The organism is Leptospira yanagawae serovar Saopaulo str. Sao Paulo = ATCC 700523 (genome assembly GCF_000332475.2).
In the GTDB taxonomy this organism is placed as follows: Bacteria; Spirochaetota; Leptospiria; order Leptospirales; family Leptospiraceae; genus Leptospira_A; species Leptospira_A yanagawae.
The window spans coordinates 57,672-115,342 of sequence record NZ_AOGX02000047.1 but is presented as its reverse complement, the minus strand read 5'-3'; the positions used below and the strand labels follow the sequence as shown (position 1 = coordinate 115,342).

General features: G+C 38.3%; 52 protein-coding genes (2 of these 52 cut by a window edge). 31 read left to right on the top strand and 21 right to left on the bottom strand.

Annotated elements, in window-relative coordinates; translation table 11 throughout:
* The 4 genes in view from batB to LEP1GSC202_RS18580 are tightly spaced (at most 57 nt apart) and all read left to right on the top strand, a layout consistent with a single transcriptional unit that may run on beyond the window.
* Positions 1 to 723: the 3' end of a VWA domain-containing protein BatB gene (gene batB / locus LEP1GSC202_RS18595; protein WP_015679399.1), read on the top strand. Its footprint begins 921 nt before the window's first position; 723 of the gene's 1,644 nt are visible here — the last part of the coding sequence; its start codon lies beyond the left edge, outside the window; it ends in the stop codon at positions 721 to 723.
* Positions 707 to 2,272: a BatD family protein gene (locus LEP1GSC202_RS18590; protein ID WP_015679218.1), complete on the top strand. Its 1,566-nt coding sequence runs from the start codon at positions 707 to 709 to the stop codon at positions 2,270 to 2,272. The genes batB and LEP1GSC202_RS18590 overlap by 17 nt, the downstream gene beginning before the upstream one ends.
* Positions 2,273 to 2,275: 3 nt before the next feature.
* The gene (gene htpG, locus LEP1GSC202_RS18585; protein WP_015679248.1) at positions 2,276 to 4,108 is read left to right on the top strand and encodes a molecular chaperone HtpG; all 1,833 of its coding nucleotides are present in this window, start codon (positions 2,276 to 2,278) and stop codon (positions 4,106 to 4,108) included.
* A gap of 57 nt (positions 4,109 to 4,165) precedes the next feature.
* A complete protein-coding gene (locus LEP1GSC202_RS18580) occupies positions 4,166 to 6,490 on the top strand; it encodes a sensor histidine kinase (RefSeq protein ID WP_015679391.1) in 2,325 nt (774 codons plus the stop codon).
* Here LEP1GSC202_RS18580 and LEP1GSC202_RS18575 read toward each other — a convergent pair.
* Entirely contained in the window at positions 6,474 to 7,283 is an 810-nt protein-coding gene (locus tag LEP1GSC202_RS18575) for a hypothetical protein (RefSeq protein WP_208597426.1), read from the bottom strand. The genes LEP1GSC202_RS18580 and LEP1GSC202_RS18575 overlap by 17 nt on opposite strands.
* 91 nt (positions 7,284 to 7,374) lie before the next feature.
* Here LEP1GSC202_RS18575 and LEP1GSC202_RS18570 point away from each other — a divergent pair, with 91 nt between their 5' ends.
* Together LEP1GSC202_RS18570 and LEP1GSC202_RS18565 are read left to right on the top strand one after the other, a co-directional pair.
* Positions 7,375 to 8,538 carry an AZOBR_p60025 family cell surface glycopolymer formation protein gene (locus LEP1GSC202_RS18570; protein ID WP_083930055.1) on the top strand — a complete coding sequence of 388 codons (1,164 nt, stop codon included), beginning with the start codon at positions 7,375 to 7,377 and terminating at the stop codon, positions 8,536 to 8,538.
* Positions 8,535 to 9,362 (top strand): 1,4-dihydroxy-6-naphtoate synthase, encoded by an 828-nt coding sequence (locus tag LEP1GSC202_RS18565; RefSeq protein WP_015679217.1) that lies wholly within the window; start codon positions 8,535 to 8,537, stop codon positions 9,360 to 9,362. Before LEP1GSC202_RS18570 ends, LEP1GSC202_RS18565 begins: the two co-directional genes overlap by 4 nt.
* On the opposite strand, the gene LEP1GSC202_RS18560 is transcribed toward LEP1GSC202_RS18565, so the two are convergent.
* From LEP1GSC202_RS18560 to LEP1GSC202_RS18545, 4 genes are all read right to left on the bottom strand, one after another.
* A complete protein-coding gene (locus LEP1GSC202_RS18560; protein ID WP_015679373.1) occupies positions 9,348 to 11,858 on the bottom strand; it encodes a discoidin domain-containing protein in 2,511 nt (836 codons plus the stop codon). The genes LEP1GSC202_RS18565 and LEP1GSC202_RS18560 overlap by 15 nt on opposite strands.
* A 52-nt stretch (positions 11,859 to 11,910) precedes the next feature.
* Positions 11,911 to 12,801, bottom strand: coding sequence for a helix-turn-helix domain-containing protein (locus LEP1GSC202_RS18555; protein WP_039929565.1), 891 nt, complete (start codon positions 12,799 to 12,801; stop codon positions 11,911 to 11,913).
* 372 nt (positions 12,802 to 13,173) lie between these two features.
* A complete protein-coding gene (locus LEP1GSC202_RS18550; RefSeq protein ID WP_015679364.1) occupies positions 13,174 to 13,995 on the bottom strand; it encodes a ParB/RepB/Spo0J family partition protein in 822 nt (273 codons plus the stop codon).
* On the bottom strand, positions 13,979 to 14,731 hold the full coding sequence (locus LEP1GSC202_RS18545; RefSeq protein WP_015679390.1) for a ParA family protein: 753 nt from the start codon (positions 14,729 to 14,731) through the stop codon (positions 13,979 to 13,981). Before LEP1GSC202_RS18545 ends, LEP1GSC202_RS18550 begins: the two co-directional genes overlap by 17 nt.
* 230 nt (positions 14,732 to 14,961) lie before the next feature.
* Here LEP1GSC202_RS18545 and LEP1GSC202_RS18540 point away from each other — a divergent pair, with 230 nt between their 5' ends.
* The 10 genes from LEP1GSC202_RS18540 to omp85 all read left to right on the top strand — a co-directional run bounded on the left by LEP1GSC202_RS18540 (position 14,962) and on the right by omp85 (position 28,403).
* Positions 14,962 to 16,281, top strand: coding sequence for a helix-turn-helix domain-containing protein (locus tag LEP1GSC202_RS18540; protein ID WP_039929562.1), 1,320 nt, complete (start codon positions 14,962 to 14,964; stop codon positions 16,279 to 16,281).
* Positions 16,282 to 16,283: 2 nt separating this feature from the next.
* Entirely contained in the window at positions 16,284 to 17,282 is a 999-nt protein-coding gene (locus tag LEP1GSC202_RS18535; protein ID WP_015679263.1) for a hypothetical protein, read from the top strand.
* 529 nt (positions 17,283 to 17,811) lie between these two features.
* Positions 17,812 to 18,243, top strand: a complete 432-nt coding sequence (locus LEP1GSC202_RS18525) for a phosphatidylinositol phospholipase (protein WP_039929609.1) — start codon at positions 17,812 to 17,814, stop codon at positions 18,241 to 18,243.
* A 944-nt stretch (positions 18,244 to 19,187) separates the two neighbouring features.
* The gene (locus LEP1GSC202_RS18510; protein ID WP_039929608.1) at positions 19,188 to 19,403 is read left to right on the top strand and encodes a hypothetical protein; all 216 of its coding nucleotides are present in this window, start codon (positions 19,188 to 19,190) and stop codon (positions 19,401 to 19,403) included.
* Between the two features lie 21 nt (positions 19,404 to 19,424).
* Positions 19,425 to 20,906, top strand: coding sequence for an MBOAT family O-acyltransferase (locus LEP1GSC202_RS18505; RefSeq protein ID WP_015679375.1), 1,482 nt, complete (start codon positions 19,425 to 19,427; stop codon positions 20,904 to 20,906).
* Between the two features lie 8 nt (positions 20,907 to 20,914).
* Complete coding sequence (locus LEP1GSC202_RS18500) at positions 20,915 to 22,435, top strand: hypothetical protein (protein WP_015679408.1); 1,521 nt, start codon at positions 20,915 to 20,917, stop codon at positions 22,433 to 22,435.
* A 36-nt stretch (positions 22,436 to 22,471) separates the two neighbouring features.
* Positions 22,472 to 23,521 (top strand): aspartate-semialdehyde dehydrogenase, encoded by a 1,050-nt coding sequence (gene asd, locus LEP1GSC202_RS18495; RefSeq protein WP_015679209.1) that lies wholly within the window; start codon positions 22,472 to 22,474, stop codon positions 23,519 to 23,521.
* Positions 23,522 to 23,536: 15 nt separating this feature from the next.
* Entirely contained in the window at positions 23,537 to 25,540 is a 2,004-nt protein-coding gene (locus tag LEP1GSC202_RS18490; protein WP_015679221.1) for a hypothetical protein, read from the top strand.
* A gap of 4 nt (positions 25,541 to 25,544) precedes the next feature.
* Positions 25,545 to 26,978, top strand: coding sequence for a pyruvate kinase (gene pyk / locus LEP1GSC202_RS18485; protein ID WP_015679380.1), 1,434 nt, complete (start codon positions 25,545 to 25,547; stop codon positions 26,976 to 26,978).
* A gap of 48 nt (positions 26,979 to 27,026) precedes the next feature.
* Positions 27,027 to 28,403, top strand: a complete 1,377-nt coding sequence (gene omp85, locus LEP1GSC202_RS18480) for an Omp85 family outer membrane protein (RefSeq protein ID WP_015679340.1) — start codon at positions 27,027 to 27,029, stop codon at positions 28,401 to 28,403.
* 7 nt (positions 28,404 to 28,410) lie between these two features.
* Here the strand turns inward: omp85 and LEP1GSC202_RS18475 are convergent, their stop codons facing one another.
* The 4 genes from LEP1GSC202_RS18475 to LEP1GSC202_RS18460 all read right to left on the bottom strand — a co-directional run bounded on the left by LEP1GSC202_RS18475 (position 28,411) and on the right by LEP1GSC202_RS18460 (position 31,787).
* Entirely contained in the window at positions 28,411 to 28,713 is a 303-nt protein-coding gene (locus tag LEP1GSC202_RS18475) for a P-II family nitrogen regulator (protein ID WP_015679400.1), read from the bottom strand.
* A 2-nt stretch (positions 28,714 to 28,715) separates the two neighbouring features.
* Entirely contained in the window at positions 28,716 to 29,693 is a 978-nt protein-coding gene (locus LEP1GSC202_RS18470) for a sodium-dependent bicarbonate transport family permease (protein WP_015679202.1), read from the bottom strand.
* 9 nt (positions 29,694 to 29,702) lie between these two features.
* A complete protein-coding gene (locus LEP1GSC202_RS18465) occupies positions 29,703 to 30,386 on the bottom strand; it encodes a carbonic anhydrase (RefSeq protein ID WP_015679293.1) in 684 nt (227 codons plus the stop codon).
* Between the two features lie 663 nt (positions 30,387 to 31,049).
* On the bottom strand, positions 31,050 to 31,787 hold the full coding sequence (locus LEP1GSC202_RS18460; RefSeq protein ID WP_015679249.1) for a pirin family protein: 738 nt from the start codon (positions 31,785 to 31,787) through the stop codon (positions 31,050 to 31,052).
* Between the two features lie 107 nt (positions 31,788 to 31,894).
* On the opposite strand from LEP1GSC202_RS18460, the gene LEP1GSC202_RS18455 reads away from it, so the two are divergent.
* The 6 genes from LEP1GSC202_RS18455 to LEP1GSC202_RS18430 are packed head-to-tail and all read left to right on the top strand — an operon-like array spanning position 31,895 to position 40,584.
* Positions 31,895 to 33,472: a methyl-accepting chemotaxis protein gene (locus LEP1GSC202_RS18455; protein ID WP_015679325.1), complete on the top strand. Its 1,578-nt coding sequence runs from the start codon at positions 31,895 to 31,897 to the stop codon at positions 33,470 to 33,472.
* 9 nt (positions 33,473 to 33,481) lie between these two features.
* Positions 33,482 to 34,783 carry a caspase family protein gene (locus LEP1GSC202_RS18450; RefSeq protein ID WP_039929546.1) on the top strand — a complete coding sequence of 434 codons (1,302 nt, stop codon included), beginning with the start codon at positions 33,482 to 33,484 and terminating at the stop codon, positions 34,781 to 34,783.
* Complete coding sequence (locus tag LEP1GSC202_RS18445) at positions 34,767 to 36,281, top strand: Kelch repeat-containing protein (protein WP_015679405.1); 1,515 nt, start codon at positions 34,767 to 34,769, stop codon at positions 36,279 to 36,281. The genes LEP1GSC202_RS18450 and LEP1GSC202_RS18445 overlap by 17 nt, the downstream gene beginning before the upstream one ends.
* Positions 36,268 to 38,121: a Kelch repeat-containing protein gene (locus LEP1GSC202_RS18440; RefSeq protein WP_039929541.1), complete on the top strand. Its 1,854-nt coding sequence runs from the start codon at positions 36,268 to 36,270 to the stop codon at positions 38,119 to 38,121. Before LEP1GSC202_RS18445 ends, LEP1GSC202_RS18440 begins: the two co-directional genes overlap by 14 nt.
* On the top strand, positions 38,114 to 39,862 hold the full coding sequence (locus LEP1GSC202_RS18435) for a Kelch repeat-containing protein (RefSeq protein WP_015679357.1): 1,749 nt from the start codon (positions 38,114 to 38,116) through the stop codon (positions 39,860 to 39,862). Before LEP1GSC202_RS18440 ends, LEP1GSC202_RS18435 begins: the two co-directional genes overlap by 8 nt.
* A 2-nt stretch (positions 39,863 to 39,864) precedes the next feature.
* Positions 39,865 to 40,584 carry a hypothetical protein gene (locus LEP1GSC202_RS18430; RefSeq protein ID WP_015679265.1) on the top strand — a complete coding sequence of 240 codons (720 nt, stop codon included), beginning with the start codon at positions 39,865 to 39,867 and terminating at the stop codon, positions 40,582 to 40,584.
* A 10-nt stretch (positions 40,585 to 40,594) separates the two neighbouring features.
* On the opposite strand, the gene LEP1GSC202_RS18425 is transcribed toward LEP1GSC202_RS18430, so the two are convergent.
* The 7 genes from LEP1GSC202_RS18425 to LEP1GSC202_RS18395 are packed head-to-tail and all read right to left on the bottom strand — an operon-like array spanning position 40,595 to position 47,814.
* A complete protein-coding gene (locus LEP1GSC202_RS18425; RefSeq protein WP_015679301.1) occupies positions 40,595 to 40,933 on the bottom strand; it encodes a nucleotide pyrophosphohydrolase in 339 nt (112 codons plus the stop codon).
* Positions 40,920 to 42,065 carry a hypothetical protein gene (locus LEP1GSC202_RS18420; RefSeq protein WP_015679368.1) on the bottom strand — a complete coding sequence of 382 codons (1,146 nt, stop codon included), beginning with the start codon at positions 42,063 to 42,065 and terminating at the stop codon, positions 40,920 to 40,922. The genes LEP1GSC202_RS18425 and LEP1GSC202_RS18420 overlap by 14 nt, the downstream gene beginning before the upstream one ends.
* A 2-nt stretch (positions 42,066 to 42,067) precedes the next feature.
* Positions 42,068 to 43,564, bottom strand: coding sequence for an MBOAT family O-acyltransferase (locus LEP1GSC202_RS18415; RefSeq protein ID WP_015679431.1), 1,497 nt, complete (start codon positions 43,562 to 43,564; stop codon positions 42,068 to 42,070).
* A 10-nt stretch (positions 43,565 to 43,574) separates the two neighbouring features.
* Complete coding sequence (locus LEP1GSC202_RS18410) at positions 43,575 to 44,861, bottom strand: hypothetical protein (protein WP_015679219.1); 1,287 nt, start codon at positions 44,859 to 44,861, stop codon at positions 43,575 to 43,577.
* Between the two features lie 10 nt (positions 44,862 to 44,871).
* The gene (locus LEP1GSC202_RS18405; protein ID WP_015679255.1) at positions 44,872 to 45,459 is read right to left on the bottom strand and encodes an LIMLP_18675 family protein; all 588 of its coding nucleotides are present in this window, start codon (positions 45,457 to 45,459) and stop codon (positions 44,872 to 44,874) included.
* Positions 45,456 to 46,550 carry a glycosyltransferase family 4 protein gene (locus LEP1GSC202_RS18400; protein WP_015679337.1) on the bottom strand — a complete coding sequence of 365 codons (1,095 nt, stop codon included), beginning with the start codon at positions 46,548 to 46,550 and terminating at the stop codon, positions 45,456 to 45,458. Before LEP1GSC202_RS18400 ends, LEP1GSC202_RS18405 begins: the two co-directional genes overlap by 4 nt.
* The gene (locus tag LEP1GSC202_RS18395) at positions 46,528 to 47,814 is read right to left on the bottom strand and encodes a glycosyltransferase family 87 protein (protein ID WP_015679224.1); all 1,287 of its coding nucleotides are present in this window, start codon (positions 47,812 to 47,814) and stop codon (positions 46,528 to 46,530) included. The genes LEP1GSC202_RS18400 and LEP1GSC202_RS18395 overlap by 23 nt, the downstream gene beginning before the upstream one ends.
* A 63-nt stretch (positions 47,815 to 47,877) precedes the next feature.
* Between LEP1GSC202_RS18395 and queA the strand changes: the two genes are divergently transcribed.
* From queA to LEP1GSC202_RS18350, 9 genes are all read left to right on the top strand, one after another.
* On the top strand, positions 47,878 to 48,918 hold the full coding sequence (gene queA, locus LEP1GSC202_RS18390; RefSeq protein ID WP_015679299.1) for a tRNA preQ1(34) S-adenosylmethionine ribosyltransferase-isomerase QueA: 1,041 nt from the start codon (positions 47,878 to 47,880) through the stop codon (positions 48,916 to 48,918).
* A gap of 52 nt (positions 48,919 to 48,970) precedes the next feature.
* Entirely contained in the window at positions 48,971 to 49,246 is a 276-nt protein-coding gene (locus LEP1GSC202_RS20315; protein WP_015679327.1) for a hypothetical protein, read from the top strand.
* 143 nt (positions 49,247 to 49,389) lie between these two features.
* Complete coding sequence (locus tag LEP1GSC202_RS20310; protein WP_244147777.1) at positions 49,390 to 49,992, top strand: hypothetical protein; 603 nt, start codon at positions 49,390 to 49,392, stop codon at positions 49,990 to 49,992.
* Positions 49,952 to 50,479, top strand: a complete 528-nt coding sequence (locus LEP1GSC202_RS18375) for a FlgO family outer membrane protein (RefSeq protein ID WP_039929536.1) — start codon at positions 49,952 to 49,954, stop codon at positions 50,477 to 50,479. The genes LEP1GSC202_RS20310 and LEP1GSC202_RS18375 overlap by 41 nt, the downstream gene beginning before the upstream one ends.
* A 109-nt stretch (positions 50,480 to 50,588) precedes the next feature.
* The gene (locus LEP1GSC202_RS18370; protein WP_015679396.1) at positions 50,589 to 52,844 is read left to right on the top strand and encodes an aconitate hydratase; all 2,256 of its coding nucleotides are present in this window, start codon (positions 50,589 to 50,591) and stop codon (positions 52,842 to 52,844) included.
* Between the two features lie 54 nt (positions 52,845 to 52,898).
* Positions 52,899 to 54,119: a hypothetical protein gene (locus tag LEP1GSC202_RS18365; protein ID WP_015679411.1), complete on the top strand. Its 1,221-nt coding sequence runs from the start codon at positions 52,899 to 52,901 to the stop codon at positions 54,117 to 54,119.
* Positions 54,119 to 54,799: a class I SAM-dependent methyltransferase gene (locus LEP1GSC202_RS18360; RefSeq protein WP_015679329.1), complete on the top strand. Its 681-nt coding sequence runs from the start codon at positions 54,119 to 54,121 to the stop codon at positions 54,797 to 54,799. The genes LEP1GSC202_RS18365 and LEP1GSC202_RS18360 overlap by 1 nt, the downstream gene beginning before the upstream one ends.
* 121 nt (positions 54,800 to 54,920) lie before the next feature.
* Complete coding sequence (pnuC, locus tag LEP1GSC202_RS18355) at positions 54,921 to 55,583, top strand: nicotinamide riboside transporter PnuC (protein ID WP_039929533.1); 663 nt, start codon at positions 54,921 to 54,923, stop codon at positions 55,581 to 55,583.
* 157 nt (positions 55,584 to 55,740) lie between these two features.
* A complete protein-coding gene (locus LEP1GSC202_RS18350) occupies positions 55,741 to 55,965 on the top strand; it encodes a type II toxin-antitoxin system Phd/YefM family antitoxin (RefSeq protein WP_015679232.1) in 225 nt (74 codons plus the stop codon).
* Positions 55,966 to 56,055: 90 nt separating this feature from the next.
* Here the strand turns inward: LEP1GSC202_RS18350 and cutA are convergent, their stop codons facing one another.
* The 5 genes in view from cutA to LEP1GSC202_RS18325 are tightly spaced (at most 50 nt apart) and all read right to left on the bottom strand, a layout consistent with a single transcriptional unit that may run on beyond the window.
* The gene (gene cutA, locus LEP1GSC202_RS18345) at positions 56,056 to 56,385 is read right to left on the bottom strand and encodes a divalent-cation tolerance protein CutA (protein ID WP_015679452.1); all 330 of its coding nucleotides are present in this window, start codon (positions 56,383 to 56,385) and stop codon (positions 56,056 to 56,058) included.
* Between the two features lie 50 nt (positions 56,386 to 56,435).
* The gene (locus tag LEP1GSC202_RS18340; protein ID WP_015679383.1) at positions 56,436 to 56,681 is read right to left on the bottom strand and encodes a hypothetical protein; all 246 of its coding nucleotides are present in this window, start codon (positions 56,679 to 56,681) and stop codon (positions 56,436 to 56,438) included.
* A gap of 7 nt (positions 56,682 to 56,688) precedes the next feature.
* Positions 56,689 to 57,021, bottom strand: a complete 333-nt coding sequence (locus tag LEP1GSC202_RS18335; RefSeq protein WP_015679344.1) for an LBF_4227 family protein — start codon at positions 57,019 to 57,021, stop codon at positions 56,689 to 56,691.
* The gene (locus LEP1GSC202_RS18330; RefSeq protein WP_015679463.1) at positions 57,022 to 57,306 is read right to left on the bottom strand and encodes a DUF883 family protein; all 285 of its coding nucleotides are present in this window, start codon (positions 57,304 to 57,306) and stop codon (positions 57,022 to 57,024) included.
* Between the two features lie 8 nt (positions 57,307 to 57,314).
* Positions 57,315 to 57,671, bottom strand: partial view of a response regulator transcription factor gene (locus LEP1GSC202_RS18325; RefSeq protein ID WP_012476707.1) — the final stretch only. 369 nt of this gene lie beyond the right edge of the window; 357 of the gene's 726 nt are visible here — the last part of the coding sequence; its start codon lies off the right edge, out of view; the stop codon is at positions 57,315 to 57,317.

The following is a 57,671-nucleotide window of genomic DNA, read 5'->3' as shown; positions in this document are numbered from 1 at the left end:
AATGAAGATGGGGCTCATCCTTTTATATTGATTTCATTTTTTTTACTTCTTTTAGAGCGAATCTTATCCGTTCAGATGCAAAAAAATCCATTTTTTAAATCTGCCATAATCATTTTTTTGTTTTTTACAACGCAAAACCAAATCCATGCATGGGAATTGGATCCAGGTGGTAATGCGATCGAAAGAGGAAAACAAGCGTATGAAAACCAAAATTACAATGAAAGTGAAAAGGAATTTTCAAAAGCAAAGGAATACATCAAAGATGATCCAAGGTTAATTTATAACGAATCGACATCAGCATACCAATTGGGTAAATTTTCAGAATCAAAAGAACTACTTGAAAAAACAATCAATCATCCAAAAGCGAATTCCGAACTGAAATCCAAAGCTCATTTTGCCTTGGGGAACATTTACTCTAAATTAGGCCAAAAGAAAGAAGCCCTTCGATCTTATTTAGATAGTTTAAAAGTAAATCCAAATAACCAAGCTGCAAAAAAAAATATCGAACACTTAACTCAAAAACAAAATTCTAAACAAAACAATCACCAAGGACAAGGACAACCCCAAAACCCTAACCCTTCACAAAAACCAAAGGAAAACCAAAAAAAGGAAAATGAGACCCAAAACCCTTCAGACGTAGACCGAATCATGGAACCTTTTTCTAATGATTCGATTCTAAAAAATAAACGGGGAGGGTCATTCGATAATGAAAAATTTTGGTAAAAATCTAACCCTAATCTTGGTTTTCATTACATTTCCCTTTTTCCAATTATTGCCTAATGAAGTAGAATTTTATTTTCACCCAGACGAATTTTCGTTAGGTGAATATGCAAAACTAGAAATCAAAGCCTTTGGAGACAAACCGTTCCGTGTATTACAAACAAATCTTAAACAAAACGGAGTTCGAGTGCGATATGTAGGAAGTGGCACTGAAACTCAAATCATCAATTTAAAAGTAACAAAATCACAGATCATCAACTATTATGTTGATACAGAAACGGAAGGACGTTTCCAACTTCCTGAAATTTCTGTTGAATATGACCAAAAAAAATACATATCTCCCCCCATAAAATTTAAAGTAAGCAAAAAAACAAAACACAATCCTAATGGTTTTTTGAATCCATTCCCTTTTGAATTCGATGATAATGATTCAAATGAAATACCAGAAGTGTCATTCCATACGAATAAATCTGTGTTTTATAAAGGAGAACCAATCGTTGGATATTTTGTATTGTACTACTCACATTATAGGCAACCATTCTTAGAAAGGGATCCTAACCATTCAATTTCCTTTCCTTTTTTCCTTTCAGAAACACTGAGACAAGTTTCCGTTCAAATTGAACCAGAAGTCATGAGAAACAATATCCCCAAAAAGACAATGGTCTTTGCTAAAGAAATTTATGGGTTAACTGCTTTAAAATCGGGAACTTTTACACTCGGAAAAACAAAATTCATCACAGGTGATAGCCTTCGATTCAATTCTATCCAAGAAACAATTGAAACAAATCCTTCGAAAGTATTGGTCCTTGATTTACCAAACAAATCCCCAAAAGAATTCACAGGTGCCATCGGAAACTTTAAAATCAAATTTCTTTCAACACCTAAGCAAGTATATGAAGGGGAAACTGCTTACTTCGAAGTAAACATAGAAGGGGAGGGTGGATTTGAAGGAATCAAACCCATGAATTTTACTAATACAAAAATTAAATGTATATCCCAAACAAAGTCCAAATCGTTCCAACAATTGGAATCTGGCGAATACGGATTTTACTCTAGGGTAAAATTTTTATATAGTTACCAAGTGCTTAGCCAAAAAAAAGAATTCATAGAACCATATAGATTCAGTTTCTTTTCCCTTTCAGAAAAAAAATACACCACTCAAGAATTACCATTCCCTGAGTTTCAAATTTTACCAAAACGGAATTTGAATTTAGAGAAAATTCCCCAAGGCCCAAAAGTAAATTTAGAATGGCCATTTTTTACTTTAGTTTTACTTGCGATTTTTGGGATTTTTTCCTATATGGGATTTAAGAAGTATTCATTTCATTTGGAGATCCAAACCTTTGTTACGGTCGTGGAAAGTTTTGGGAAAAAACGGGGATTCTTTTTAACGGAATATCTAACGAAACAAGGAATACCTAGTTCTGATTCCGAGTGGTTCACCCAAGTATTGGAATCAAATCCAAATCTCCAGGCTTTGTACAAGAGTTTATCTACCAAAGACCGTTTCAAAGTTTTAACCATTGCTAAAAAAATTCAACCCAAGGAGTAAACTATGTCAAAAGAAGAAACAGGCAAAATCAGTGTCGAAACAGAAAACATATTCCCGATCATTAAAAAATGGCTCTATTCAGAAAAAGATATTTTCTTAAGAGAGCTTGTTTCCAATGCAAGTGATGCCATAACCAAACTAAAAAAAATTTCTCTCAGTGAGGAATTTGATGGTGGGACCGACTATAAAATTAATTTGGACTTCGATGTAGACAAACGAATTCTCACCATTGAAGACAATGGGATCGGAATGACAGGGGAGGAAGTTAAAAAATACATCAATCAAATTGCTTTTTCTGGTGCAACAGACTTCGCCAAACAATACCAAAACTCTGAAAACAAAGCAGAAATCATTGGCCACTTTGGTCTTGGCTTTTATTCCTCGTTTATGGTTTCAAAAAAAGTAACCATTGAAACAAAATCCTACAAAAAAGGGGAAACTGCCGTTATGTGGTCAAGTGAATCAGGCACTGATTTCACAATCACCACCATTGAAAAAGAAAATCGTGGTACAAAAATTTCACTTTACCTTGATAATGAATCTGGTGAATACCTCGACAAATGGAAACTAAAGGAACTGATAAAAAAATACTGTGATTTCCTACCAGTTGCTATCTTTGTTCAAGGAGAAAAAGCCAACCGAGAGAAACCACTTTGGTCCGATGAACCATCTAAAATAACGGCTGATGATTACAAAGATTTTTACTCTTACCTATTCCCATTCTCAGGTGAGTCACTCTTTCATATCCATTTAAACGTAGATTATCCTTTTCGATTACAAGGGATCTTGTATTTCCCGAAACTCACTCATGAATTAGAAGCGTCCAAAAATGGAATCAAATTATTTTGTAACCATGTCTTTGTGAGTGATAATGCGAGCGAATTGATTCCTCAATTTTTAACCATACTCAAAGGTACGATTGACATACCAGATTTACCTTTAAACGTTTCGCGGTCTTACCTTCAAAATGATCCTTTGGTTAAAAAAATCTCAAACCATATCATCAAAAAAGTAGCAGACCGTTTGATTGATGATTTTAAGAAGAATAGAACTAAATATGAAGAGAATTGGAATGATATATCCATCTTCGTGAAATATGGAGTTCTAACAGATGAAAAATTTTATGATGCAATGAAAGATCATATCATTTTCAAAAATTCAGAAAATAGTCATTCAACCGTTGCTGAATATTGGGATAAAAACAAAGAAAAAAACCAAAACAAAATTTTTTATGCAAATGAAACCGAAATGGGTTCAGTTTACATGGAATTATTGAAATCACAAGGATTGGAAGCCTTACTAGTTGATTCAAAAATTGATTCTCACCTCATCCAACATCTGGAAACCAAAAATCCTGACTGGAAATTCCAAAGAGTTGATTCCGAACTTGCAGATCAAGTGTTGGATAAAGACTCCAAGTCTGAACTTGTAAACGAAGCTAACGAAACAGAATCAAGCCGTATTATGAAAATGTTCCAATCAGCACTTCCAACAGAAGGCGTTCAGGTAAAAGTGGAATCGCTAAAATCAGTAGAAGTCCCAGGAGTGATTTTATTGCCAGAATTTATGAGAAGAATGACAGAAATGAACTCTATGTTCAATAGAGAAGATACAAAGTCTTTACTCAAATCTCATACTTTGATGGTAAATTCAAAATCACCGCTTGTTAAATCCGCCTTACAGGCGTTTGAGGGAGTTAACCCAGAGAAAGGGAAAAAACTTGCAAGAGTTATTTATGACCTATCTCTACTTTCCGCCAAAGTAATGGACGAAAAAGAAGTCTCAGAATATACAAAAAGAACTACAGAATTTTTGCAGGAGATTTTTTCGTCTTAAGACAATTTCCAATTAGAAAGATTTGGCAACGATTCCCGTAAATGGAATTGTTGCCATGTGATCCAGATTTGTATAACAAGTCGCCTTAGCTCCCTCCCCATTGTTGTAGCCTACAAAAAAGGATATTTTGAAGAGTTTGGTGTAAAGGTTAGCCTTCATTTAAACACTCACCATAAAGCCATTTTACCCTTACTAGATGCTGGGCGGGTGGAAGCAGGAGAAATTCCAACCATTGCCTATCTTCAAGAAAGTTTTTTAAAAAAATCCAAACTCAAACGGATCTATAAAGGGATTTATCTTTACCATTCACCTTTAAGTTTTTATTCAAGGTTTCAGTTTAAACCAGAAGATCTCACAAGAAACAAAGCTTATATTCTACCAGTACCACATATCAATTCTGTCGAAAGGTTATTTGCTGAAAAGTTTTTAGAAGAATATGCTCCTAAAAACCCTGTAAAAGTCCGGTACATTGACACACCCGGATTTTTAGAAGAAAAAGAATTTTTAAAACCGAATTGTTTAGGACTTGTTTCTGATTCTTTTTCGAGTCCCTTTCTAAAAAACTTTCAAGATTTTGGGAACTCATTAGACCTCCCAATTCTAAAACCAAACACATTATACCCATCCACCTTACTAGCGTTTAGCGGCGATGCTATACTAAAAACAGGAAGAGAAGTTTCGGGAGTTTTACTTGCTGTCAAAAAAGCAATTGATTTCCTGCAAAACGCAACAAACCAACCAACTGGAAATTTATGGGATGATTTACAACTTACGCATTTTTATCCCCATTTGAGAGTAGGGGAGACAAAAAATCTTCTTACGGCGCACCCTCTGATCCAAAAAGGAATTTTTTCTTATCATGGAGACGAATCCTCACTTTTCCCTCTCTTAAAGGATGTTTACTTCAGATTGATAAGACGTGTGATCCAACCAGAATCTGTGTTAACTGCCCTTAACTTTGAAGAAATTCTTTCCGCTCTGGAACCCAAAAAAGTTTTTGATGTAAGGAAGTTATCCAGTTTCCAAGAACCAAACAATTTAAAACTCCACGCCCCATCCCAGATCAATTACCGAAAACTCAATGCGGTAAGGCATCTCATAGTTGATGTCAATTCACTTGTTTTGGATATGTTACAAGGAAATTATGGATCCAGACTCAACACAGACGAAACATTACAACTAGATAACCGAGTCAAAGTTCTCGTAAACTCCATGTTAGACTCGTTTAATGCAAAAATTGAATTACAAAGAGAAGAAATTACAGAACTTGAAAATCTTATTTCAATTTTAGAAATCAAACTGGATCGATCAGCGGTAGATTTACAATATTCTGAAGAAAAATATCGTTACTTATTTGAATTCTCAAGAGAAGCCATTGCATTAGTGGATGCAGATACAGGCAGCATTTTAGAAGCAAATAATCAATTTCGAATACTAACTGGTTATACTCGTGGTGATATAACAAAACTGACAATTGAAGACATCATTTTAGGCAAACAAGTTTCTAGCCAATTGCGTTTTGGATCAGATTTATCTTCAGATACAATGTTATCTTTGCCTGATGTAGAAATATTAGCGAAAGATGGTACGAAAGTAGAAGTTGATATAAGCTTTACATCCATTCTACTCTCTCCAAAAAAACGATACCAAGTACAATTCCGACCAAATTCTGAACGAAAAGAACAAGAACGATTACAACATGAATTTATTTCAAATGTGAGCCATGAGTTAAGAAGTCCAATGACCAATATCCGTGGGTATTTGGAATTTTTTAAATCTGACTCTTCGTTGCCATTTAATGCAGAGCATATCAATATGTTGGAAGTAATTGATAAGAATGCCAAACGACTCAGCTTTTTAATCGAAAACCTACTTAAGTTAACGACATCTCGAGAGAAAGACAAAGAAGTGGAAGTAGTCGAAATTTTTGATCCCGTTCCAGTGATAGAGGATGTGATCCATATGAATTCTCATTTAGCAAAAGGAAAATCCATTGAATGGGATCTTTCTTTAAAGAAAGGCCTCTTTGTCCGAGGAATCAAATTTGAATTCTCACAAATCATTACTAACCTTTATGTAAACGCTTTAAAGTATACTTTCAAAGGGAAAATCGGAATCTCTCTCAAAGAATCCAACGGGAAAGTAGAAATCATCGTGGAAGACACTGGAATTGGAATTGATCCCAATTACAAAAATCAGATTTTTGATCGATTTTTTAGAATCCCTTCATCGGATAACAGAAAGATAGGTGGAACTGGCCTTGGCTTATCCATTGTAAAGTCTTTAGTTGAAAAAATGTCTGGAGAAATATTTGTAGAAAGCGCCATGGGTGAAGGAAGTAAATTCACCCTCTTGTTTCCAAAGATCAATGCGACCTCTTAGTTTGTTTTTTCTTTTTTGGTGATGGCTTTTTTTTGGCAGGGACTTTTGTTTTTTGAGAACCTGGTTCCACCTTTGTTTTTAATGTTAGGTGGGATGGAATATCCGTTTCGGCTAATTGCATTTTAGACAAAATCACAGACAATTCCATCATTTCCCTAGTTCCAAGTAAATGCATCATGGCAAGAGCTTGGTTAATGCCCAACTTCTTAAAAATTTCCAAAACATTGGTTACACCAAAAAACTTCAGTAAAATTGGTAATTCTTCCAATCCTCTTTGTTTGATCCACTTTTTACAATCTGCCACTGACAATTCATTCACGAGCCGAAGGATTGGTTCGACTTGGACTTGATCCACTAACCATAAAAAATCCCTCATAGGAATTTCCTTAAGTAAGGCAATGGATTTCTGTATTCCAAGGGATTTTAGGATCTCAACACTGACTTCCCGTCCCAAAGTTTTAGCAAGTAGACCAACATCTTTTGGAGGGATACTTTTTGAAACCGTTGCTAAATCTGCGATAGATAATGAATGAATGAAATACACCAAATCGTCATCATCATTTTCACTGATCATCTCCACTAATATTTTCTCAGGGATTTGATTCACGAGTTCCACAACGGTTTCTTCACTTAATTTTTGTGTGAGAACAATGAGCCTTTCTTTCGGAACTTTCCCGGTTAGAGAAAGAAGTTTTTCATAACCTAAATTTTTCAATATTTGAAAGGATTTTTTGGGTCCCAGTTTTTCTAAATATTGATACACGGTTTGAATCGTAACGAGAACTTCTTTCATTTGCCCCAACTTTGGATACAAACTGTCAGAATCTTCTTAAAATTCCAGAGAAATTCCTTTCAAAATCCATTAAATTTTGCAAAATGGAAGAGTGAAACCTAGAGATCTTTGGATTGTTTTGTGTTTGTTCATTTTAGGTGTAGTTGGGCTCATTTATGTAAAAACAGAACCCTATGGAAACTCACTTTCAGCCCTCATTGGCATTTGGGAAGGCTTCTATGAAATCAATCCTAACCTAGTTGATTCCCAGTTTGTCATCTATCCATCTGGTGGATACGATGGGCAATTTTTTTATCTACTCGCAAAAGACCTGTTTGTTGATGAAAAATGGGATTTAATTGTAGATAGCTTTTACTTTCGATACCATCGTATCGGACTTTCCTTTGCATCAGGAATTTTATCCGTCCTTTTTGGATCTGAATATTATCCTATCCTCACATTGATTTTACTATTTTCGGTTTTTTTGGTTTCTGTTTATTGTTTGTACGACCTTTTGCCAAAAAAATCAAAATGGTTTGTTTTGTTTTATATTTTTTCTCCTTACTCACTAAACGCCAATCTTTTGTTAGTTGCCGATTCTTTCTTTGTGAGTCTTGCTTTAATTGCTTACTATTTTTATGTGAAAGAAAAACACTTTTTGTCTTTTCTTTTTTTCCTTTTCACAGTTTTCACAAGGGAACTTGGCATTTTATTTTTAGCACCAATTGGCTTAAAATATTTATTAGGGAAAAATTGGAAACTCCTACTATTATATTCTATCCCAGGAATTCTATTCATTGGGTTTATCATCTACGGATGGATCGCAATACCCAATCATCTAGGAACAAACCCTCTTGGTTTTCGTGATATGACAGATTACCCTTTATTTGGATTTGCCAAAAGTTTTATCGAAAATGGAACATTCCATTTCAAAATCAAAGAATTTCCAAAACTTTTGTTTCTATTATCATTTTTTTCAGTCAGTTACTTATGCCTAATCTCACTCCGCCAATCATTTCTGCACAAGATGGAGATCCTTTTGCCAATCCTTGGAAGTTTATTCGTGATCGCCATTGCGGAAGAGGGGTATTGGCGTTCGTTTGATAATCTCAGCAGAATGTTTACCTTAATATTACCATTCTCAATCTTATTCATTGATGAGATAAAAAACATTGGCCTCAAACTATTTTTATCCTCTTCTGCACTTTTATTTTTCTTTTTACTCATTCGTATTTTATTCATCACACCAAAGAAGGAATATTTTTTAGCAATATGATTTCACTTGCCTATTCACCTTGTCCGAACGATACATTTTTGTTTTATCACTTAATTCGAAACCCCGATTATCCAGTGAAAGAAGAACTGTATGATGTAGAAAATCTAAACGAGTTTGCGAAGGAAAGCAAATTTCCTGTAACAAAACTATCGTTTGCAGCTTACTTCCAAATCATGGATCGATACATTTTGTTGGAAACAGGTTCTGCATTAGGAAGGGGCTGTGGTCCCATTCTTGTCCGAAAAAAAAACACCAACACAAGTTTGACAAATTATAAAAGGCTTTATATCCCTGGGCTAATGACTACGGCAAACTTACTTTTGTCTTTGTATACTAATGGAACCCACAAACCAACTGCCCTTAGATATGACCAAATCATCCCAACTCTTTTATTAGAAGACGATAGTTTGGGAGTCATCATTCACGAAGAAAGGTTTACTTATGAAGAAAGAGGTCTTGAGAAAGTGGTAGATCTTGGAGAATGGTGGGAATCTTCCACAAGTTACCCAATCCCACTTGGTGCCATTGCCATAAGACGTGATATCCCAAAAGAAGAAGCGTTAATATTCCAGAAAGAATTGCAACGGAGTTTAGAAGCAGCTTACCTTGAACCCAAAGAGATGATGGACTACATACGAATGAATTCACAAAACAAGGATGACGAGGTGATCCGATCTCATATCAATTTATATGTAAATGAATTCACAAAACGTTTAGGAGAAGAAGGACACAACGCAATCACTTATTTACTAAAAAGGGCAATTGATGCAGGTTTCGCTCCAAAACCCACAACAATCCCTCCCTTATTTTTAGGAGAAAGTTAACATACAAAGGATATGACCTTTGTCTTTTTTGCAAGCTTCCATGGCTTTTGCGACAAGCATTCCTGGTTTTAATTTGGAAGGATCAGCTTTGATCGCATGTCCAGAAGAAAGACCTGAAACCAAAAGGTCTCCAGGATAAATGGGAACTTGTGTTGCATCAACATGGATTTTGGTGATTCCTAACATGGCAACAAGGACATATTCTACACCTTTCTCTTGTTTCCCAAACACTAGATTTGCATTGGATACAGCAACACCAATCACATTGGTAGAGTAGGGGTGTTTGGATCTACCAAGCACACCTGTTTCTTCTGTAGCAACCAGTAAATCCCCAGATGTGATTACATCTTTTCCATCCAATCGAAAATACCTGGCAATGCATTCCTCACCACCATCTTTTGTGATGCGAAGGTTTCCCTCAAATACAGACTCTCCGTTTGCATATATCGCTTTTCCAGACCCTGTTAATTCATAACCAGGTATCCCTTTCCCATCCGCAATGATGGCAAACTCTGACTGAGAAACAAAACGACCACCAGGTGCCGAAGTGCCGGCACCCAAGATACCTGCAGAACGAATATTGTCTTTCCCTTTGGAAATTCCATATAAACCAATGGAATCCCCAAATCCAACAACGCCAATCCCAGAGGATACACCAAGTAGACCCGATCCATTTTTCGTATTTTTTCCGTAAATGATGGCATCACTAGGTTGGGGAGGTACATATCCTTTTGAAGCAGATTCTGCTTCGCCAGTAATCTTTAATAATCCAGTGTGGGAATTGAAATCATGTTCTTTTTCGGCGTAGGGGTGGGTATGAGGTTTTGGATCTCTTTTGTCAGATAACCTAGGATCGTCTGATAAAACTACCTTACCAGGAACAGCTTCTCCGTGATTTGCAAGAATGACGATCCCTGCTTCGTCAAACGCAGCTTTGGCGAGACGTTTATCATTCCCTTGCACAACCACACCTGCCTTTGTTTCGCCAGAGTGTGCAAGTTGTACGATCCCATGTGACTCAGTACTCGCTAATTTGAGACGTTTGTCATTGCCTTGGACAACTGTATTTGCCTCCTCACCACCATTAGCTGCCAATTGCACAATACCCTTTGCCGTGGTGGTCGCATCCTTTAGTCTTGGGTCATCACCAGTGACTACCTTATCGATAGCAGTTTCACCAGCTTCTGCCAATTGAACAAGTCCAACTGATTTTTTCGTCGCTACCCGTAATCTTGAGTCATTCCCTTGCACCGCGACACCAGGCCTTGTCTCTCCATCTAACGCAAGCTCTACGATTCCGGGATGGTCGGTAGAGGCATTTCGCAAACGTTCATCATCCGATTGTACAACAAGCCCAGGCCTTGCTTCTCCACTCCTTGCGAGTCTCACAAGTCCATGAGTGAGTTCAGTGGCGATTTTTAGGCGTTTATCATTACCTTGTACGGCAACTCCAGGTTTTTCTTCCCCATCGGAGGCTAGTTCAACAATCCCACGGTATTCCGTTGTGGCATCTCGAAGGCGCCTATCGTTTGACTGTACAACAACTCCTTCTTTCACTTCGCCATCAACAGCAAGCCGAATGATCCCTGATCTTAAGACAGAAGCATAGGGGAGGGGTTCTCTTGTTGGCCCACCGGACTCTTTTTTATCGGCACTGGAATACAGTTCGATTTCGATGACTTCAGTGATGTATTCTTTTTTGTTCGATTGTTTTTCATCGATGAAAACGATTTTCAAAAATCGTAAATTGACAGGAGGGAAACGCCACTTGTACCAAGTACCTGGCTCAGATAAAAAATAGTTCTCTTCATGCAACTGGTGCCATGTCAGATCGTCTTCACTGTAATAAACAATGAAACGCTCTGGAAAATTGGTAATCGGATCATTTTTCGTCAACATTCGAAATTCTTCAATTCTGTTGACGGACCCCATATCTAAAATGACATACTCATCTGCAGGTTCTTCCTTTTTTTTAGAAGACCAACCATAGTCAGTTCTAGTATCAAATAAGTTTTCTTTTACATACAACCTGTCTAATTCTGAACTGACTTGGATGGACTGCACACCACTCACAAGGATCCGAAGCGGACCAAAACTAATCCTATTTTTTCCGTTACTTGCTTTTCTCGAAATTTTAGATATAAACTTCACATAACGAGCGCTAGTTAACGAAAACAGCCATTTGGCAGAAGTTTTGAATGATTTCCTAAAGGAAGATTCTTGTAAGATTGGTTCCCAATACTTTCCATCATGGGACAATTCAAATCGAAAGGAATCAGGAAAAAAATCCAATCCATCTTTACCAGGTAATAACTCGATTCCATTAAAAAAAACAACATCATCAAACTGAAAGATGATCGAGGAAAGGGAGGATTGCTCCTTTTCTTCCATAAAGGATAAAAATTCGTTATTTTTGATTTCATAAGTTCCCGTAGTTGATACGGATTGAATGGGGAGAGAGTAGGGGTGACTTGTGCGGATTAAATGATCTTTCATGCGCTTTTTACTGTTATGATTCCTTCCAAAAAATACCGTTTTTCTAATCAGTCTATCGAATTTCGCTCACACGTGAGCCTTCTTCTACTTCTGTAAACACAACTAGGACCATTGGTTTGACACGTTCCGTAAAATACATTTGGATGATTTGCCTCAAATGTCCGAAAACAGAAGAAGTGACTACGATGACATTTCCATCTGTCTCCACTTTTACCCTTTCCAATTGGCGGTAAGAGGATTCCGTTAATTCTTTGGAGGCCCAAGCCAAAAATCCAGACCATGAGGCTGGGTGCGGGGTAGTGGCGGAAGGGGATTGATTCTGCTCAAGATTAAGCACTTCCTTCCTCTGCAAACTGACGAGTTCACGACAAAGTGTTTTCACATAAGAAGCATTTGATTCCATGTGTAGGCTCACTGCTTTGCGATAGGCTTCCAAGGCGATCTCTGGCCCAAACAAATCCACGAGCGATTCAAAATCTTTTTTCTCTTCCTTTGTTTGCCCCAAACTTTCCCCCATTTCTTTCGGGGTTTGCGGATTGTTCGTATTGGATATAGTTATATTAATATGGTTAGGGGTCCCAACAGAACCCCCCTTTGCATCCAATTTCGATCCCCCAGAGGGATCTTTTTCTGGCTCCCTGGGGTGTATCTGGGTATCTCCCAGAGGGGTAATTTTGGAACCCTCATAATGGAAGGAAAAGTGGTACCGGGTAGAGGTGCGACCGCTGCCTGGTACTTGGTATAAGAGTCCCGCACTCGTTAATTCTTTTTTGGCAGAAACAATTGATTTTTTTGTTTTGAATCCCGTGAGCCTCATCAGTGTTTCTGTGTTGGGCCAAACTGGTTTGAAATTGTAATCACTGAACTTGAGTAAGACCGGGTAGAGGGTCTTTGCAGCATGGGATAACTCTGCCCAGACACCTGAATCTATGATGTCGGTCATCAGACGGATATAAGGGTGACGCAAGTCGCTCACAGGACTCCTCCATTTTTCTGCAAAAATGAAACTAATTTTAAGCAATTAAAATGAAGGAGTTGACATTATCTGACATAATGTTAATTATGTCTCATCCAACAACATTCCTTCGGGAAACCCCGACCCCCTGGTGTACCAGGGGAATTTTTTTCTTTTCGGGTTGGGACAATACTTGCCCCTCACCTTTTCTCGCAAGAAAAGGTTTCTGCTTAAACTCAAATAGTTTTATTATGTCACATTATTGTCGGATTCTGGTAGATGTCAAGTTCGTACAGTATTTTCCCAGCCAGTACTTAAAATTTTTTTCCTAAGTACTTGACTGCTAAGTACATGTTTGGGTTATGCCGAATCGCCATATTTTTTGGACAATTCCTTTCGTATAAATTTATAGATATCGCCCAAGAGGATTTCATCGTCTGACTGGATTTGAATCCCGCTTACTGTCCTTCTGATTTTGTATCCCGAAAGGGTAGTGGGATTTGATTTTGTAGGTTCTCCCGACTTTACTTGTTTGTTGAAGTCTTTCGCATCCTTTACGGTTTTTAAAGCACCTTTATGGTAGAGGGTTAAAAACTCATCCAAACTTCCTTTTTTGGCGGCCTGCGCGGCTTGGACAAGGAGGTTCTTGTTATAGATCTCGTTTTTTTTACATTTGTCTAAGTCGGCCTTTGACATAGATGTGATGGATAAAACCTCAGTCATGTAACTGCGGCTTTTTCCAAACATATCTCCTAATTCTTGGTCCGTATAATGATGTGTTTGTTTCAAAAAAACGAGGGCATCGACTTCTTCATAAGGGGAGAGGTTTTCCCTTTGTAAGTTTTCGATCACCGCAAGTTTGTAAATTTCTTTGTCTGGTCGGTTTAGGATTTTGCATTCAATCTCGGACCATCCAAGGGATTTGGCGGCATGGTATCTCCTTTCGCCAGCAATGATTTTATAACTTCCTTCCCTTTCACTTTTCGAAACAATGATGGGTTGGAGGAGGCCATCTGCCTTTAAGGTTTGCGCTAACTCTTCGATCCCTTTTTTCCTCTCTTGGCGAGGTTGGTGTTCGGAGGGTTGGATTTTGTCCATCCGAATCGTACGAATGGTGCCATCTAAGTTTTCAGCTTGGTAGATGTCAGCGAGAGATCCTAGTCGTTTACTTTTTAAGCTCATTCAAAACCTCCTCGATGAAACCTTCATACTCTTGAGATTGCCTGGAAGATCGGTTGTAGTCATACACCGATTTTTTTGCCAAATGACTTTCTCCAATTGCCACTCCATCCGAAATTGTATGTTCAAAAATTCGGAAGTATTTTGTGAGAACTGGTAAGATGGTTTTGGTCAAAAGGGTTTGGGGTTTCAGTTGGGTGATGAGAGCACCTAAAATTTCTAGGTCAGGGTTAATTCTTTTTTTGATAGAGGAAATGGTTTGTTGTAATCCCATAATTCCGTCCATTGAAAACTTTTCTGCTTGTAGGGGGATGAGCACGTAGTTTGCGGCCACAAGGCTATTCACTGTAAAAATGGATAGGGACGGCGGGCAATCGATGATTACAAACTCGAAATCCTTTAGTCCCGATAACGAGTCTCTCAGGATATAAGGAGCTTCCACTGAGTTTACCGAAACTGTTTCCATTTCCGCCAAACGCATGCTAGATGGTGCAATCCACAAATGCTCGTTATACGCCGGTGCAATGATATCTTTGATATGAGCAGAGTTTTGGAATAAGTGGGCAAGGTCTTTCTCAACGGTTTCGGGGTTCAGAAAAATGCCTGTGGAGTTTGCCTGAGGGTCCATATCGATGAGCAAAGTTTTGAGATTTCGGCGAGCCAATCCCATGGCAAGATTCAAAGAAGTAGTTGTTTTTCCCTCTCCGCCTTTTTGATTCGCAACTGCAATGGTGATCATCTATCTCTTGTTTCCCTTCCCAATTGGTATGCTTTCTTTTTGAAAAATTGGGATCAATTGAATTTTTGGAAATAGCCAAAAAAAGGATTTTTGGACAACTTCTATCCTCATTGTCGGACATCCGACATACCAAAAATTAGCAAAAACTATCTCGTTTCTTTTGGTCGGACGTCCGACATTTAAAACGGTACGTACTTGACAAAGTGATTAAATTTAAACAGTTTCATAGCATGCATTCACACACCCTGTCCTTGTTTGCCTCAGGCAAAACAGGCAAAGATTGGATGGATTCCGTCCTCCCAACTTTGTGGGTTGAGCTATGTACCGAATTCGAATTGCATTGCGGAGTTGTGGTTCTCAAAGCCGAAGGAGAAGATTCTTTTTACGAATCGGCTAGTTTCGGATATGGCGAGGATGGATTTTATTATTCGTTTTTAAACCGGGGTTCGGTTCACTGGGAAACCCTCATGACATCCAAAGAGCCCATTTCTTTCCCGGGTGTTGAATTTCCAGTTTTTGGGAAAAATACAAACGCCATTGGCATTCGGATCCACGCAGGAGAGAGTGTTGGTTTTTTGCTCGTAGAGTTAGAAGGCAAACCAAGTTTTTCCGTGTTAACACTTCTTGTTTTATTTGCAGAAAAAATTGGGAACGAATGGAAGAGGGGGAACCTCATTCTCCCACAAGGGAACCAAGTTCCAGTCTCTGTTGATGGAGCCCATCGCTTCTTTCGAGATGAGATTTCGAATTTGGAATCTGCTGTTATTGATTTCCGAGAGAATCGCATTGTCTCCATTTTTGGAGCAGCTGGGACAGGTAAAAAGACGCTCGCAAAGTGGATCCACCAGACCCAAAGTCCAGAGGCTCCCATCCTTGTTGTGGAGTCGCTCCCTGATCATTTTGGTAAATTTGAAAAGGCCATACATGAATGGGGGAAGGAAGCAAATATAGGGAGTCTCGTTTTTACTGATGTCCAATCCTTCTCTTTGGGACAGCAGCAAATCCTCGTAGACTGGTGGTCAAAATCTGGTTACAAAGGTTCTCTTTTCCTTTTGGGTCCAACGGAATTTGGACAAGAAATCCTGCCTGAATTCAAACAACTCCTGGAGCGAAATTCGATATTTTTGCCCTCTTTGAGTTTACTCCCCAAGGGGAGTTTTGTACGCATCATCCAATCGATTTTCCAAGAACTTTGCCGGACCCAAAATCGGTTGGGGCTGATTTTAAGTCCCCAAGCAGAAAAGGAACTTTCGGCCAGAGTTTACAAAGAAAATTTCGTCGAATTGCGCAACCGGATACTTTCGGGAATACTCACTTGCCGGACCCAAACGGTGGAAGTTTCTGACCTTGAGGTTGGAAAACTCCGTATGGATTTAGAGATTCCAGATGCGGAAGATTTAGACTTGCGGCGAGGGATAGAAGCCTTAGAAAGGCAGAAGATTCTTTTGGCGATGCGGATCTTTTCCGGGAACCAAATCCGAATGGCAAAGGCCTTGGGAATCTCGAGGGGTTCCCTCCAATACAAAATGAAACAACTTGGTTTGATGTAAAGATGGATGATACTGTATATGAAGAGCGGAAAACCCCTGCCGGTTTTCTCGTAAAAGTCCGACTTTCCAAACTGACTTACGTTGTCTTTACCGAAACAGGACCAGAGGTTCCCAAAGGTGCCAAAAACAATTCCATCGTGGTCAATGTACCTCGAGTGGGGTTTTTTGGAGACGATTTTGACGTTTCCCATTTCCACCTGGGAGAACTTTCCTTTGTGAATGTCAAAGCCGGGAAAATGGTCATCCCATACCAACATGGATTTTCCAATGAAATCAAAACAATTTATCTAGGGACGGGAAGCCAAAGTGACGTTCTCCCTGTCGTGATCTACCACTACAAAAACAAAGAAGAATTAATGGCAGCTTGGGAGAAGGGTGAACAAGCACAGTTTTTGGTTGTCGACGAAGAGATCCCTCGTTCCGACATGGTGTCGTTCAAAATCCGGTATCCAAGTATGAATATCCTTGTGATCAAAAAAAGGATCAATACCTCTGCGGAATCCCAGTCCCCTAAAACTGAAGAATCCAAAGACAAGGGTGTTGTGGACTACGACAAAGTTCGTGCCACGGATGTCGCTAAGAACCAGAACTTAAATACCTATAGCGAAAATCCTGTTTTCCTCGCGAGGATCCATTTGCGAGCCATGGAACTTGATAAAGTCAAACAACTCCTCCTCGATTTCCATCTTTCCTCGGACGATGTAATGTTCATTCGCACATTCTTAGATGTGATGATCAAAAATGAATATAAGAAACCGGAGTTAGACTCGGTCAAACCGCAGCTCATCGCCATGAACGAGGCCTTTCGTTTGGCAGTTCTCATTTTAGAATTCCAAGTGGAAGCGTTTGAGAAAGAATTAGATGCGGGATTCTCAAAAGACATCTCACATATGATTTATGCCTTACTCGCCAAGGAACAGGACCTTGCCAAAGACCTAGAACATGAAATTGTCCTATGGGAATGGAAGTTACGAGTGCGAGCCTCCCTCTACAAAAAATAGCCAAAATTCCTAAAAAAAAGCTTTATTTTTCACGGATTTCGGTGAAAACTAAGGATATCTATATGTTTTTCATGGGAAAAATCAAAAATTTGGCACGGAACTTGCTTAAAGTTGCGCCCTTGTTTTGCCTTCTTGGTTTTTTGGTATTCCCACAATCTGGTCTTTTTGCAAACGAGTGGGACAAACCAATTGTCCTTCTGGAAGAGCCACTCCTGCCTGCCATTGAACTTCGCAATGGCGAGATTTCTGAAGTCTTCATTGGATCCGAAACGGAACTTGCCATACAATCTGCAGGAATCGGTGAAGGAGTGGATCCTTCTATTGGATATGAGTCTTCTACTAACAGCAATCCGCTAATTCTAAATACTAGCGCAAACTCTCACGAGCTTTCTTGTCTTGAAAATTCCCAGGAACTTTCGTCTGTTCCCCATCTAAATTGCAACGTTGGACCAGTTCCAACTCCAACCAATCCAGAGCATTTTGGCGTAAAATCGATTGCCAGCCCAGGACTTTTTGGTTTTCTGGGGATATGTCTCAGCCGAAGCGAGTTGCCTTCCAAAAATTTCTCAACGCCATGCGAAAACTTTCCACTGAAGTCAATGACTCAGAAATCTGCAAACGATTGGAAATCCTCATGGCAACGAGTAAGGACGACCTCCCTTTGGCACATGTCAACCAACTCCTCCAGGAGCCTAAAGAATTCGATCCTAAGACCATCCCGGAACCTTACACCCAGTATGTCCGACATTTCATCTATATGGTCAAACGCAACGGGCGGATTCCCAATGACATCCTCTCCTCTGTCGATGAGTCTGGAAGTGAAGCTACAAACACTCGATCCGGTAAAAAATCGAAGCAACAGCAAGTTGCTACCGTTGGGGCCAAACCAAAGAAGGCCAGTGGTAAATCCAACCCTTCTGTAAAAAAAACAAAAACCACCGTAACAAAATCCAAAAAGTAAACCGGGGCAAGTCTTAGGTTTGTATCCTCAGCTTGTTTCTGCCAATCGATCCACACCTAGATCCTTCCCTGTGCACACCACAGGGTGAAATGGCAGAAAAACCCTGTTTTCCCAGTAAACTTGTGTTTCGCCCAAAACTGCCCAAATTTAGTCAAATATGCTCTTAATCACATTGATTCCATGCCAAAGACGGCCTCGATTCCCTTTCCTTCCTTTCGGAAGTCAAATTGCTAAAAAAACTGCCTAAATTTAGGCATTTATAAGACATCCTCCCTTTGAACTAGAAGTGACGAAGTAAGGTCATGGGCCTTTGGTTGGAATCAGGTTCGATGCCGGAAGATAGGCAGTCCCTGCCTTCCCATGGGCATAAAAGTTTCTACTGGCCGGATTGTTGGCGCCATGTTTCCGGCAAATCAAATTGGTTTTGTAAATGCCCAAATGCCGCCAGAAGTCCCTAAGTTGCAAAGAAGAGAAGTGGGAATGGAAACGTATGAAGGCAACCTGCAACAATGCTCTCTTTCTTGCAAATCACTGCCAAGATCACGGCAATTAAACTTTCGATCCAAACTAGCAATCAGATCTAGGATTCCGCTACCAAAAGGTCATTTGAGGGAGTTTGGGGGATTATTCTAGAAGAAGGGCTCTCTTCAAGGGGGGAAAACAATCTGGCTGGCTCCTTAGAGGACAAGCTTGGATCAGGGGGCCTTTTCCATCCCTTTTCGCCGAAAATCCGGCATTTAGAGAGAATTACATCCATTTTTTTGGGGTTTCTCCTGTGAGGGAGACAGGTAAGTTTTGGGCATTTTGGGCCCTCAAAATCCCTAAAATATGATCATAATTCTGCCAAAATGTCATGTGTAGGCGAATTGCATGCACCTGTAAAATTGGCAGAATTTGGAATATTGGTTGCCAGGCGGGTCCCTCTCCTCATCTTTCCCTGGTATATGGCAGAAACGATACGATTGCGGGTGAAGTGCCACGCATGCTCGAATGTGATTGAGGGAACGGCAAAATATGGGTCTGGCCACTTCGTTCCAGAAGGGGTTTTGTTTGAATTTGTAGCTGTTGGGAAGGTCGAAGACTCAAAAGGCCGAAGGGTGAAAGCGGAAGTCACTTGCACTTGCCCGAATTGTGGCGTAAAATGCAAATACAATGTGTAGTGACTAATATTATGCTAAAATATGCTTTTTAATTCTGCAATCTATGGTCTCTTTTTAGTCCTTTCCTTTCTCCTCTTCCATTCCCTTCAAAAATTATTGTTTTGTTTTGGGCAAAATACAGATGATATTCAGTCATCTAAGCGATTGTTTATATGCATATACCTGCTTGTAATTAGTCTATTATTCTACAGTTTCTGGAGTAAATACTACTTAATATTAATCATTTGGATTGCGGCTGTTGACTTTTGGGTGGCGAAATTGATATCCCTTTCCCATTCGAGAAAATTACGATTGGTTCTCCTTGTGGTTTCGCTCGCCAACAGCCTAGGCGTATTGATTTTCTTTAAGTACGGGCATTTTATTGCTGAAAATTGGGCAGTAATTTCGGGAGAACCACTGCCACTTCACAATTCCTTTTGGGACCGATGGCTCCTTCCAGTCGGGATCTCTTTTTACACGTTTCAGTCCATTTCCTACGTTGTGGATGTTTACCGGAAGGAATTGCAACCAGAATCCAAATTTACATCGTACTTACTCTTTCTCAGTTTTTTCCCTCAGCTTGTTGCTGGTCCCATTGTAACGGCGAAGTCCTTTTTGCCTCAAATCCGGCGCCCTTTGGATATTTCACGGATCCCTCTCCTCTTCGGGATGTTTTTAATCCTACTGGGATTGTTCAAAAAAATGGTTTTGGCGGACCATTTGGCTGAGGTTTCCGATTTGGTATTTTTGAGGCCGGCTGAAATGTCGACTCGTTCCTTATGGATTGGAATGTTTTCGTATTCCTTTCAAATCTATTGTGATTTTTCAGGTTACACAGACATTGCCCAAGGCACGGCACTTCTTTTTGGATTTCGGTTGCCCGAAAATTTCAGGATGCCGTACCTCGCGGCAGGATTTTCTGAGTTTTGGACGAGATGGCATATTTCCCTTTCCCAGTGGTTGAAAAAGTACGTGTACATCTCACTCGGAGGGAATCGATTGGGATCCCTTTTCACCTATCGCAATTTAATTCTCGTGATGGCAATTGGTGGACTTTGGCATGGGGCCTCTTGGAATTTTGTGATTTGGGGATTGGGGCATGGTGGGTTTCTCGTTTTGGAAAGATGGATGGGAGGAAAGGATCAGAAGTTTGGTTACTGGAATTGGAAGCCACTCCAAACCCTTTTTACATTTTTCATCGTGACTCTTCTCTGGATTTTCTTTCGCAGTGCCAATTTGCATGATTCTCTGTGTTACCTACAGGGGGTTTTTACGAAAAAAGACGGTTTTTTGTTACCTTACAGCTTAGAAATGAAGTTTGTGTATTGTTTTTCTCTGCTCTTCTTGGGGCATATTTTTGGAGTCAGATATTTTAAAGAAAACAAACAGTTGTTAGGATTGTTTCAAAAAATGCAGAATTCCTTAGGAAAATCGATGGTTTTTGCATTTTTGGCTGCGGTCAGTTTGGTTCTGATCGTTTTGTATTCAGCGGAAAGTAAACCTTTTGTTTACTTTGTCTTTTAGGGATTTTTATGAAAAAACGGATTGGTTTCATTATATGTTTTTTGGTCTTTCTTCTGGGAATCGATTATTTGTTTTTTAGGAAAATCCAATTCCTCTTACCAAACGAATCTCCTTGGAATACCAACCACTTCTTTAATTTTTTATACGAGTATGAAAGGATCCGTTCCCTTCCCAAAACCAAAAAAAGAATCATCATTGTGGGAAGTTCCGTTGCCTATTATTCCATTGATGCAAAGGCTTTGGAAAAGGTTTTATTCGAAAAATATTCTCTGGATGTAGATGTTTTTTATTTAGCCTATGCAGGGAATAGTCCTCTTTACGTTTATCTGTTACTCGGTTGGCTAGAGCCTTTGGCACCTGATTTGGTTGTCTATCCAGTTAATTTTATTGATTATCGCCTCCACCGAACATATGTTTTGTTCCCTGAAGGAAGGAATGATACGGTTGAGGAATCAGTTATGGTGCAAGATGCACTTACGTTCACGGAGGCACCCCAATCCCTCTGGGTTTTCCCTTGGGAAACGATTAGGGAAGTAGGTTCGGCAATGGATATGGAAACGTTTTCGCGATATCTTGTTTCCTCTGCTTTCCACTTTTATCGGTATAAAGATATTTTCGAACAAAACCTCCAAAATTTATTCCAACACCGATTTGGCCGGAATACAAGTTATCATTCCTATATGGGTGTTTCTATCCCTGAAGGTGTGAATGGGCTTGGTTGGACTGGGAAACAGTTTAGTTTTTTCCCAACCAAAAAAATGGAGGAAAAAGGTTTTTGGTTGGAAGTGACAGAGTTTTTACTTTCGGGTTCCACCTGTCAGATTGAGTTTTCGAATGGTGAAACAAAACAAATTGTAGAACTAAACCAACCTCGTTGGACCAAAATCCAATTGGATCCTGCCTTCTTCCGAGCGAAGAAACAAATCACTGCAACACTGGCACGAGTTTGGTATGCCCATGAAGCGAGTGGAGCCTATCTCGATTACCACTGGGATCCAATGGGAGTGCGTTTGGAACAGACGTTTGGATTAGAAAAACCGAAAAACGGTGTCCAATACATTCGCGAACCAAGGACAGAAGACTTTCGGTACTCTGGGATGGATGATGAAACCTACACTCGGTATTTTTACTATCGATTGTTAGAGGGTTTGGAAAAACGACCAGGGATTGGTTATTTAGTCGCATTAAAAAATGCCAAAGAACGGATTCGAAATGAGAAGTTCCGCCCGATTTTCCATTTTGATTACATCCAAAAAATTGCGGATCATTTCCGGAATCGGAATATTTCGTTTTTGCTCATCAACAACCCAGAAAATCCGATCTCACTCCGTTGGTATGAAGGTTCCGACTGGTACAAAGACCACTTACAGTACTTACAATCCTTGGAATCAGGATCAGTTCATTTTTGGGACATCCACAATGCACTTCCCATGCAAGGATTTTCCGATTTCCATCACTTCACATATGTGGGAATGGAGCAAATGAATTCGATTTATGCCGAAAGAATTGGAAATCTCTTTCCGAAATAACATGTTTTTCAATCCTTACATTAGATAAGGAAAATTATGGAAAAAATCAAAGTTGGAGTCCTGGGAGCAACAGGATCCGTAGGTCAAAGATTCATTCAACTTTTGGAGAATCACCCTTATTTTACGGTGACCCATTTAGCAGCTTCTGAAAAAAGTGCAGGCCAAACCTATGGTGAGGTGATGAAGTCACGTTGGAAGATTTCTTCTGACATTCCTTCTTATGCAAAAGACATTATCATTTCATTACCTGATCCAAATGTAACGAAGGGCGTGCAACTTGTGTTTAGCGGACTGGATGCCTCTATCGCAGGGGAAGTAGAAACTGCTTATGCCGAAGCAGGGGTTATGGTTTTATCCAATTCTAAAAATCACAGAATGGATCCAAATGTACCAATCCTTTCTGCGGAAGTGAATGCACACCATTTGGATGTTCTCTCATCACAAACAACAAAAGGAAAGATCATCACAAACTCAAATTGTACGATTATGGGTGTGACCATTTCTTTAAAACCTTTGATGGATGCGTTTGGTTTAAAATCAGTAATGTTATTTTCGATGCAAGCTATCTCTGGTGCAGGTTACCCTGGTGTTCCTACAATGGATATCCTTGGAAACGTTGTCCCTTACATTGGTGGCGAAGAAGACAAAGCAGAAATCGAACCTCAAAAATGTTTGGGGACGGTAGAAGCTGGGATCATCAAATCGGCTGACTTTAAAATTTCCGCTCATTGCAACCGAGTTCCAGTGTTTGATGGGCATACCGTTTGCGTTTCCGTAGCATTTGATAAAAAGCCAAAAAAAGAAGAGATTTTAAAGGTTTGGGCCGATTTTAAAGGGGAACCTCAGAAATTGGGATTGCCGTTTGCACCTAATCCCGCTATCCTTTACCGCGAAGAAAACGATCGCCCCCAACCACGTCTCGATTTGGACACAGGCAAGGGGATGACAACTGTTGTCGGAAGGTTACGAGAGGATTCTATTTTGGACTGGAAATGGGTTGTTTTATCGCATAACACGATTCGAGGTGCCGCAGGTGCTGCGATTTTGAATGCTGAGTTATTGTATAAAAAAGGATATTTTAAGTAAGGACTCACCAGTTACATGTTAGATCCAAATCTCCCAGAATTAAAAGTCATGGACTACACTGCCTGTCTCCAAAAGGTGCAGGCAATGGATTCTCGCGGAGATTTTTCCTATAAAGGGATTTATAAGGTTCTCCTTGTCATTTTTGAATGGACGGATAAGTTCTTACAAAATCGGGTTCTGCCGAATGTGGAACAAATTGAACGTGATAGTTCCATTGATCGGGACCGCACCGAAAACTATGTCATTGATCTGAGTTACAAACAAAACCCTGCCATCATTAAAAAACTAAATGTTTTGGAATTCCACCCAAATGAACCAGGGGATCCTGAAAATCCAAAAACTTATATCAAACACAATACTGTTTTTGCAAGGCCAACTACTTCTGATGGGGGAACTGCCTTTCGTTATGCACTTGGTTTGAATGAACTTTCGACTACCGCCATAAAAGGTTGGTTTAACGAGAAAAGAAAGTATGTTGGGAAAGAAAAAATGCGTAAGGTCATCAAGGCAGCAGTGGATGCCAATCGATTGTTTGATACCTATGCTTCCACAGAAATTGGGAATTTGTTCCAGTGCCCGTATGACAAAACAAAGGTGCAAAAAGATGCAACCATTGTCATCCATCTGAAACCAATCTTAAAACAATTGGTAGATGATAAAATTTTATTTTTCTTTCGGAATGACTCGGCTTCAAGGCCTGCAAATAAAAGTGTATTTTTGTACAATAGGCCATCAGAGATAGCAGATCGATATGAAGCTTATGTGGATTATGCTAAAAATACGATTTACCCTGCTTTAAAAAATTTAGGTGTTATGGGTGAAATCACAGAAGATTCTTGGAATTCACCAAAAAATATTTTAACAGAAATCAAAGGATACATGAATGAATCCTATGGTGACCAAAAAACACTTATGGAAGAGTGTTTGGTTTTAAATGAAATCATAGAAAAAGATAAAGAAAGGGAAGAAAAACAAAAACGCAAACAACACATTGAAGACCTTATGGCCTTTCTTGCAGAAGCTGGTCGCATTGTTGAGGTGAATTTATTGCGAGTGAGTGGTGAACCATTGACAGATGAATTTAGGTCAATGTTGTTATCACAACCAGAAGTTTTGTACACGGAATATGCTGACAAACGTGTATACAATGAATTCATTTTGCACAAATCTTGTATCCCACAAGCAATTGAGTCGGCAAAACGTACGTTCCAAATCAAACATTCGGATTTAGAAATTCGTGTTCTCAACCAAATGAACGTGACTCTCCATTTAAATGATGAGAGTCCAAAACGACTCTTAGAAGAAATTGAAGCACAAAGTTTATTTCAGTTTTTGCCATTTTTTACTCGGTTGTGGCGGATGATCATGGGAAGTATGACGGTACATAAATTTGAAATCCCTCCGATCAAAGCCCGTTTGCAACAGCAACTCACGAGGGATTTGGCGAGCCAAAAAGCAAAGAAAATATCCCAAGAAAAAGAAAAATTGGTGAAAGCAAGGTTAAAAGAAAGAGAAGAAGCGGAAAAAGAAGCGGAACGCAAATCAAAACAAAGCCATTCCCAATCGACTGCTACATCAAATAGTTCTTCTGACGAAGATGAGGACCAAGAGTCTGTCAAACAAGGCAGTCCTGAGGAAGAAAAAAAATGGAAAGAATCCATTGAAACTGTTGTTCGCATTTTAGATGAAGCTTGGGAGTTTGGTGTCTTCCCTGACCGCGAATATGTTTTATCAAAACTCAACGGTAAGTTTACAGAAGAAAATTTGATCTTTTTCCTTAAAAAATTTGGAGGAAAGGAAATCTATAGTTTTCCAATCCGCAACCAAAGAGAGAAGTTCCCTTGGCCCATTCTTGTTTCAACTGGGTATTTGAAACGGCATGGCAAAAAACTTTTAGATAAGGTTTCTGCTGAGAGCGAAAAACAACGAAACGACAAATTCCCTAACCAAGAAAAATTCGACATTGCGGAATCGCAGTTGGATTTTTTAAACCGAATTTTACCCAAATTAAAACCTTAACATTATGCCAGCAATTGAACAATTAAGAGCCAGAAAAACCAAGATCGTTTGCACCATAGGTCCAGCGACAGCATCAAAAGAAATGATCCGAAGTTTAGCTTTGGCGGGGATGAATATCGCAAGGATCAACATGAGTCATGGTGATCACGAGTTCCATAGGAAAATCATTCGCATCATCAAATCATTAAACAAAGACGAATTACATAAACAACCGATCTCCATTTTGTTAGATACACAAGGACCAGAAATTAGAACTGGGGATGTCCAAAATGATTTACATTTAAAAGTGGGTGAGACTTTTACCTTCCACATCATTCCAGGGATGGAAGCAGAAGCACAAAGTGTTTTTGTGAATTACCGTGACATTGTTAAAGATTTAAAAGTTGGTGATAAAGTTACGGTAGACAACGGTCTGATCAACCTTGCAGTGCAAGAGATCCGTGAGAACGAACTTATCTGTACTGTGTTAGATGGTGGGAAATTAGGCTCAAGAAAACACATCAACTTACCAGGGATTCGAGTGAATATCCCTTCGATCACACCAAAAGATTTGAAAGACATTTTGTTTGGATTAGAAGAGGACATTGATTTTGTGGCCTTGTCATTTGTACGATCACAAGAAGATGTGGTACAACTTCGTGGCATCATCGATGAAAAAAAACACCATGCGCAAATCATTGCTAAAATTGAAGACCAAGAGGGCTTAAAAAACTTAGACGAGATCATCAAATCGTCTGATGGTATTATGGTGGCACGTGGCGATTTGGGAGTTGAGATTGAAATCGAAGAACTTCCTATCGTACAGAGACGAATTATCAAACGTTGCCAAGAAGAGGGGAAACGAGTTATTGTTGCCACACATTTACTTGAGTCCATGATCCACAATCCATCTCCAACCAGAGCGGAAGTTACGGATGTGGCCAATGCGGTTTATGAAGAAGCAGATGCGATTATGTTATCTGGTGAAACCGCAATGGGGAAGTATCCGGTGCGATGTGTGGAAATGTTAGATAAAATTGCACGTAGAATGGAAATGTCGATTAATTTGGGTCTTGCGGCACAACGTAAACCGAAAGACCAAAAGGAAGAAATGGCAAGGTCTGCGGCAAATCTTGCAGATTCCATGCAAGCCCATGCCATTATCGCCATCACAAGGCGAGGGATTACTGCAAATAATTTAGCATCGTTTCACCCGAGATACCCCATTGTCCATGCTTTTACAAACATGACATCTGTTAGGCGAAAGCTTTGGTTAACTCGAGGTGTCATTCCCTACCGAGTGGATTTTTCATCCGATCCTGAAAAAACGATCAAACTTGCCATCCAAACGTTAGTGAATAATGGATATTTGCAAATGGGTGAAAAAGTAGTCATTTTATCTGACATCATTGCGGGTGAAGAAAGAGTCGAAACCATTCAAGTCCGCGAAGTCAAATAACGCATGCCATTTAGGGGAACGACGATTTGGTTGGTATTGCTATCAACAATGGTCGTTTTTCCTTTATTTACTGAACAAAGAAAATCAGATGTACCAGAGTGGTTGGGTGAATTCAAAAAACTCGACGAGAAAGAACTGGCCAACAAAAAAGAAGGTTGGTATGCAACAGGGCTGCCACTCTTTGGAAATGATGCAGTCAATGGAGCTGGTCTTGGGATCCTAGCCAATATTTTTTATAACGGAACCAAGTCAGATTCCTCCTTTAAATATACTCCTTATGAACATATGTTTAATGTGGGAGTTTACAGAAGTAATCGTGGAACGCAGATCAATTACCTGGCTTGGGACGCACCATTCTTTTTAGATACGGCCTATCGTTTGCGTGCTTATATTGGGCATGATGAAAGCCTTTATAACCAATACTTTGGAGTGGGGTCAGAAAGTTTACAACCATTGTACTACCGAGATCGTAATGCCGATGGAAGTAGAATCGTAAGGAATGCAACTTTTTCAGATTTTGAAAATGCAAATGCATATGCCAAAAACCAAGGGCCAGGCCGTGAGTTTGTTTCCACACAACGCTATCACGATTACCAATTTGAAACTACTTATGGACAATTTGCTGCCGACAAAACAGTATTTCAAATTTTTCGCGTTTGGGGTGGCGTTGAGTTTTCTAAAAACATTGTTAGGCGCTACGATGGTAGGTCAACGGACGCAAAAGACCCTCTTACCAGCGGCAAAGTCCCAGCCATCGAAGATGTATCTAAAATTACGGAAGATTCAAATTCAGGCAAAATCGTTGGTGTGAATGGTGGTAATCTAAATTACCTAAGGGCAGGGATTGCTTATGATACAAGAGACTACGAACCGGACCCTGATCGGGGATGGCTTATCGAATACAATATCAATAAAGCAGAACGAACCATAGGATCTGATTTTAATTATGTAAGACAGTTTGCTCAAATTAAAAATTTTTACCAACCATTCCCTAAACTTTTTGAAGAGTTTGTGATCGCACAACGTGTGGCACTCACCAAAGTAGAGGGGAATGTACCTTTTTTTGAATACCGATATTTGTTTTCAATTGATGGGCCCTTTGGTGCGTTAGGTGGACAGAATACTCTTCGTGGATACCGTCAGGAACGATTTTTTGGTCCTGTAATTGGTTTTTATAATATTGAATTCCGTTTTCGAGTGGGAAGTTTTTCTTTTTGGGATCAATTTTTTCAAGTCAGCATTGTTCCATTTTACGATGTGGGTCGTGTATGGGACAAATTACGCCAAGTGAATGCTTTGGATTACAAACATTCTCGAGGGTTAGGATTACGACTCGTTTGGGACCAAGCTACCGTAATCCTAATTGATTACGCTTATTCAAAAGAAGACCAATTGTTTTATGTAGACATTGGCCATACATTTTAAAGTTTTGTTAGTTGAATCTTTCCTTTCGGATCACTTCCACATCGTTCATAAAGATAACCATTGGATACTTTTCAAGGTATTTTTCCGAGATGATTTGGAATACCTTCAGGGCTTTCCCTTCCGAAACTAACGATTCCAATCGAATGTTTTTACCTTCCCATGATGTTAGGTGAGAATGATTGATACCTTCCCCTTTTGCTTCGCTTATGGTATAACCTTTCACATTAACTGATTTCAATTCCGATACCAATCGATCTTGTAATGCTTCGTCAGCAATGATGGTGATGAGTTTTGCTTTTTCTAATTTCATGATTAGGCTCCGTAGAGGTATTTTGAGACAGCCAGGTATAAAGGTAACCCAACCGAAAGGTTGAAGGGAAAGGTGATGGCAAGGGAAGCTGTCAGATATATGGCTGGACTTGCCTCAGGGATGGCAATGCGAACAGCAGCAGGGGCAGCAATGTACGAAGCACTGGCACTGAGAGTTCCAAGTACCATGGCGCCACCCATTGATAATCCGATTCCATATCCTAAAAACAATCCAAACATAGCCGTACAGATAGGAAATAGGATTCCGAAACCAATCAAAAATACACCTGCTTTTTTTAGGTCTGCTAACCTTCTTCCTGTAACAATTCCTACTTCCAAAAGGAATAAAATCAACATGCCCCGGAAAGGTGTTTCAAAAAGTGGAGCAAATTGTTCGTGGCCTTTTTTTCCTGAGATCATACCAATCAGTAAGCCACCTAATAGCAGCAAAGTGCCTTTCCCAGTGAAGAGTTCATGTAAAATTTTTCCCCAAGAAGAATCTTCGGATTTGTCTTTTGGGTTCATTTTGATGAGGAGTAAAGCCACAAGAATGGCCGGGACCTCCATAATGGCCAATAAACTTGGCATAAATCCTTCATAACTGATTTGCAATGAATCAAGAAAGGCAAGGGCTTCACTAAATGTCACAGCCGAAACTGATCCGTAATGAGCAGCAAGGGCTGCCGCATTTGCTTTATCATACTTTCCAAACTTCGTCAACAAACCAAATGCGATGAGTGGGATTGTGACACAAAGGGTAAGAGCCGCAAGTGCTGGTTTGTAGAATTCGAGTAATGTGGTGTTACTCAATTTGACACCACCTTTTAATCCAATTGCAAAGAGTAAATAAATGGTGAGCCCTGCATACATTCCATCAGGAAATTTAAGATCACTTTTGATAAGAGTCGCAATGATTCCTAGCAAAAAGGCTAAGAACATTGGTGTCTGTAAGTTGGCAACTAATGCATGTAATATATCCATTTGTATTTCCTATTTAGTAATAGAAGTAATAAATTCTTCTGTCAGAAAATTCACTTTACCAGTTTCCAAATCGTAAACTGCACCAACAATTTGTAATTGGCCTTTGTTATAGTATTTCGAAATGATTGGATCTAGTTTGCGAAGTGATACAACTTGTAATGCTACATTTGTTTTGACTGCATTATCTAAAAAATCACCTTCCAAATGTTTGGCTTTCTCTGCGGCGGGTTTGATGGCATTTGTGAGAGCAATGATGTGTCCCGGAACTTCATCGGCTTTACACGCAGCACCCACAGCGCCACAACTGGAATGTCCAAGTACAACGATCAGATTCACGCCAAGAACAGCGACTGAGAATTCAATAGAACCCCAAGATGCATAGGTGGAAACTTGACCCGCAGTTCGTAAGATAAAAAGGTCTCCAAGGCCTTGGTCGAACACAATTTCATTCGGAACTCTTGAATCAGAACAACCTACGATTGTCGCAAACGGATTTTGTTTTTTGGAAACTTCTTTGATTCGTTCCACTGTTTGGTTTGGGCGAATTGATTTCCCTTGCACAAATCTTAGATTGCCTTCTACCAATCGTTGCAATGCTTCTTTTGCTGGTAGACCTGCGTGATTGCTCTCCGCCATTAGTTGTGTTGTAATGGAGAAGAAAAAGAAACTGATAAAAAACCTAAAACCTTTCATTGGATTCTCCTTGGGAGTCCCAGATTCGATACGGGAGCCCTAAAAATACAAAAAAATAATTCGCGAATAAAAATACACGAAAAAAAATACGTATGATGGGAAAAATGTACCGTCCATTGGAATGAAGTTTTGCCTAGAAACTTTGCATCAGGATCCGAAAATTCAAATGCAATTCATTTTTCTCATTTGTTGGGGTGCATTAACGTGAATTTTGAGACGATTCATTTTTCGTCGCAAGGATTCCAGAAAAGACATTAAAGGAATGGAGGAGTTGGTGGTCTGGTGTTTTCCATTTCGCCATTTCTGATTGGATGCTTTGTTTGGCAGAACCATTTGCCTCTAGTGTAAAATTTCAGACACAGTCAATAGAAGTATAGAGAGAGCCATATAGATAAAGAAATACGATCGATAGCGAATACCACTTGAGGCGAATCTGAAGTAGAGAAAATTTACACTCAATGTAAAAATTGATTATGGCTTGGGTCTCGTGATCGGAAATAAAATTTTACCAAGTGTGTGGAATTAAATTCCATAGATCGATACCATACCAATCTATGGAATTGTTTCTAAGGGGAAGAAGGACCAATTGTTCCAAGTGGTTTGCCACATGCACACATCACTCTTTCCGTTGGTCCTTCATTTGATTGGATCCAGTGGAATCTTTCACTTCATGGGAATTTCTATCACAAGGAATTCTGATTTCACAGAAGCTTCAAAATGATATTCATCAATCCCCCAAAGTCCAACTGCATCCCGGCGTTCTAATGTTGTCCCTTCTGCTGTTAGTTTTCCATGAATGAGGAAGACATAAATCCCTTGGTTCGGCGCATGCACTTTGTATGAAAGAGTATGATTTGGTTCCAACGTTGCCAAAGAAAAGTAGGCGTCTTGGTTGATCCAAACAGCTTCTTCGTCAATGGGTGAAACAACAGTTTGGAACCTGTTCACTCTCCCTGCTTCCTGGAAAGATTTTTGGTCATACCTCGGTTGGATATTCGCCACTTTTGGTAGAATCCAGATCTGCAAGAAATTCACTTTTTTCTCTGAACTATGATTGAATTCCGAATGTTGGATTCCAGATCCTGCAGACATAATCTGCACATCTCCAGTTTTGATGATACCATTCGTACCTGTACTATCTTTATGCGCAAGTTCCCCAAATAAAGGGATGGATACGATCTCCATATTTTGGTGGGGGTGAGTGCCAAATCCCATACTTGGTTCTACAATATCGTCATTCAAAACACGGAGTGCACCAAAATTGGTTTTTTCGGGGTGGTACCAATGGCCAAAACTGAAGGAGTGATGGCTATCCAACCAACCAAAATTGACATGCCCGCGTTCGTTTGATGGGTAGAATTTCTTTTGAACTGTGGTTTTGTTTGGGTTTGTTGCTTCCATATCAAATAGTTTAATATTAAACTAAAATTTGTCAACCAGGATTCTTTTACACTCTGTGAAAAAAGAAAATCACTTTCCAATCACTTTGGTATATAGAGGATCAACCTATGCCGAAACCTTCAGAAGAATTGATCAAAAACAAAAAAAATTGGTTAGAACTTGGGCCTGTGTATGTCAACCGGGTGAGGTTTTTGCTCGCAGGTTTTTATATCATTGCGACTTTGGGATCGTTCAAAACGTCCACGACCCTGCAAACTACGAGTTATCTCGTTGGGATCACTTGTATGTTTTTGTACGGAGGTTTGCAGGCTTACCTATTCAAAAAAGGTCGTCTGAATGTATTTTTTCCCAAACTGTTAATTCTTTTGGATATCACAGTTCTATTCGCCGTAACTGCTTCTGGGTTAATGGGAGGGAGTACTGTTGCTGCAGATTTGATCAAATCACCCACACTTTATGTATTATATTATTTTTATGTAGTGTACTCTGCATTTTTATTTTCGAAACGAACTTTGCTCATGAGCACTTTTTATTCCGCTTTTTGTTTGGTGGTGTTATTGGTGATTGCATATGGCCAAGGTGTGTCCTTTCGAGAAGCGGAAGGTATCCAAAGTGAAAAAGGAACGGTAGGGATTTCAAATGAAGTATTTAAAATATTATTTCTGATTTGTTTTGGTTACCTTACATCGGCAGTTTTGAATTTGCTAAATGAAATTAAAAATGAATCAGAAGAAAAACATAAACAAGCGGAAGAAGAAAGGTCCAACGCTGATAGTCTTAATCGAGATTTAAAACGAATTGGATCGGAACTATTTGTAACTTTAAAAAATATTCGTGAGTTAACAATTGATTTTAATGGACAAATTGAATCCCAAGACAAATCCATTGGTGAGCTAACAGAATTTGTTTCATCATTTTCAGGAAGTATCCAAACTTCTGTGGAAAATATTGGGAAACAACACAATCAAATTACTCATTTAAATCATAAATCAGATTCACTAAAACTCAATATAGTTGAGATAGGAAAAGCAGTAGAAGAGTTAAACTCAAATATGAGTGATTTCCAAGAAAGAAGTACAGTTCTTTCTCAAACGGTAAAAAATTTAGAAGAAAGATTGCGTTCCATCAATCTTTCACAAAAAGAAGTGAGTGAAGTGAATGATATAATGGCAGAGATTGCAGACAGAACAAATTTATTAGCACTGAACGCGTCTATTGAGGCAGCAAGAGCTGGTGAACATGGAAGAGGATTTGCCGTAGTGGCGCAGGAAGTTGCAAAACTTGCAGAAAACTCCAATGAAAATGCTACAAAAATCAAGAAGATTATCAATAATTCAAATCGATTTATACAAGAAGGGACAGAACTTGCTTCGGTTGCCCTGAACCAAACCGATACATTGCAAAATAAATATGCGGTGTTAAGTGATGTGATGGACTCGGCCACAAAGAAAATTAATACACAAAAAGATTTGAATAACGAAGTTTTAGAATCAATCGAAATGATTGATTCCATTTCAAAGGTTCTCGACCAAGAATCAAAAATATTAGACCAAGACAAGGAACAAATGATTTCTGTAGTGAATCAGATGGAAGAAATCAATCGTCACGTTGTATTAAATGCTAGGAAAATTGGAGATAATACTGTAAGTTTGGAAAACCAAGCACAGGAATTAGCGATCAATTAAACCATTTCAATGAAATTTAAAATCCTAATATTCTTTCTTCTAATACAACCACTATTTTTGTTTGCTGAAACAGTAAGTAAACGTTTTGGGTTTGTTGTGGGAGTGAGCGAATACAAAGATTTAAGTTTAGCAAATTTAAAAACAGCAAAAAATGATGCACTAGGAATGACCAAAATTTTGTTTAGTTACGGTTCTTATAATCGTATCCAAACGTTATTACAAGAAGGTTCTACCAAATCTACCCCAACGAAAAACAACATCATCTCACAATTTGAATCATTGTTAGAAGAAACAAAACCGGATGATCTTGTTGTATTTTATTTTTCTGGTCATGGTGTTGTGGACTATAATGATAAGGTATATTTACTTCCAGAAGATGCCAATCCACAAAATCCATTCGAAACTGGAATTGCAGTAGAACAATTGTTAGAAATGACGAGGCGTTTCCAACTGAAACGAGTAGTTTTTTTTATCGATGCTTGTCGTAATCCTGAAGATAGTAAAGGTGATGTAGGACGTAAGTATTTAGAGACTGTGCAATTCAAAGACAGTGAAATCGTATCTGTATTCTATTCAACGAAAGTTGGATATTCAAGTTTTGAAGATCCAAAATCAGGTTATGGAATTTTTACAAAATATTTGATTTATGGATTAGAAGGGCGTGCGGACTCTAATTATAATGGAGAAGTAACATATTCTGAATTATCCAACTATGTAATCCAAGCCATGAAGGAGTGGTCAAAAGAAAATCAAAAGATTCAAAAACCATATACAAAGGAATACGCAGAAAAATCTGAAGATACAATTTTAACTTATGCGGTGAACCCTGACACATCACTGGCAGATGCTCCAATGTTTAATCCATACAACCCGACATATGCTTTCCGTTCGTTTTTGTATCCAGGTTGGGGGCAGTATGCCAGAGGTCAGGAAGAAAAGGGAAAAGTTTATATGTCAATTTTTACTTTGGGTTTATTGTACGCTGGTTACCAGTTCAATCAATATCGTTCTGACAAAGAAGCATATGAATCCGCGATTGGGATTCCTCCTAATGCCCGAGTATCCGAGACAATTGTATTCAATTATCTATTAATAGAACCTTATCGACAACGGATGGAATCGTCTCGTACGAGTTTGTCTCAGGCATTAACGGTTTTGGTATTCCTTTGGTCAGCAAATGTGTTTGATTTTTATTTGTTAGGACCAAATCCTAAGGAAAAAACAGGTGTGTTTTTGGATTTGGACATGGAAAACCAAGGGTATATGGGAATCAATCGAATTGGAAAGGTTGGTTATGCACTTAGGTTTTAAGATCCTTTTACTTTTAGTATTACTACATTGCAGAGTGAATGCTCCAAAAGACAATATTTATGATCCAAAGTCTTTATTGGGTGGTACTGCATCTGTTATATTCGGAATCTTGAATGGTGTCTATGTCAAAATCACTACAAGATATTTAGAAAGTGATTATCCTACCTTTGTTAAAACTGAATATTTGGATTTAAATTTAAGTGAACCAGTTTCCAGCTTTTTTTCAAAGTCAGATTTCCAAATCTCAAATCCGTATCAAAATGATTTAATATTACGTGATGTATACCCACTTTCTGAAAAAAAATTAAGAGTTTTATTTTCAGTATCATCTCGTTCTGAATGGCGTGAACCTGTTACCATAACCATCACTCGTCCCAAAGATTTAAAAGAGTATGAATTTTTAGGCAAACAACTTACATTTCGATTCCCTTATCCTAGATACTTCGGCTCAATTTCGGAAGCAAAAGGTTATATCACTACTGCCAAATTATCGGATGGAAAGATTCTTTTGGTCGGAGGTGTGAATCCAAGTGGTAATACAGTTCCAACAGTAGAGATTTGGAATCCTGAAACAGGATCAACAGAGTTATTGCCACCATTAAATCAAAGTTTAATGGGGTTGTCAGTATGTAGATTCAATAATGGTAAGGTAGTAGTGTCTGGTGGCAAATCAAAAGTTGGAAAACCAACAATAAATTCTGATATATCCGATCGAATTTTTCTTATCGACCCATTGCAGAAAACTGTCGATGAATTGCCGATCGTTATGCAAAAACCTCGTCATGGTCATGTTATGGTATGTTTGAATACTGGCGATTTATTGGTTTCGGGTGGTCAATTCAAAGTTGGAGATGATCCAAGTGCCATTGCAAACGATCATGAATACATTTCATTGAGCCAATTTACATCCACAATCATAGGAGGTTCTTCTGATTTTTCGATAGGGATTCATTTCCATACGGCAGAGTATGATGAAATTAATTCGAGGGTTTTATATTTTGGAGGAAGAGATAGACAAGACCAATACGCATTGTTCTCAAGCAGAGTGTTTAGCATCGACACAAATACTTTCTCAATGCAAATGTTGACGGGTGTTTTCCCAACAGGTAGGGCAAATGTAACATATGTAAAGATGCCCAATTCCGATTACGTACTGTTTGGTGGGACTATCAGAGAAGCCACAGGCACAAAAGCAATTGAATCATGGAATGAGAAAAATGCAACCACAACATCATTGGGTTTTACGAGTCGTTTTAAAAACGGAAGTGGCATTGCTCAATTTTCTAATGAACAAGTGTTTTATACAGGTGGCGTGGATACGTATTACAAATCAGGAATTTTAGAATTGTATGATCATTTTGAACGGAAAAATTTTATCGTTGATACAATGATGTTGCCGAGGTCAGATCATTCTGCAATCCAAACCACTAAGGGAATCGCGATTTTTGGAGATTCTGCGAATCTCGATACAAGGGTAGAGTTGTATGGGAAAGATTAAAGAATTGCTCTTTTTGGTTTTCCTATGCTCTTGTGAGATACCAACTGGATCAAATCATTTTGACCCTAATTCACCTGTGAACTTAGGCCTACTTATGTTAGGCGCCGATCGAGTTGTTCGAATGGAATTTTCTTCCAATAAAGTCCAACCGGGAGGAACTTTATTCATTTCTACAAACCATGATTTCACAACAACGACCAATGGGTTACAACTTCCAATCAAAAATACAAACATCAATCCTATCAAACAAGTCATAGCAAGAAGTAAGTTTTTATATGAAGTGAGAATGAATCCTACAGTTACAAATGGTAAATTCACTTTGAATCTGAAGGATTATTATTTAAATGAATCACTTTTAGTGAATCCTGAAACGTTTGAATTTGAAATAGATGCAAATCCACCTCTTTTGCAATTAAAAACAGGGAATGGAATTGATATTTCAGAATTACAAACAGGATTTTTGGACATTGAGGCCAATGAAGAAATCGTTTGGGAAGGGAATTTATCTCAAATTTCCTTATCTGGGAATGCAAAGAATAGTTTAGTAGTTTCTGATGTGATTGTAACGGATAGGAATATAAGGTTGTTATTTGCTGGAAATCCAAATGCAAATGGCGGTATCCTAACGATTAGTTTAGATGGAGTCAAAGATAAAGCATCAAATACAGAAGGGACAGTAATGGTCCCTGTGCAAGTTTTCGCATTTAAAAGCGGGCCAAATATGAATTTATCCAGAAGGTCCTGTGGGGCCGTAGAATTGGATGATGGTCGTAAAATTGTGTTAGGAGGTAGGGTAAAAAGTGGGGTTCTAGTAAATGGAAATGGGACTTTGAGTAGTATGGAATATTATAATTCTGTTACAAAGGAGTTCACGTTTGGCCCCGACATGGATTATCGAAGGCAAGAGTTTGCAATTGTAAAATTATTGGATGGTCGAGTGCTCGTATCTGGGGGTTTTGGTGCATTGGTTGGACCAGGAACCAATGTTGGCTTAGCATCAATAGAAGTATTCGATCCAAATACAAACACTTGGACAGAAGGTCCCTCTCTCCATTCTCCAAGACAATTCCATAAAATGACAGTCCTTCCTGATGGGAATGTTCTTGTAGTAGGTGGTATCAATCCATTTGGACCTTTTCAAACGGTATCAGAAGTAGAGCTCATCCATGTAACTCCGGATCCGATGGCAATGACTGTAGAAAGCGTAGGCCACCTTTCCGAATCAAGGTCAAAACATGCTCAGGTATTAGCAGCAAATGCGGGTAAGGTGGTGATTTCAGGCGGTGAGAGATCTGATGTAACTGGCGTTGGGGTTAACGATCATTTCATACGCTCAGTAGATTCAATTGAAATTTATGATACCAACACAAAAACGATTACGACTTCCAATGCAAAAATCACACGAAGGTTCAATCACTTCGCACACAATCTTTCAACAGGTGAAGTATTAATTTTAGGTGGAATCAGTTCTAGGTTTAACGATGGGCAACCAATTTTAAGGGCACAAATCTATAATCCGATCTCAGATACAATTCGTGACCATAAAAATTTACTGTTTGGAAGAGAGTGGGGATCTTCTTTTGTTTTCCCTTACGGTAAAGATCAGATTATGATTGCAGGAGGATTGGAATACCGAACCATCAATGGGAATACGTTTGATTCCATTTTGGATACGGAATCTTGGTCAGAATCAAGCCAACGTTTTTATCTAACTGGTAGATCATTGAATGCCCGTTGGGAAGGTTGTGATTTGCCTTTTACTTCCACTGGAGGTGGAATGATTTTGGGTGGGCGAATTGGTGCCATCGTTGCCAATACGGAGGAGTATAGTTTTGAATAAACTGATCCTTCTTTTTTTCTCATCGTTTATTGGATGTATGGTCCAAGCAGAATTTAAAAATGTTTTTGATCCAAAAACGATGACGAGTATACTTTTAAGTTCTTCATTTTCTAATGATAGTTTTTCATGTTCAGAACGCTCTAATACAAAAGCATTTGGAAACATTGATCAAATTTTACTCAAGTGTAATCGGGAACTGGCGAAAGTTGATACAGAATTTTTAACATCAATCAATGAGACAACATTCAATAATATCACATTTACGCAATTGGGGAATGACCAGTTATTAGTCCAATTTGACACTTTATTATCTGATGGTAAGTATGATTTACAATTACAGAGTGTTGTTTCGGGGTTTGGTGAAACGTTAGAAAAAGATACGATCCCAATCATCATAGATACACAATTACCAATTGTCAGTCTTTCCAATTATTTACCAATTACGGATTATACATTTTTTTCAGAGAGGTATTGGGATTTCACAAGTTCAGAACCACTCTCTCAATTTTCTCCTCCGACACTGAGTGGAACATTAGCATCCTATATTGTGATTCGTTCCATCCAACGCATTAACGACTCTAGTTTTCGCGTTTATTTCGAAACCAATTTTATCTCCAATGGACCAGGAACTCTTATCTTTTCATTCCAAGAATCAAAAGATAAAGCCCAGAATTCTGTAACGAATTCTACAACAGTTAGATTGATTGGTTTAGTGAAAGGTCCAGAACTTCATCAGGGTCGGGCTGAATTTGAAGCATTCCAAAATCAAAATGGAGATGTCATCGCAATTTATGGATACAATTCATCTGCTGAAATATTAAGAAAGGGAGCAACAAGTTTTATTTTAACCAATCCGAGTTTGCCTAGCATTGGTAAAGGTGAGAGAGGAGTGATGTTGGATGGGAAAAAACTTCTTATCACAGGAGGATTCCCTCCTTATACCTATTTATCTTTGAGTGATAGTTATATTTTTGATACCGAAACAACTTCATTTTTACCGACAGGAAACATGAATCAAATTCGTGGAGAGCATAATATCGTTAAGTTATCAGATGGTAAGGTATTAGTGCTTGGTGGGATAAGTCAAGTTTTTCCTGGATCACATTTTATCACTCTCAATTCTGCCGAAATATATGATCCAAGTACGGAAACATTTACTGAATTGCCAAATCGAATGCAAAGCCCAAGGTCATTTTTTTGTTCTGTTTTGCTAAACGATGGCCGCGTATTTGTGGTAGGTGGAACCAATGGAATATATGCTCCTATGGATACAACAGAATTTTTTAATCCATCAACGGAAACATTTTCTGTAGGACCTAACTTACCGATTGCGGTGGGAGCTTTAAAATGTTTAAAATTAAGTGACGGAAACGTGTTGATATATGGTGCTCAGTTATCCAACTTAAGTAATGCTACCATGTTATTTGATGTGACTAAAAATCGTATTATAACAATTGCAAATTCAGTTTACCGAAGAGAGTGGAGTATTGCACAGGAATTACCAGATGGTGGGATTCTTTTTTACGGTGGTGCTTACCGATACAATACAAGTGAACCAAGTCGAACTATCGAAAAATTAGATTATGGTAAAAGTAATAGTTTTTATGATATGGGAATGGCTAGAAATAGTATCTCGAAACATAGTGGAGTGAAATTTTCTGATGGAACTTTGTTTTTCCTAGGTGGTGAATTGGGAGGTATGTTCCACCATGGTACTGACTTTTATGGTCTAACAGAATAAACATGCCGCACGATAAGGGTAGAATTTATGGTTCTTTTAAAAAAATTTGTATCCCGGAATCAGAATTACGATCAGAAGCTGAAATTTTAAAAGCAGATTTGCTGAGAATTCAAAGTGGTTATTATGAAAAAACCATTTCTGAATGTGATGTAGCATTTCATATCATTTTGTTATACCTTGAAAGGAGAGTGAAAAAACATCCCTTTTTAAGGATGGGCAAAAAACTTCCAAATCGAGAGTATGTGAATGATTTTTTAGAAGTAGTCCGATTTTACGGAATGCCAGATACCGTGCGTTATGCACTGTGGAAGTGGCATCTAAATGAGTGGGATATCCGACTCATTGATTATAATCCGACATCACTTGAGATGTTGCAAACTCAAAGCCAAGGAATTCGTTTTGCGACAATTTGTTGGGAGGAAGCTATTTCGGGAAAGTTGGTGGAAGGGAAGCGTGATGCATTTGAACATTTGTTACATGATTTGGCGCATGCTTATATGTTTTTTAGGGAAGATTATGACTTTTTAGGCCAAAAGAAGTTTTTTAAATCAATGTTAGTTGATTTTCAACATTACCAAATGTATTTAGAAAACGATCCGATCTTTAAGGAAAAATTCGAATATTGTATTTCGGATATGAACTCACACCCTGCACATTTACAAGCATATTGGAATGCAATTCGTAAGGAAGCAGGTATCCCAATTTTAGAGTTAAACGTTTAAATCAGAAGAATTACAGTTTTGGATTGTTTTTGTGCCGAGTTAGGTCTCGATTTGTATTTTTTTGAATGGTTGCAACGATGGCATCTTCCAGAGAAATTCCCATTTGGTTTGCAAGGCACGTTAATACGAAAAGGATATCTCCTATTTCATTGGGAATATTATCTGCCGTTTCGCCTTTTTTAAAGGACTGATCACCGTACTTCCTCGACATCAGCCTCGAGAGTTCACCAACTTCTTCCATCAGGATCGCTAAATTTGTTAATTCGGAAAAGTAACGGACACCTATTGTTTTGATCCATTGGTCTACCTCTGATTGTAAGTCATTGAGTGTAAGATTATTGTTTCCCAAGTTTTTTCTCCAATTCCTTTGCTAACACATTGGAAAATTGAATCATACCTTTTTCATTTAAATGGATTAAATCAAAACAGTATTCACCATTTTTTTGCCCAAGTGAGTCTTGTAAGTCAATTGCATCTAGTTTTTGGTGAGTATTTAGGGAATTAGTTAATCCATCATACCAAACTTTCATTCGGTTTTCATCATTGGTTTTTCTGATTACATCTGAATAAGGAGCAAATATATTATAAATATGAATTTTTCTTTTGCCAATAAAATCATACATTTTTGTTAGGCGGCGAAAATATCTATTTGTGCTTTCCGTTGAACCAGTATCTTTTGGAACCACCGCAGCTACATTACATGTTTCAAATAACATTCGTCTATGATCTTGGTTTGACCCTTTGGGAATTGTGATCGGTAAGTGTAGTGCCAAACGGTTTAGACAATCATCAATACTCGTAAGATTGTATTCATCTATTGATTCTGGATGATCGTTTTCATAGTCCCAAGGGTTTAAGTTTGGATTTTTATTGTTTCTTGCTATGGATTTAATTCTTTCATTAAAATTGATCACTAGATCAGACATATCTTTTCTGTAGGCAATCGATTTGAATAGAAGGAAAAGATAATTTGAGATATCAAGATCATATTCAAACTCATGTAAAGTTGGGATTGCTTTAAAATTTCCCAATTCGGATAACATGGCAAGTGTTGGTTCTACCGCATTTTTTCTGTCAACCCAAGGCATTCCCGGTTCCATCACATGAAGGATGATTTTAACATCAGGAAATTCATCTAAATATTCTTCTAGAATTCGATGTTGTACGATAAGTTCGGAACCTCTAATTGCAATGGATTGTGTTTTCCAACCGAGCGGTGCTAATTTTTCGTTTAAGATACGAACGCTGATGCCTTCAAATGCAACGGATGTTCCAACAATTAAAATATTGGGATTTAATTCGTTTTTATGACTGGTCACATGTTCCGTGACGCGATTGATATTGGAAGCATATGAATTCTTTTTGAGATAAGACTTGTATGCCCCGAGTTGAAGGATGGTTTCAAATACGAATAAAAAGAAAACCACTGTAATGATTTTTTTGTCTTTAAAGAATAATAAAGTTTCTTTGGCTAAATTCATGGTTAAAATTGAAAGTATAGAAAATTCTGACTTTCTGTGACTCCAAATAAAAGTAATAACAAAATGTTCACAATGACAAAGATGGAATATTTAAGCCAATTGCCTGTGAGTAGAGTAGGGATTTGTCTTTTTGAAAAAATATAACTAGCAGAGAAACAAATCACAAGTAAGATTCCGTACCGGTAATTCGACCATTGGGTTAGGGGAACATTTGCCTCATTGATAAAAACAAGGGCTTTCATCATAGGAATTGCTTTTTCCATGGTTTCCGCACGGAACATGATGAATCCAAATGCCAAACAAAACATCGTAAAGATCCGTGAGAATATATCATATGTTTTACCTCCCTTTGAATTCAGGAATTTCGAAACAGCTGTATCACCATAAAACTTATGGGTGAGTAACATCACTCCTTGCCATACCCCCCAACCAACATAATGATAAGCAGCACCATGCCAGAGACCTGCAAACAACCAAGTGATCATAATATTCCGGATATAAAGTAAAACGCTTACTCTTGATCCACCTAATGGAATATAAATGTAGTCTCGAATCCAGGTCGAAAACGAGATGTGCCATCTCGACCAATGGTCGGCAATGTTTTTGCATGACATAGGGAAATTGAAGTTAGCATTGAATTGGAAACCAAATAATCGAGCTACACCAATCGCAATATCAGTATAACCAGCGAAATCAAAATAAATTTGCCAACCGAATGCCAAAGCACCTGTCCAAATTTCGATAGAGTTTAAATTTTGATAATTAGCAAATGTAAAGTCTACTACCTTGCCAAGGTTATCTGCAAAAACAATTTTTCGAGTAAATCCAATTAAAATCAAAGCGAAGGCAGCTTCAATGTGTTCTTTGTGAACACTCAATCGGTAGTCAAGATCTCGAAAAAATGTTTCTGCTCTTACAATTGGTCCGGCAACCAATTGTGGAAAAAAAGCTACATATAAGGCAAAATCGAGAAATGATTTTCGAGCTTCAATTTTACGATTGTAAACATCGATTGTGTAACTCATTGATTGGAAGGTATAAAAAGAAATTCCAACTGGTAAAATGATGTTTTGTTTTGCAAATTGAAATGAACCAAACAAATGGATATCGTTTATAAGCCCAAGTAAAAAGTCTGTGTACTTAAAGAAACCTAAGGTACCAATGTTCACAACAAGTGATAATACAAGTAACCATCCTCGTAATGAATCACCATCTGCTTTTCTTTCTATGGCACGTGCTGCAAAATAATCTATGAATGTGGAAAAGATCAAAATCAATACATAGGGATTTATTTTGAAATCACAGTACAATCGATCCGTATAAAATTTGAAACCTGAATCAGCCATCTCCGAACAAGAGATTGAAGATGGTTGCCATGCCATGTAAAAATAATAACTCGCTAACAGAAAAAACAAACGTTGCCATCTGTTTTGTAGAACATTGCCAATGATGATGGTGATAAAAAAGAATACTAAAAATTCAAAGGAATTAAATAACATATGGTTTGTCCTATCTGTAAATTGATTCTTCTGCTAATTTCTCAACGGGTCCTTGGATTCCTTCTGTATAACCAAATTTTGGTCCAATAGATCTTGGAAGAGTTGAGAATGTAAAATTGGTAAGAAAATAAAATAAAAACAAAAAGGTATAAGTAGAATGCAAAATTGCATTCGAGAACCGAGGAAGTGATTCCGATCGGAAAGAACTGAGTATATAGGAATTTAATATCCATAACCCGATTGTTGTTCCAACCCAAAATTCAAAAAAATAACCTTCCCACCAGGTATAAAATGCAATAGAAGGCAATAACCAAAATAGTAAAACGAGAATTTCTTGTTTGTATTTAGCCCACATTGTACGGTAATTCAAAAATCCTATAGACAAACTAAAAATCCAGAACAAAAGATTTAAATTATAGGGTAGGTGCTTTGGGTTTTGGAAATCAAAAAGGTTCACCCTAAATTTTGGAATCACATTTTGGAAAACAAGGAAAGCATCACCGATCCCACGATAAAAGTACAATACATAGTTTTTGTCTTCTCCAAGGCTTGTCCCCCATCGATTGATTGCGGCATACAAAAACATCCAAAACGAAAAATGTTTTTCGTCAACAGGACCTAATCCTCTTTTGAGGATCACAAACCCCACAAACAAATAGGAGAAAATTGTCGCAAGTCCTAAACAAGTTAAGTATATGAATATAATTCTCATTTTGATTCCAAAACTTCTGTTTGGTGAAAGCAAAATGGCCATTGGCACCATTCCAAAATGAATTACATTGGATTGGTGAAAATATATGGTGAACAATTGGATGATCCATAAAATGCTTAAGTGTTTTGGTGATAATCCTCTCTTCAAAAAATAAATGGTCAGTAAAAATAAGAGAGCCATTAAACAAGAGTGGATGAGTGGAGTGTCGTTATGAAGGCTATAAAACCAAAAGGCTTGGCTTACTTGGATTACTAATGCAAGGGCAACAGCCAAAACAAAGTCATTATACAATCGGTAGTAGATCCAAATAAATATCCCTAAAAAGAATAATGAAAAACTAAGGATCCGTAATCGGAGAAAAAACATAATGTCTGTTGTCGGATAAATGGATCGAAGCATTTTCCAATACAATAGTCCTGATGATTCAAATCCCAAATGGTGTGGGTTAAAAAATGCAGATTCCACTCGATCCTTTTGGATGTTTAAGGCGTAAACACAGGAATCCCAGTCAAAGGCACGAGAAAGATACCTTAAGTGGAATAGGAATAAACCTAATAGTAGAAGTATAACAAATATTTTCTTCAAAAAAACCTAGTTAACGTTTTAAGATTTGATTTACGATCATTTTGTTTTTTCGAAAGGGGAAGAAAAAAGGAGTACTAAATATAACCTTTTCCTGTTTTTTCCAAATCAGTCGATTCCAACCTAAATAATCGTTCAGTCCACCATGTTCATATGTCAAAACAAGTCCATCCTCATTAAGATTGAATTTACTCAATTCTTTCCCAAGTCCGAAATTTCGAATTTGCCATAGTTCACCTTTTACAAAAACAGTTCGTTTATTCCAATGGTTTAAGAGTTTGCTGATATCAATTAACAAAGATATAGAAATATAAAAGTAAACAAAAACGGAAAGGTAGTGATAGTATCTCACCTCGTCAAGGAAGGGGATCTTTAAAACTTTTGTGATCTCGAGAACCCCTACAAACCAATAAAAAAAATGTCCTAGGTAATGGATGTAAGGAAAGCTAAAATAGAAGAAAGAAAAAGCACCTATCACAAGTAAGATGGATGGTATTGGATTTGAAAAAAGTTCATCGTATAGAGATGTTCCAAAATATGCAGTTTCTCTTTTGGATTTTGATTCTTTCCATTTAGAGATTAGGTTCTTTAAATGTTTCATTGGAAAAGTACTCCTTCAATTTTTTTAGATGTTTCTTCCCAAGTCCATAGTTTTGCTGGAAACTTTGGGTTTCGACTTTTTTGTGGCCCAGACATTTTATGAAATGATTCCGTCCACAGTTCAATGTCTTTTGGTGGTACATATAAATCACATTTGTCTGAAAGAATTTCTTTAAATACAGGAATATCGGATGCTACACAACGTTTTCCTTCTAACATTGCTTCGAGTAATGGTAATCCAAAACCTTCATGCAAAGAAGGGAAAAAAAATACCTTACATGATTGAAACGCCAATGTGAGTGTATTTTCGTTTGGGTTTTCGATGAACTGAACTCCCAAAGATTTGATTTTTGGATCATTTAATTTCTCATATAAAATGGAGCCTTCTTCACCCCAGCCTTTACGCCCCATAATGATAAGTGAGTGTTTATCTTTTGGTTTTTCTTTTTTGAAATTCAGAAACGCATCTACCAAACGATTGATATTTTTTCGTGGTTCCAGTGTTCCTACTGTGAGAAAAAAATCTTTTGGAAACTTTATTTGGTTTTTGGATGGATACGTTTTGGTTTTTGATACTCCAGGATAAACCACCAAACACTTGTTTTTAAATTTTGGTCGAAATTGGATAATTTCTTCCATGGTATTTTTCGACAAACAGAAGATTTTATCTGCATTTTTTAAAGTAATTGGCGATAGGAGTTTGTGTTGCCAGTAGTTCCATTTTGCCATGGTATCAGGAGCAGAGATAAAATTTAAGTCATGGTAGTTTACATAACTTGGAATTGGAAGTTTGAAAATAGGTAACATTTGGATTGTGGCCCAAAATACTTCGATACCATTTTGTTTTAGTCGTTTTGGTAGAATAAAATTTAAGTAAATTGGACCAGGTATTGGTTTTGTTTCAATTACCAGTCGCACATTAGTGGACAATAACTCATTAAATACTGGGTGGATTTCTTTGTTACTAAAAAAATAGAATTCCTTGTCTTTATGTTTTGGCAATAAGACCTTTAAGACTTCAGCTAGGTAACGAGAGTTCCCCGTGATGCCGTAAGCAAGTGGCCTTACATCAATTCCGATTTTTGTTTTCATAAAGGCCAAACCTAACAATATAAAAATACAGTAAACTTGTGGTATAAAATAAAATCGAATACATGGACAATAAGGATTCTAGTTTTTGCCCTACAAAAGTTCTGTGGCTGAGAAGTGGTAAACTTAAAATCAAAATGAGTACATATTTGGAATTTAGATTACGAACTAAAACATTATTTAGAATGTAATAAGTTGGAACAAGGCAGATGATAAAACTATGAATCCAACTGATCCCACTGAACAAAGCTGAAATTAAAAACAATAAGGCCACGATGGTCCATTTTTGATTTTTGTACCTCCAAAGCATTAAGAGAGGGAGGCCAAAAAGAAAAATACAAATCATTTGAATGCTCTTTAACGTAAAGATGGATAATTCAAAAAATGGTAAATGGTAAATCGGTTGGTTGATGAAGTCAGCACCAGAAACAAAATATTTAGCCAAGGTAGAAGGTAAGGACTGGTTATTTTTCCAGGAACGTAATAATGGATTATTTAATGCATTACCCAAAATTTCTGTTATCCATTCATAGGACATTTTTACCGTATAATCAAAGTTATAAGCAAGTGGGATTGCGTTCCAGATCATAAGTCCCAAAAAAAACCAGAAGATTCTTTTGAATTTTTTTTCGTAAAGGAACACAAAAAGAAAAACTAGTGGTGTGATTTTGATACTAACGGCAAGAGCAAGTAAAAAACCGCTGAGTGAATCGTGTTTCACTAATAGAGAAGCCAAAACAAGCAAAATGAGGAAAATTCCAACTTGGTTGTTCTGTATATGGCTTTCAATGTAGCGAAAATTGAATAATAACATTAACAAGAGAATTGATAAAGGGAACTTCGATTTTTCTAAATTGAGTTCTTTGTTTTGGAAAAGCAGGATAAAAATCGATACTAACGAAATCCAACTGATGACTTCAAAAACCAATGCCGCATTTGATTCTGATAAATAGGTAATGGGGATCAAAAGAAAAGAGAAAAGGGGAGGATAAATGTAAGTTGCTGTTTCATTTTGAAGGGCAAGGAGAAGGGATAAGTTCTCTGGGCGAAACAAATCTTCCGTTGTTTTGATTTTGGTTTGTAGTTCTTCGGCTACATCGAAACGATATAAGTTCTCACCTGTGGACCATCGTTCACTAGCATGGTAATAATCCAAAAAGTCAGATTTTTGGTCCGCCCTTTGGATGGAATTTACCAATAAAAATAAAAAAAGAACACCGAGAATCCATTTCCCTTGTCTTTCTATGGTTTCAAAAAATTTCCACATAGTTCTCCTACCATTCCCAATATTTCTGGTTAATTGACAAGGTTTTCCTAAGGTGATTCCAACATGGATTTTTTAAACGAATTTGATTTTCATTTGCCCGAAGAACAAATTGCTCGTTTCCCCGCAAAAAATCGAGATGAATCTCGGTTGTTATTAGTAGACAAAACCGCTGAGAGATTTTGGGAAACTCCCTTTTTCCGTGACATCCGAGAGTGGGTGAAACCAGGGGATGTATTTGTTTATAATGAAACAAAAGTTTCTTATCGTAGGGTTTATTTGCAAGTTACATCGGGTCGCATCCATGAGTCGATTTTTTTAGAAGCAGAGGATGATGGATCACGTATCTGGACTTGTATTTTGAAAAATAGAGCCAAACTTAAATTAGGTGAAGTATTGACACCCGTTGGATTCCCATCTTTCTCTTTTCGTTATGAAGGAAAAAAGGAAGAACTCTCCACTTTAGTTTCAGAAAATACAGTGACTGATTCCGACTTTGAAATTTTTGGAACAATCCCAATTCCCCCATACCTCAAACGAAATGTGACAGAAGAAGACAAACTGCGTTACCAAACCATTTTTGCCAAAAAATCTGGTTCTGTTGCAGCTCCCACTGCAGGTCTACATTTCACGGAATCCTTACGTAAGGAATTACAGAATCACGGTGCTGAGTTTTTGCCAGTAGAACTCCAAGTTGGGTATGGGACATTTCGTCCTCTAACCGCCGAACAATGGCAAACTAAAACCCTTCACAAGGAAAGGTATGAAATTACGGAAGTCACCGCAAGTCGATTGAACGATGCAAAAAAAGCAGGGCGACGAGTGATTGCGATTGGCACCACTTCCTTACGGGTCTTGGAAACTGTATTTGATTCTCAACAACAGAAATATAAGGTAGGCGTGGGTCAAACTGACATATTTTTGTCGCCAGGTGACAAAATAGAATCCGTACAAGGACTCATCACAAACTTCCACTTACCGAAATCGAGTTTGCTTTTGTTAGTCAGTGCGTTTGCAAATAGTCGACTTGTGATGAATGCTTACCGTTATGCATTGCAGAACAAGTTTCGTTTTTATTCCTATGGAGATTCAATGTTCTTATTTTAAAAATAGGTTTACATCCCTTTTGGATTCGGAAATATGTTTCTACAGTTTCTTTATGCATTCCCCACAAACGTCTCTTTTGGTTTCACTTTTTTCTGGATTGGGTCTTCTTGGGGTTGTTGTTTTGGCACCCGTAAAGGAAAACCAAGTCAAAAAATTGGAAAATACCGCAAAGCCGGTGTTTGCTGATAAAGAAACTTCCAACCGAAACGATTATTGGAATGGAAACCAAGTCCAAACTAGAAGTTCCGAATTTGCAACCGATAACAACGATAAGTTGATTTCACTTGTCTTAAATGGCAACCGATTAGAAACCCAAAAAAAAACTTAAAACGATTTTTTAATTCATATCCTTCTACAAGATTTGATTTTGATTCTTCGCCAGCCACGTTTTCCTTTTTGGATGCGAAACAAAGTGGGGAACCAGCCTTATCCCAAACATTACTTTCCACTGCTAACCACCCGTCCACGACAATGATTTTTAGACAGATGGAATCCAATAAACGTACGTTATATGATCCAAAACAACTCTACGAATACCAAGGAACCTTTTCTGCGACTTCGTTTTTGAAGGTACAAACTTCTGTTTATAATGTAAAATCAGAGAATCCAGTATCATCTTATGGAGCCGAAGGTGGGAAGTTTTCTTTTTTTTTCGGCAGTGACAAAATCCAACTCAATGTGAAATACAATTATGTAAACCAGAGGCCAAGTGCTTCCAATGGCCAGATTGGATTTGTGCCAACACAAGACATAGCATCCCTTGGATTTATCGTTTATTTAGGTTCATCTAAGAATTATTCATTGTACTTAGGGAATCAAATATTTAACGTATTTAATGACCCTTTGCTACGGGTACGGGACCAAAACGGTAGGTCTCCCGAAACTTTTTCGGCATCCTTTCGTGGGAAACATCCAGGGAATCAAAAAACTACTTTTTTTCTCAATTTCCAGAACCAATTTTATAAAGACGGTGTACTGTATGGAGTCCCTGGTGGATATATGGTAGGGAATACATTTAATGGAAAATCGTTTTATGAATATGTTACTTCGCTTGGGATGGAACTTGCTTTTTAGAGTCTTTACCTTATTATTGATAGGAATCTTTAGCGCTTGTTACTTGGGCGAGGAAAGGGAATCCAAACCTAAAAAACCACCGACACCTCCATTAGAACAATTAGCCGTTTCCTTGTCGGAAAGGGGATTGTATTTCCATCCTGAGCGTTTGGTAGTTCTCACATTCCTAGACAATGAGGGTAAAAAAAGTCCCTATGGTGAAATCCTTGCCGAAAAACTCACGACCGAACTTGTCAAAAAAGATCGTTACCTTGTACTCGATCGATTGGCCAATCAAAAGGTATTAAAAGAAGCGGGACTTAGTTTGGATTCACCAACAGACACTGCCACCTTGCGGAAAATAGGTGAGGTTTTGAAATTAGATGTCATCATTACAGGAATTGTAACACCTTACCAAGATGGTGTTTTTGTCAATACACGACTCATCGAAATCAAAACAGGTCTTATCTTAAAAGCCGATGAAGTTTATGTCCGCATTGACGGATAATCCCTTTCTGCTTCGCCAAAAGAACCAAATTTAATGATTTTAGCTTTTGTAGTTTAATTTTCGATTGATTCCCTTTTTTCCTACGGTCTGATAGGTATAAGAGGTTCAGATGGCATTTGATATAGAAATGATTGCGGCTCGTTATTCCAAAATGGAAGCGGCCATCGCACAAGCCAGGAAGATTGTGGGTCGACCCCTCACTCTCACAGAAAAGATTTTATACAACCACCTTTGGGACGGAAATCCATCCAAAAGTTTTGGACGTGGTGCTGATTATGTTGACTTTGCACCAGACCGAGTGGCGATGCAAGATGCAACGGCACAAATGGCACTTTTGCAATTCATGCAAGCAGGCCGAAAAAAAGTGGCAGTACCTTCCACAGTTCACTGTGACCACTTGATCACAGCAAAAGAAGAATCAGGAAAAGACCTTGGCATTGCGGTCACTGAAAACAAAGAAGTTTATGATTTTTTATCTTCCGTTTCCAATAAATATGGAATTGGGTTCTGGAAACCAGGTGCTGGTATCATCCACCAAGTGGTTTTAGAAAACTATGCATTCCCGGGTGGGATGATGATTGGAACCGACTCCCATACAGTGAATGCTGGTGGACTTGGGATGGTTGCCATCGGCGTCGGTGGAGCTGATGCTTGTGATGTGATGGCGGGTCTCCCTTGGGAACTCAAATGGCCAAAAGCCATCGGTGTCAAACTCACAGGTAAACTCAATGGTTGGACATCAGCAAAAGATGTGATTTTAAAGGTAGCAGGGATTCTCACTGTGAAAGGTGGAACGGGAGCCATTGTAGAATACTTTGGACCAGGGGCTGAGGCACTTTCTTGTACTGGAAAAGGTACAATTTGTAACATGGGTGCCGAAATCGGAGCTACCACTTCTACATTTGGATATGATGCTTCTATGGAGCGTTACTTAAGATCCACTAACAGAAGTGATGTGGCAGACCTTGCCAACAAATACAAAGCTCATTTAACGGCAGACCCAGAAGTTTATGCGGACCCAGCAAAATACTTTGACCAAGTGATCGAAATTGATCTCGACACTCTGGAACCATACGTAAATGGACCGTTCACACCAGACCTTGCCACTCCGATTTCAAAAATGAAAGAGGAAGCTGCAAAAAATGGTTGGCCTCTCAAAGTAGAAGTGGGTCTCATTGGATCTTGTACGAACTCTTCTTACGAAGACATCTCTCGTGCCGCATCACTTGCCAAACAAGTTGCTTCCAAAGGGCTTAAAACCAAAGCAGAATTTACCATCACACCAGGATCGGAACTCGTTCGATACACAATCCAAAGAGATGGATTCATTGATACCTTCAACCAAATTGGAGCAAAAGTATTTTCGAATGCTTGTGGTCCTTGTATTGGGATGTGGTCACGCGTAGGTGCAGAGAAAAAGGAAAAAAACACTATTGTTCACTCCTTCAATCGTAACTTCCAAGCGCGCCAAGATGGTAACCCAAACACGTATGCCTTTGTTGCATCTCCTGAGATCACAACAGCGCTTGCCATTGCAGGTGATTTAGGATTCAATCCTCTCACTGACACTCTCACCAACGAAAAAGGGGAACAGGTAAAACTTGACCCACCTACTGGAGAAGAACTTCCCATGAAAGGATTTGCAGTTGAAGATGCTGGGTATGTTGCTCCTGCAGCAGACGGATCTGGTGTCCAAGTGATTGTGGATCCAAGTTCGACAAGGCTCCAACTTTTAGCACCATTCAAACCTTGGGAAGGAACAGACCTCAAAGGGTTAAAACTTCTCATCAAAGCCAAAGGAAAATGTACAACCGACCATATTTCAATGGCAGGTCCTTGGTTAAAATTTCGTGGCCATTTGGACAATATCTCCAATAACCTTCTCATTGGTGCGACCAACTTTTTCAATGGCAAAACCAATGAAGTGAAAAACCAAATCACTGGGAATTATGAACCTGTTCCACAAACCCAAAGAGCTTACAAAGCACAAGGCATTGGGTCCATTGTGGTAGGTGATGAAAACTATGGAGAAGGTTCTTCAAGAGAACATGCAGCCATGGAACCAAGGCATTTGGGAGTGAGAGCTGTCCTTGTAAAATCATTTGCTCGGATCCACGAGACAAACTTGAAAAAACAAGGGATGCTTGCATTGACCTTTGCAAACAAAGATGATTACGATAAAATCCAAGAAGACGATTCAATCGACATCAATGGTTTAACAAGTTTCCAAGAAGGTAAGGCACTCACACTCGTTCTCAATCACAAAGATGGGAAAAAAGACGAGATCCAAGTGAACCATACTTACAATGCGCAACAAATCGAATGGTTCAAAGCAGGTGCTGCCTTGAACTTGATGAAAGCGTAACTAAAAATTCGATGAAACACTTGCCAGAGTTTTTCTGGCAAGTCACTCCTTTTCATGCCAACTTCTAAACCAAAAAGAAATTCATCTTCAAAACCAAAATCTACGATAAAAAAAACGAATTCTAATCAAACGAAAACCTCAGTTGAAAAAACTTCCTATGAAGAAGAATTGGTTTGGTCAGGAGAATCTTCCAACCAAACCAAAGCTCAAAAAGAATTCAACGATGCTTTGCGTAAACACAAAGAAACGTTGGATCGATCCAAAGAGATTGAGCCATTATTCCAATTGGTGAATGAAACGTATCTTAATGTAGTTTTACCCGAATTGAACAAACAAAAACAATTAGAACGGGAACGATTTGAACTCATGTGTTCCATATTACTAGAAGAAAAACTATCCTTTGGTAAAATGCAAAGAGAGTTTTTGCGAAGGTATTTATTGGATATTTGTAACGACAATTTGACAGAAGATCCTGAATTTTATAATCCATTTCGTGATCAGTTAGAAACCAAGTTTGAGAAAATGGAAAGAATTCGGTATAAAAATCAAATGGAATCTCGCATCAAACAAACATTTGGTGTGGATATAGATTTGGATGATTTCAATCGCACACAATTTGATTCGGAGGAAGAGAGAGAGTCTCACGAAGAAAAATACAGAGATTTTCGTGAAAAGTATGAAGAATACCGGGCTGAGTACTTTAGAAAGTCCCAATCGGGATCCAAAGACAAACGAAAATCAAAAGCCCAAATGGAAAAAGAAAAAAAACAACTAGAAGCAGAGCGGTTGTTGGGTACTGATATCAATACATTATTCAAAAATTTAGCGAAACTCATCCACCCTGACAAAGAACAAGATCCAATCTTACGAGAGAAAAAAGCAAAACTGATGACAAAACTTTCAGGAGCCAGAGACAACTTAAACATTGCCGAAATTTTAGAAATTAAATTGCAAGTGGATGAACTTATCCCCAACCAACAAACGAATGTTTCTTTCCATGATAGTTCGATCAAACGGTTTGTTGGGATCATCAAATCCAAAATTAGGGAATTAGAAGATTCCATTCGACAAAGATTTTTTTCTCACCCGCTGATGGCAGATTTCCCTTCGAGTAAAATCACAAAAGAGTCTTTGGATGTGTATTTAAAACGAGTGAAGTTAGACAACCAAATGGTCACAAAAGCCTACCAAAAGGAAGTAGACGAGTTAACTAAGGATCCAAAGTACATCAAAGAAATGATTCGGGAACTCCAAAGTTTAGGAGTTCAATTCTAATGAAACGATTTTTGAAACCCAAACCTGTTGGGATTGGGAAAAATGGCAAAGAGTTTGGATCGGAATACTGGTCAGAGATTTATGGGAATGGGCTTGATGTTGATGGATCCTATAATGCCAAACAACATGCAGAATACTTAAAGTCTCTTTTCCAACTGATGGAAATTCCAGTTTATAAAATTGCAGACTTTGGGTTTGGTAAGGGGATTTTACTTCGTGAAATGGTGAAAGCCTTTTCTCCCGTCAAAGTATTTGCAGTGGATGCATCCAAAGAAGCATATGAGGAATTGAAAAAAAAGGATTGGGTCAAACGATCCGATAAGTTTCACATTTATCATGAATCGCTGGAATCACTGGTTTTACCAAAATTGGAAAAAGAACCTGTGGAACTTGGTATTTGTAATTCGGTTATCCAATATTTGCCTGAAAACCAAATCCCTACCGTATTAGAAAAGATGGCAAAGTATTGTAATTACTTATACTTTACTGTTCCAACAAATGAAGATTATGCGGTTATGAAACAGGAAATGTCTTTTGTTGATCCATATGCATTTTCTAGAACCAAAAAAAAGTATAGGAAGTGGATAACAAGAGACTTCGAAATCGTAGGTTATAATCTTTTGCAAAGCAAATGGCTTGGAAATAAAGGGTTTAAGGAAGATTTTTTTCGAATCGATTGAAATATAAAAGTCAATGATGTTACCCCGATTCACAAATTTTATCAATTTTGAAACCAAATTCGAAACCATTTCGTTGGTTTGGTAATGATTGGTGAGAATTCACTATAGAGACTAAAAATTGATGATGGATTTCTTTTTTTTGAAACAATACCTATCCTTAGAATATCCAATCTTTGAATTGTTTGGGTATCCTTTATCATTACTTGAATTTTTAGGTACCACTTCTGGACTTATTTGTGTGTATTTGGCCTCTAGAAATCACATCCTTACTTGGCCCATTGGTATTTTTAACTCCATTTGTTTTTTCTTTTTATTTTTCCAAATCCAATTGTATTCTGATATGTTGTTACAGATCTATTTTTTTGGATCGAGCATTTATGGTTGGGTCATCTGGAGAAAACGAACCGGTTCCTTCACGAAAATTGTTTCTCTTGGCAAAGAAAAAAATCTAATTTTGTTTGTATGCCTTGTGATTGGTACTTTTGGTCTTGGCCAATTCACAAAACACCTACCAAATTGGTTCCCCAGTTTATTTGTAAAACCACCTGACTTTTTGTATTGGGATGCTTTTACCACTGTAGCAAGCATTTTCGCCAATTTGTTACTTGCCCAAAGGAAATTAGAATCTTGGTTTTTATGGGTGTTCGTGGATCTAGTTTGTATTGTCCTCTACCACTTAAAGGGAATCCCATTTGTGACCATTGAATATGTGGTTTTCCTTCTCATCGCATTTTATGGCTCTTGGCATTGGTATCAGGAATACCTTGTGAATCAAAAAACATAAAACAGGATATGCATTTATCCTTTGGCTTTACGATGGATTGATCCTTTCGAGGCGCCCGAATGCCGTTTGCGAAAGCCTATGTAGATCAATGATATATGAACTTAAAAATTAATGTAGAATTATTGACAAGTAGTCAAGAAAATCATAAATCCAAACTATGAAATCATACCCTGTTGGAGAACTAAAAAGTAATTTATCAAACATATTGGAGTTAGTTCAAAAAGGAAAAGAGGTTGAAATTCTTTTTGGGAAAAACAAAAAGCCTGTGGCAAAGATTGTTCCGTTGCACCCTCAAAAAAAAGGAGAAAGGAAATTAGGAATTTTAAAAGGGAAATCCAAGGTTACTTTTGCCGCTGATTTTAAAATGACGGAAGGGGAATGATTGATTTCCAGAATGAAGCTAACAGGTTTTAAAACAATTTGGTGATTAGGGAGAATGAAATATTATGAAAATCATTACTAACCTGTTTACTCACGAATTCTTTTTGATTTTGTCGGCAACAAACGCTTTGTAGGCGGGGCTACCAAAACTCACATCCATCCGTATGACCTCTGGTGCCATGTATGGGTGGTGTTTCATGATATAGGCTTCGATGGCTTCGTATTTGTCGGCCTTTGCTTTGAGGAGGATTTTGTTTTCGGTATCAACCGTGATTTTCCCTTCCCAAAGGTAAACAAGTTCCACTTCTGTAAAGATGGTGCCTGATACGATAATGCCTTGTTCCAACATTTCAGAGATATGTTCTTCTGCCATGTCGCGGTCGCCAATTGTGGTAAATACTAAAATTTCTTCCGATGCCATCTTGTTCCCTGTTTTGTTTTTAATAGGATCGGCAAGGGAGAGGGGATTCCTTATTCTTTTGGTGATTCCTTTTGCAAATAACTTTGGATCCCTTCCTTGGCTTTGTCTAAGATTCCCGATTCACGAAGGGAACGGGTTACCCGTTGCCAAAATTTGATTTTGCCTTCTAATTCATTCCAACCGAGTTGCAAGTCCATCCGTTTGATTTTGAGTAACATCCGTAATTCGGACAAGGTCATGTCCTTTGGGTCTTTGTCGAGGTAACGGTTGTGGTCTTGGAAGGGATTGAACACCATAGTTTAGTTACTTACGAAATACAAAGGATAAAAAAAGGACGGCAAAGAGTAAAAAACCAATTCCGGTTCCAAAACTGGAAAGGATGGGATCTCCTGCCGCGATAAATTTTTGTATGCTTAGGAAAATTCCGTACGAAGTGTACAATAACCCCAAAAAAATTAGAGTGAGAGCTGTGAATACCCAAACCGATTTTTTAACAAATTTTTGCACATAAAACTGTATGTTCTTCTGCAGATAAATGACCATCACTTCTGCATAAGACACGAGTTTGGCGATGAATTCTTCGAAGGTGGCTTTTAAACCACCTTTTTTGCGGTGTTTCGTGTGTCTTTCGTCCAATTATTTCTTCTTAAAAAACCAACCAAGGGCAAGACCAAGTCCAAGTCCAACACCAAATCCAATCACAGCTGCTTTTTGTGGGTTTTCTTTTACATAATTTCCCACATTATCAATCACTTCTTTGGCACGGATTGAGGCTTCTTCACTGGCTTTTCCTAATTTTTGTTTGATGTCACTTACTTGTTCCATATACTTCTCCTTGGCTCTTTGTTCAATTTCCTTGGCTTTTTTCTCATACAACTTGATTTCGTCGATGAGGGACTTTTCTTTTTTCACTTCTTCCATAACGTTTGTTAGTCTGGTACGACAATGTTTTCAAAATTGTCTGTGAATCGGTATCCAATTCCCCAAATGGTTTCAATCCATTCTGGTTGTGCAGAATTTTTTTCCAGTTTCGAACGAATTCGTTTGATGTGACTGTCGATCATCCTTTCAAAACCATCCCATTCTACTCCCCAAACTGATTCTAAAATCATTTCGCGAGAAAAAACTTTTCCTGGTGAACCAGCGAGCAGTTGTAAAATGTCAAATTCCTTACGGGAAATGTTGATGATATTTTCGTTTAACGTAACACGGCGACGTATAGAATCTATCTTTAAGGCTCCACGAATGATTTCACCCGCTTGGCCCACATTGGGTTTGATTCCAAT

Excerpts from the sequence above, each read along its gene's own strand:
- LEP1GSC202_RS18590 (WP_015679218.1), top strand. The coding sequence starts at position 707 with ATGAAAAATTTTGGTAAAAATCTAACCCTAATCTTGGTTTTCATTACA.
- htpG (WP_015679248.1), top strand. The coding sequence starts at position 2,276 with ATGTCAAAAGAAGAAACAGGCAAAATCAGTGTCGAAACAGAAAACATA.
- LEP1GSC202_RS18575 (WP_208597426.1), bottom strand. The coding sequence starts at position 7,283 with ATGAAAGAAGTTCTCGTTACGATTCAAACCGTGTATCAATATTTAGAA.
- LEP1GSC202_RS18565 (WP_015679217.1), top strand. The coding sequence starts at position 8,535 with ATGATTTCACTTGCCTATTCACCTTGTCCGAACGATACATTTTTGTTT.
- LEP1GSC202_RS18560 (WP_015679373.1), bottom strand. The coding sequence starts at position 11,858 with ATGAAAGATCATTTAATCCGCACAAGTCACCCCTACTCTCTCCCCATT.
- LEP1GSC202_RS18555 (WP_039929565.1), bottom strand. The coding sequence starts at position 12,801 with ATGACCGACATCATAGATTCAGGTGTCTGGGCAGAGTTATCCCATGCT.
- LEP1GSC202_RS18550 (WP_015679364.1), bottom strand. The coding sequence starts at position 13,995 with ATGAGCTTAAAAAGTAAACGACTAGGATCTCTCGCTGACATCTACCAA.
- LEP1GSC202_RS18545 (WP_015679390.1), bottom strand. The coding sequence starts at position 14,731 with ATGATCACCATTGCAGTTGCGAATCAAAAAGGCGGAGAGGGAAAAACA.
- LEP1GSC202_RS18540 (WP_039929562.1), top strand. The coding sequence starts at position 14,962 with ATGCATTCACACACCCTGTCCTTGTTTGCCTCAGGCAAAACAGGCAAA.
- LEP1GSC202_RS18535 (WP_015679263.1), top strand. The coding sequence starts at position 16,284 with ATGGATGATACTGTATATGAAGAGCGGAAAACCCCTGCCGGTTTTCTC.
- LEP1GSC202_RS18525 (WP_039929609.1), top strand. The coding sequence starts at position 17,812 with ATGTCTCAGCCGAAGCGAGTTGCCTTCCAAAAATTTCTCAACGCCATG.
- LEP1GSC202_RS18510 (WP_039929608.1), top strand. The coding sequence starts at position 19,188 with ATGGCAGAAACGATACGATTGCGGGTGAAGTGCCACGCATGCTCGAAT.
- LEP1GSC202_RS18505 (WP_015679375.1), top strand. The coding sequence starts at position 19,425 with ATGCTTTTTAATTCTGCAATCTATGGTCTCTTTTTAGTCCTTTCCTTT.
- LEP1GSC202_RS18500 (WP_015679408.1), top strand. The coding sequence starts at position 20,915 with ATGAAAAAACGGATTGGTTTCATTATATGTTTTTTGGTCTTTCTTCTG.
- asd (WP_015679209.1), top strand. The coding sequence starts at position 22,472 with ATGGAAAAAATCAAAGTTGGAGTCCTGGGAGCAACAGGATCCGTAGGT.
- LEP1GSC202_RS18490 (WP_015679221.1), top strand. The coding sequence starts at position 23,537 with ATGTTAGATCCAAATCTCCCAGAATTAAAAGTCATGGACTACACTGCC.
- pyk (WP_015679380.1), top strand. The coding sequence starts at position 25,545 with ATGCCAGCAATTGAACAATTAAGAGCCAGAAAAACCAAGATCGTTTGC.
- omp85 (WP_015679340.1), top strand. The coding sequence starts at position 27,027 with ATGGTCGTTTTTCCTTTATTTACTGAACAAAGAAAATCAGATGTACCA.
- LEP1GSC202_RS18475 (WP_015679400.1), bottom strand. The coding sequence starts at position 28,713 with ATGAAATTAGAAAAAGCAAAACTCATCACCATCATTGCTGACGAAGCA.
- LEP1GSC202_RS18470 (WP_015679202.1), bottom strand. The coding sequence starts at position 29,693 with ATGGATATATTACATGCATTAGTTGCCAACTTACAGACACCAATGTTC.
- LEP1GSC202_RS18465 (WP_015679293.1), bottom strand. The coding sequence starts at position 30,386 with ATGAAAGGTTTTAGGTTTTTTATCAGTTTCTTTTTCTTCTCCATTACA.
- LEP1GSC202_RS18460 (WP_015679249.1), bottom strand. The coding sequence starts at position 31,787 with ATGGAAGCAACAAACCCAAACAAAACCACAGTTCAAAAGAAATTCTAC.
- LEP1GSC202_RS18455 (WP_015679325.1), top strand. The coding sequence starts at position 31,895 with ATGCCGAAACCTTCAGAAGAATTGATCAAAAACAAAAAAAATTGGTTA.
- LEP1GSC202_RS18450 (WP_039929546.1), top strand. The coding sequence starts at position 33,482 with ATGAAATTTAAAATCCTAATATTCTTTCTTCTAATACAACCACTATTT.
- LEP1GSC202_RS18445 (WP_015679405.1), top strand. The coding sequence starts at position 34,767 with ATGCACTTAGGTTTTAAGATCCTTTTACTTTTAGTATTACTACATTGC.
- LEP1GSC202_RS18440 (WP_039929541.1), top strand. The coding sequence starts at position 36,268 with ATGGGAAAGATTAAAGAATTGCTCTTTTTGGTTTTCCTATGCTCTTGT.
- LEP1GSC202_RS18430 (WP_015679265.1), top strand. The coding sequence starts at position 39,865 with ATGCCGCACGATAAGGGTAGAATTTATGGTTCTTTTAAAAAAATTTGT.
- LEP1GSC202_RS18420 (WP_015679368.1), bottom strand. The coding sequence starts at position 42,065 with ATGAATTTAGCCAAAGAAACTTTATTATTCTTTAAAGACAAAAAAATC.
- LEP1GSC202_RS18415 (WP_015679431.1), bottom strand. The coding sequence starts at position 43,564 with ATGTTATTTAATTCCTTTGAATTTTTAGTATTCTTTTTTATCACCATC.
- LEP1GSC202_RS18405 (WP_015679255.1), bottom strand. The coding sequence starts at position 45,459 with ATGAAACATTTAAAGAACCTAATCTCTAAATGGAAAGAATCAAAATCC.
- LEP1GSC202_RS18400 (WP_015679337.1), bottom strand. The coding sequence starts at position 46,550 with ATGAAAACAAAAATCGGAATTGATGTAAGGCCACTTGCTTACGGCATC.
- LEP1GSC202_RS18395 (WP_015679224.1), bottom strand. The coding sequence starts at position 47,814 with ATGTGGAAATTTTTTGAAACCATAGAAAGACAAGGGAAATGGATTCTC.
- queA (WP_015679299.1), top strand. The coding sequence starts at position 47,878 with ATGGATTTTTTAAACGAATTTGATTTTCATTTGCCCGAAGAACAAATT.
- LEP1GSC202_RS20315 (WP_015679327.1), top strand. The coding sequence starts at position 48,971 with ATGCATTCCCCACAAACGTCTCTTTTGGTTTCACTTTTTTCTGGATTG.
- LEP1GSC202_RS20310 (WP_244147777.1), top strand. The coding sequence starts at position 49,390 with ATGATTTTTAGACAGATGGAATCCAATAAACGTACGTTATATGATCCA.
- LEP1GSC202_RS18375 (WP_039929536.1), top strand. The coding sequence starts at position 49,952 with ATGAATATGTTACTTCGCTTGGGATGGAACTTGCTTTTTAGAGTCTTT.
- LEP1GSC202_RS18370 (WP_015679396.1), top strand. The coding sequence starts at position 50,589 with ATGGCATTTGATATAGAAATGATTGCGGCTCGTTATTCCAAAATGGAA.
- LEP1GSC202_RS18365 (WP_015679411.1), top strand. The coding sequence starts at position 52,899 with ATGCCAACTTCTAAACCAAAAAGAAATTCATCTTCAAAACCAAAATCT.
- LEP1GSC202_RS18360 (WP_015679329.1), top strand. The coding sequence starts at position 54,119 with ATGAAACGATTTTTGAAACCCAAACCTGTTGGGATTGGGAAAAATGGC.
- pnuC (WP_039929533.1), top strand. The coding sequence starts at position 54,921 with ATGATGGATTTCTTTTTTTTGAAACAATACCTATCCTTAGAATATCCA.
- LEP1GSC202_RS18350 (WP_015679232.1), top strand. The coding sequence starts at position 55,741 with ATGAAATCATACCCTGTTGGAGAACTAAAAAGTAATTTATCAAACATA.
- cutA (WP_015679452.1), bottom strand. The coding sequence starts at position 56,385 with ATGGCATCGGAAGAAATTTTAGTATTTACCACAATTGGCGACCGCGAC.
- LEP1GSC202_RS18340 (WP_015679383.1), bottom strand. The coding sequence starts at position 56,681 with ATGGTGTTCAATCCCTTCCAAGACCACAACCGTTACCTCGACAAAGAC.
- LEP1GSC202_RS18330 (WP_015679463.1), bottom strand. The coding sequence starts at position 57,306 with ATGGAAGAAGTGAAAAAAGAAAAGTCCCTCATCGACGAAATCAAGTTG.